The 57255-nt window shown below is 66.9% G+C and carries 50 protein-coding genes and 4 pseudogenes (1 of these 54 only partly in view); 30 read left to right on the top strand and 24 right to left on the bottom strand.

What is annotated here, in order from left to right:
- From DIE16_RS37545 to DIE16_RS17610, 3 genes and pseudogenes are all read left to right on the top strand, one after another.
- Positions 1-266 (top strand): annotated as a pseudogene (locus DIE16_RS37545) (hypothetical protein) (its annotated part extends 271 nt beyond the left edge of the window); the annotation flags it as partial.
- Positions 267-418: 152 nt separating this feature from the next.
- Positions 419-691, top strand: coding sequence for a type VI secretion system baseplate subunit TssG (locus tag DIE16_RS37540; RefSeq protein ID WP_409364454.1), 273 nt, complete (start codon positions 419-421; stop codon positions 689-691).
- A pseudogene (locus DIE16_RS17610) lies at positions 676-1565 on the top strand (ImpA family type VI secretion system protein); the annotation flags it as partial. The gene DIE16_RS37540 and the pseudogene DIE16_RS17610, both read left to right, overlap by 16 nt.
- A gap of 189 nt (positions 1566-1754) precedes the next feature.
- On the opposite strand, the gene DIE16_RS17605 reads toward DIE16_RS17610, so the two are convergent.
- The gene (locus tag DIE16_RS17605; protein WP_124892900.1) at positions 1755-2648 is read right to left on the bottom strand and encodes an NAD(P)H-binding protein; all 894 of its coding nucleotides are present in this window, start codon (positions 2646-2648) and stop codon (positions 1755-1757) included.
- Positions 2649-2943: 295 nt separating this feature from the next.
- Complete coding sequence (locus DIE16_RS17600) at positions 2944-3849, bottom strand: AraC family transcriptional regulator (protein WP_124892898.1); 906 nt, start codon at positions 3847-3849, stop codon at positions 2944-2946.
- 192 nt (positions 3850-4041) lie between these two features.
- Here DIE16_RS17600 and DIE16_RS17595 point away from each other — a divergent pair, with 192 nt between their 5' ends.
- Entirely contained in the window at positions 4042-4263 is a 222-nt protein-coding gene (locus tag DIE16_RS17595; RefSeq protein ID WP_260427290.1) for a hypothetical protein, read from the top strand.
- Between the two features lie 38 nt (positions 4264-4301).
- On the opposite strand, the gene DIE16_RS17590 is transcribed toward DIE16_RS17595, so the two are convergent.
- Positions 4302-5255 (bottom strand): LysR family transcriptional regulator, encoded by a 954-nt coding sequence (locus tag DIE16_RS17590; protein ID WP_124487108.1) that lies wholly within the window; start codon positions 5253-5255, stop codon positions 4302-4304.
- Between the two features lie 100 nt (positions 5256-5355).
- On the opposite strand from DIE16_RS17590, the gene DIE16_RS17585 reads away from it, so the two are divergent.
- The 3 genes and pseudogenes from DIE16_RS17585 to DIE16_RS17575 all read left to right on the top strand — a co-directional run.
- Positions 5356-6714: an NAD(P)/FAD-dependent oxidoreductase gene (locus DIE16_RS17585; protein ID WP_124892896.1), complete on the top strand. Its 1359-nt coding sequence runs from the start codon at positions 5356-5358 to the stop codon at positions 6712-6714.
- A 323-nt stretch (positions 6715-7037) separates the two neighbouring features.
- A complete protein-coding gene (locus DIE16_RS17580; RefSeq protein ID WP_044845476.1) occupies positions 7038-7472 on the top strand; it encodes a hypothetical protein in 435 nt (144 codons plus the stop codon).
- 149 nt (positions 7473-7621) lie between these two features.
- Positions 7622-7832 (top strand): annotated as a pseudogene (locus tag DIE16_RS17575) (hypothetical protein); the annotation flags it as partial.
- Here the strand turns inward: DIE16_RS17575 and DIE16_RS17570 are convergent.
- Together DIE16_RS17570 and DIE16_RS17565 are read right to left on the bottom strand one after the other, a co-directional pair.
- Positions 7817-8068 carry an energy transducer TonB gene (locus tag DIE16_RS17570; protein ID WP_124529356.1) on the bottom strand — a complete coding sequence of 84 codons (252 nt, stop codon included), beginning with the start codon at positions 8066-8068 and terminating at the stop codon, positions 7817-7819. The pseudogene DIE16_RS17575 and the gene DIE16_RS17570 sit on opposite strands and share 16 nt — an antisense overlap.
- 53 nt (positions 8069-8121) lie before the next feature.
- Positions 8122-8400, bottom strand: coding sequence for a transcriptional regulator (locus DIE16_RS17565; RefSeq protein WP_124892894.1), 279 nt, complete (start codon positions 8398-8400; stop codon positions 8122-8124).
- 395 nt (positions 8401-8795) lie between these two features.
- On the opposite strand from DIE16_RS17565, the gene DIE16_RS17560 reads away from it, so the two are divergent.
- The 4 genes from DIE16_RS17560 to DIE16_RS17545 all read left to right on the top strand — a co-directional run bounded on the left by DIE16_RS17560 (position 8796) and on the right by DIE16_RS17545 (position 15031).
- Complete coding sequence (locus DIE16_RS17560) at positions 8796-9098, top strand: hypothetical protein (RefSeq protein ID WP_124892892.1); 303 nt, start codon at positions 8796-8798, stop codon at positions 9096-9098.
- A gap of 467 nt (positions 9099-9565) precedes the next feature.
- The gene (locus DIE16_RS17555; RefSeq protein ID WP_124487114.1) at positions 9566-11170 is read left to right on the top strand and encodes an EAL domain-containing protein; all 1605 of its coding nucleotides are present in this window, start codon (positions 9566-9568) and stop codon (positions 11168-11170) included.
- Positions 11171-11421: 251 nt separating this feature from the next.
- Positions 11422-13788 (top strand): DNA polymerase II, encoded by a 2367-nt coding sequence (locus tag DIE16_RS17550; RefSeq protein WP_124487115.1) that lies wholly within the window; start codon positions 11422-11424, stop codon positions 13786-13788.
- 115 nt (positions 13789-13903) lie between these two features.
- The gene (locus DIE16_RS17545; protein WP_124892890.1) at positions 13904-15031 is read left to right on the top strand and encodes a molecular chaperone DnaJ; all 1128 of its coding nucleotides are present in this window, start codon (positions 13904-13906) and stop codon (positions 15029-15031) included.
- Between the two features lie 45 nt (positions 15032-15076).
- Here the strand turns inward: DIE16_RS17545 and DIE16_RS17540 are convergent, their stop codons facing one another.
- The 6 genes from DIE16_RS17540 to DIE16_RS17515 form a co-directional block, all read right to left on the bottom strand.
- Positions 15077-15982, bottom strand: a complete 906-nt coding sequence (locus tag DIE16_RS17540) for a LysR family transcriptional regulator (RefSeq protein ID WP_124520962.1) — start codon at positions 15980-15982, stop codon at positions 15077-15079.
- Positions 15983-16061: 79 nt separating this feature from the next.
- Entirely contained in the window at positions 16062-17306 is a 1245-nt protein-coding gene (locus DIE16_RS17535) for an acyl-CoA dehydrogenase family protein (RefSeq protein WP_124520964.1), read from the bottom strand.
- Between the two features lie 38 nt (positions 17307-17344).
- Positions 17345-18103: an SDR family NAD(P)-dependent oxidoreductase gene (locus DIE16_RS17530; RefSeq protein ID WP_124520966.1), complete on the bottom strand. Its 759-nt coding sequence runs from the start codon at positions 18101-18103 to the stop codon at positions 17345-17347.
- 7 nt (positions 18104-18110) lie between these two features.
- Complete coding sequence (locus tag DIE16_RS17525) at positions 18111-18875, bottom strand: SDR family oxidoreductase (protein WP_124892888.1); 765 nt, start codon at positions 18873-18875, stop codon at positions 18111-18113.
- 58 nt (positions 18876-18933) lie between these two features.
- Positions 18934-19965 carry a phosphotransferase gene (locus DIE16_RS17520; protein ID WP_124892886.1) on the bottom strand — a complete coding sequence of 344 codons (1032 nt, stop codon included), beginning with the start codon at positions 19963-19965 and terminating at the stop codon, positions 18934-18936.
- A gap of 20 nt (positions 19966-19985) precedes the next feature.
- On the bottom strand, positions 19986-20660 hold the full coding sequence (locus DIE16_RS17515; RefSeq protein WP_124520970.1) for a histidine phosphatase family protein: 675 nt from the start codon (positions 20658-20660) through the stop codon (positions 19986-19988).
- A 211-nt stretch (positions 20661-20871) separates the two neighbouring features.
- Here DIE16_RS17515 and DIE16_RS17510 point away from each other — a divergent pair, with 211 nt between their 5' ends.
- Positions 20872-21027 carry a DUF3309 family protein gene (locus DIE16_RS17510; protein WP_124520972.1) on the top strand — a complete coding sequence of 52 codons (156 nt, stop codon included), beginning with the start codon at positions 20872-20874 and terminating at the stop codon, positions 21025-21027.
- A 139-nt stretch (positions 21028-21166) separates the two neighbouring features.
- Here DIE16_RS17510 and DIE16_RS17505 read toward each other — a convergent pair whose 3' ends face one another.
- Complete coding sequence (locus DIE16_RS17505) at positions 21167-21445, bottom strand: hypothetical protein (protein ID WP_185500433.1); 279 nt, start codon at positions 21443-21445, stop codon at positions 21167-21169.
- Between DIE16_RS17505 and DIE16_RS17500 the strand changes: the two genes are divergently transcribed.
- Both DIE16_RS17500 and DIE16_RS17495 read left to right on the top strand, forming a co-directional pair.
- A complete protein-coding gene (locus tag DIE16_RS17500; protein WP_124520974.1) occupies positions 21444-21665 on the top strand; it encodes a hypothetical protein in 222 nt (73 codons plus the stop codon). The genes DIE16_RS17505 and DIE16_RS17500 overlap by 2 nt on opposite strands.
- Positions 21666-21751: 86 nt before the next feature.
- Positions 21752-23035, top strand: coding sequence for an MFS transporter (locus DIE16_RS17495; RefSeq protein ID WP_124520976.1), 1284 nt, complete (start codon positions 21752-21754; stop codon positions 23033-23035).
- Between the two features lie 146 nt (positions 23036-23181).
- Here DIE16_RS17495 and DIE16_RS17490 read toward each other — a convergent pair whose 3' ends face one another.
- Positions 23182-24126: a LysR family transcriptional regulator gene (locus tag DIE16_RS17490; protein ID WP_124487121.1), complete on the bottom strand. Its 945-nt coding sequence runs from the start codon at positions 24124-24126 to the stop codon at positions 23182-23184.
- 155 nt (positions 24127-24281) lie between these two features.
- On the opposite strand from DIE16_RS17490, the gene DIE16_RS17485 reads away from it, so the two are divergent.
- The 8 genes from DIE16_RS17485 (at position 24282) to DIE16_RS17450 (ending at position 32424) form a co-directional block, all read left to right on the top strand.
- The gene (locus DIE16_RS17485; RefSeq protein ID WP_124520978.1) at positions 24282-25358 is read left to right on the top strand and encodes a 4-hydroxythreonine-4-phosphate dehydrogenase PdxA; all 1077 of its coding nucleotides are present in this window, start codon (positions 24282-24284) and stop codon (positions 25356-25358) included.
- A 61-nt stretch (positions 25359-25419) separates the two neighbouring features.
- On the top strand, positions 25420-26592 hold the full coding sequence (locus tag DIE16_RS17480) for an L-rhamnonate dehydratase (protein ID WP_124487123.1): 1173 nt from the start codon (positions 25420-25422) through the stop codon (positions 26590-26592).
- Positions 26593-26600: 8 nt separating this feature from the next.
- Positions 26601-27518, top strand: coding sequence for a dihydrodipicolinate synthase family protein (locus DIE16_RS17475; RefSeq protein WP_124520979.1), 918 nt, complete (start codon positions 26601-26603; stop codon positions 27516-27518).
- Positions 27519-27616: 98 nt separating this feature from the next.
- The gene (locus DIE16_RS17470) at positions 27617-28909 is read left to right on the top strand and encodes an MFS transporter (protein ID WP_124487125.1); all 1293 of its coding nucleotides are present in this window, start codon (positions 27617-27619) and stop codon (positions 28907-28909) included.
- 33 nt (positions 28910-28942) lie between these two features.
- Complete coding sequence (locus tag DIE16_RS17465; protein ID WP_044847506.1) at positions 28943-29890, top strand: YncE family protein; 948 nt, start codon at positions 28943-28945, stop codon at positions 29888-29890.
- Entirely contained in the window at positions 29868-30824 is a 957-nt protein-coding gene (locus DIE16_RS17460; RefSeq protein ID WP_124520980.1) for an amidohydrolase, read from the top strand. Before DIE16_RS17465 ends, DIE16_RS17460 begins: the two co-directional genes overlap by 23 nt.
- A 126-nt stretch (positions 30825-30950) precedes the next feature.
- Entirely contained in the window at positions 30951-31907 is a 957-nt protein-coding gene (locus tag DIE16_RS17455) for a hypothetical protein (protein WP_124520981.1), read from the top strand.
- Positions 31908-31974: 67 nt separating this feature from the next.
- Entirely contained in the window at positions 31975-32424 is a 450-nt protein-coding gene (locus tag DIE16_RS17450; protein ID WP_124520982.1) for an N-acetyltransferase, read from the top strand.
- Positions 32425-32556: 132 nt separating this feature from the next.
- Here DIE16_RS17450 and DIE16_RS17445 read toward each other — a convergent pair whose 3' ends face one another.
- The 4 genes from DIE16_RS17445 to DIE16_RS17425 form a co-directional block, all read right to left on the bottom strand.
- Positions 32557-35442, bottom strand: coding sequence for a beta-propeller fold lactonase family protein (locus tag DIE16_RS17445; RefSeq protein ID WP_124520983.1), 2886 nt, complete (start codon positions 35440-35442; stop codon positions 32557-32559).
- A 267-nt stretch (positions 35443-35709) separates the two neighbouring features.
- Positions 35710-37644, bottom strand: coding sequence for an SMP-30/gluconolactonase/LRE family protein (locus DIE16_RS17440; RefSeq protein WP_124520985.1), 1935 nt, complete (start codon positions 37642-37644; stop codon positions 35710-35712).
- A gap of 455 nt (positions 37645-38099) precedes the next feature.
- The gene (locus DIE16_RS17435) at positions 38100-39407 is read right to left on the bottom strand and encodes a dicarboxylate/amino acid:cation symporter (RefSeq protein ID WP_124520987.1); all 1308 of its coding nucleotides are present in this window, start codon (positions 39405-39407) and stop codon (positions 38100-38102) included.
- Between the two features lie 390 nt (positions 39408-39797).
- Positions 39798-41003, bottom strand: a complete 1206-nt coding sequence (locus DIE16_RS17425) for an MFS transporter (RefSeq protein ID WP_124520988.1) — start codon at positions 41001-41003, stop codon at positions 39798-39800.
- 617 nt (positions 41004-41620) lie between these two features.
- On the opposite strand from DIE16_RS17425, the gene DIE16_RS17420 reads away from it, so the two are divergent.
- Positions 41621-43768, top strand: coding sequence for a TonB-dependent siderophore receptor (locus DIE16_RS17420; RefSeq protein WP_185500434.1), 2148 nt, complete (start codon positions 41621-41623; stop codon positions 43766-43768).
- 276 nt (positions 43769-44044) lie between these two features.
- Here DIE16_RS17420 and DIE16_RS17415 read toward each other — a convergent pair whose 3' ends face one another.
- From DIE16_RS17415 to DIE16_RS17405, 3 genes are read right to left on the bottom strand one after another with little or no spacing between them, the layout of a single operon-like run.
- Positions 44045-44221, bottom strand: a complete 177-nt coding sequence (locus tag DIE16_RS17415) for a DUF1289 domain-containing protein (protein ID WP_185500436.1) — start codon at positions 44219-44221, stop codon at positions 44045-44047.
- A 2-nt stretch (positions 44222-44223) separates the two neighbouring features.
- On the bottom strand, positions 44224-45519 hold the full coding sequence (dmeF, locus tag DIE16_RS17410) for a CDF family Co(II)/Ni(II) efflux transporter DmeF (protein WP_124520990.1): 1296 nt from the start codon (positions 45517-45519) through the stop codon (positions 44224-44226).
- Between the two features lie 11 nt (positions 45520-45530).
- A complete protein-coding gene (locus tag DIE16_RS17405; protein WP_044847515.1) occupies positions 45531-45803 on the bottom strand; it encodes a metal/formaldehyde-sensitive transcriptional repressor in 273 nt (90 codons plus the stop codon).
- Between the two features lie 185 nt (positions 45804-45988).
- Between DIE16_RS17405 and DIE16_RS17400 the strand changes: the two genes are divergently transcribed.
- The 5 genes from DIE16_RS17400 to DIE16_RS17380 all read left to right on the top strand — a co-directional run bounded on the left by DIE16_RS17400 (position 45989) and on the right by DIE16_RS17380 (position 51056).
- Positions 45989-46966: a chromate resistance protein ChrB domain-containing protein gene (locus tag DIE16_RS17400; protein WP_185500435.1), complete on the top strand. Its 978-nt coding sequence runs from the start codon at positions 45989-45991 to the stop codon at positions 46964-46966.
- Positions 46963-48141, top strand: coding sequence for a chromate transporter (locus tag DIE16_RS17395; RefSeq protein WP_124520992.1), 1179 nt, complete (start codon positions 46963-46965; stop codon positions 48139-48141). Before DIE16_RS17400 ends, DIE16_RS17395 begins: the two co-directional genes overlap by 4 nt.
- Before the next feature lie 66 nt (positions 48142-48207).
- Positions 48208-48636, top strand: coding sequence for a chromate resistance protein ChrB domain-containing protein (locus DIE16_RS17390; protein ID WP_044847518.1), 429 nt, complete (start codon positions 48208-48210; stop codon positions 48634-48636).
- The gene (locus tag DIE16_RS17385) at positions 48623-49879 is read left to right on the top strand and encodes an MFS transporter (RefSeq protein ID WP_124520993.1); all 1257 of its coding nucleotides are present in this window, start codon (positions 48623-48625) and stop codon (positions 49877-49879) included. The genes DIE16_RS17390 and DIE16_RS17385 overlap by 14 nt, the downstream gene beginning before the upstream one ends.
- 91 nt (positions 49880-49970) lie before the next feature.
- Entirely contained in the window at positions 49971-51056 is a 1086-nt protein-coding gene (locus tag DIE16_RS17380) for a YncE family protein (RefSeq protein ID WP_124520995.1), read from the top strand.
- A 267-nt stretch (positions 51057-51323) separates the two neighbouring features.
- On the opposite strand, the gene DIE16_RS17370 is transcribed toward DIE16_RS17380, so the two are convergent.
- The gene (locus tag DIE16_RS17370; RefSeq protein ID WP_124487135.1) at positions 51324-53405 is read right to left on the bottom strand and encodes a hypothetical protein; all 2082 of its coding nucleotides are present in this window, start codon (positions 53403-53405) and stop codon (positions 51324-51326) included.
- Positions 53406-53644: 239 nt separating this feature from the next.
- Here DIE16_RS17370 and DIE16_RS17365 point away from each other — a divergent pair, with 239 nt between their 5' ends.
- Positions 53645-54763: a helix-turn-helix transcriptional regulator gene (locus DIE16_RS17365; protein WP_124520996.1), complete on the top strand. Its 1119-nt coding sequence runs from the start codon at positions 53645-53647 to the stop codon at positions 54761-54763.
- 515 nt (positions 54764-55278) lie between these two features.
- Here DIE16_RS17365 and DIE16_RS17360 read toward each other — a convergent pair.
- Positions 55279-55407: pseudogene (locus DIE16_RS17360) on the bottom strand (IS256 family transposase); the annotation flags it as partial.
- A gap of 174 nt (positions 55408-55581) precedes the next feature.
- Between DIE16_RS17360 and DIE16_RS17355 the strand changes: the two are divergent.
- The gene (locus tag DIE16_RS17355) at positions 55582-55653 is read left to right on the top strand and encodes a hypothetical protein (protein ID WP_409333463.1); all 72 of its coding nucleotides are present in this window, start codon (positions 55582-55584) and stop codon (positions 55651-55653) included.
- A gap of 241 nt (positions 55654-55894) precedes the next feature.
- On the opposite strand, the gene DIE16_RS17350 is transcribed toward DIE16_RS17355, so the two are convergent.
- Both DIE16_RS17350 and DIE16_RS17345 read right to left on the bottom strand, forming a co-directional pair.
- On the bottom strand, positions 55895-56698 hold the full coding sequence (locus tag DIE16_RS17350) for a transglutaminase family protein (RefSeq protein ID WP_124520997.1): 804 nt from the start codon (positions 56696-56698) through the stop codon (positions 55895-55897).
- Positions 56699-56706: 8 nt separating this feature from the next.
- The coding region (locus DIE16_RS17345; protein WP_148095395.1) for an alpha-E domain-containing protein at positions 56707-57255 on the bottom strand (549 nt) is incomplete at its 5' end.

The raw sequence follows: 57255 nt of genomic DNA, 5'->3' as shown, positions 1-57255 counted from the left end.
TGCATGCGCAGTATTGGCGGGCGCTGGCCGATCCCCACGCGCCCGTTACCGTGGAATGGGCGTCAGCCGCAGGAGCGGCGGAGCCGGCCATGCGCACGCCCGCGCCCGATTCGCACGACTCGACCGAATTCACGACGAGCGATTTTCGTTCTACATCGCGTGGCCTCACGGGACTGGAGATCGGCGAAATTGCCCGGCGCCCGCGGCCCTCGCACGCGCGCCTTGCCGCCGCGGCGCATCTCGTATGCGAATCGCGCAATCCGGACGGGTTGCGCGCGCCGCTCGAACGCTACTTCAGCGTGCCGGTCGCGCTTGAGGAGACCTGTTCCGCTGGATCGAAATCGACCCGGCCGATTGGGCCGATTGGGCCGATTGGGCCGATTGGGCCGATTGGGCCGATTGGGCCGATTGTGGCCGAATGGGTCGCTCGGGCGCTGCCGCGACGATGGGACAAGACGCCATGCTTGGACGTGTCACGCCGAACCGTCAGCACCGCTTTCGAATCGTCATCGGCCCGCGCGATCTCGACACCTATCTACGCTTCACGCCTCAGGGCGAGGATCTGCCACAGCTCGTCGAATGGGTGCGGACGTTCGTCGGCTACGAACCGGAATGGGAACTTGAGTTGCGCATCACGCCCCGGGAGTGCGCCACCGGCGATGATAGGCGGCCAATAACTGCCGCCGGCTGATGCTGCGCACGAAGGATATGCGTGTCGCGGTGCTCTACGCCCGCTGTCGCACGCGCCTCGGCGGTCCGTCGGGATTGGCGGAAGGAACCGGGCTGCTCGCGGCATGGCTGCAAGCATTTCCTGACGGCGTTCACCCGCAGGCACGCACGGACGACGATCGCGGCGCCGCGTTGGAAATGCGAATGAATGCCCTGCAGACGATGGCGGATCCCGACGGGTTGCTGGCCGACGTCCGGGAGATGGTGCTGACGAAGTCGACCGCCATGCGCCTGCAGATGCGGGATGTCGAACGCGCGTTCGCCCATCCGCGTTCGGCGGATGCGCTCGCATCGGATTCGGTCATCCAGCAGTTGCGGGATCTGCGGACACAACAACCGGAAACGGCGAGCGCGCTCGATGAGACGATCTCGAATCTTGCCGCGATCAACATCTGGGGGCGACGCATCTCGACACGTATCTGCCCGACCTCTCGCCATTGACTCGATTGCTGCAACTATTGAATGTCGCGGGTACGCGCGTCGAGGCAACGTCGGACGTCGCACACGTTTTCGTTGATGACATTGACGACCTGGATGCAGACGGTGTGCAGCCCGATGGAGGTTTCACGTCAATTCCTCCGGATGGCGAATTTATCTCTGACGCAATCGTACCCACTGCCGCTCCCCGTACTGAATCTGTGCCGACGACCCGCCGGGAGGCGCTGTTTCTGATCAAGACGGCGCGCCAGTGGTTCGAAACGAACGAGCCAAGCAGTCCGATCCCGGTATTACTGAAACGGGCCGAGCAGTTCGTTGGCAAACGCTACGTCGAGGTGGTCAACGCGATTCCGGGTGAGCTTCTTGCACAATGGGACCAGATGGATAGCCTGGAATAGCGTCGGAAATCGCGCTCACGACTGCCGTAAGACTCTCGTCGGCGCACCTGATCCAGCAGGAAATTACCTGACCTACATGCATATCTCCTGAAGCCAAGCGCGCCGTCGTCAATTCGACTTTCAGGCACACCGCAAGCGCTGCGACTCGGCGCGTCGGGCGTGTTCAGCACGAGGCGCCGGCCGCCGGCATCAGGCTGGCGCTGCATGCCCACGCACCAGCGCCGCGAGTGCCTCCTTCGGTGTCGTCGTACCATACACCCGCTCCGACACGCCGGCCTCGACATCGATCTGTCCTGCGTTATGCACGTCGTACAGATCGACGATCAATTGCGCATGCCGTTCGCTGAGCCCCGCGCGCAACAGCGTCGCGGTCCATGCATCGCGCGGCAGTTCGCGCGCGACGATCTCGTGGTCAGCCGCCGCGCCGAGCGTATCCGCGATGTCCCGCACGCTCACACGCTGCGGCCCCTCGATGCTGACGATACACGGCCCGTTGCCGGATTCGACGGAATCGAGCAGCAACCGCGCCGCCGCGACACCCACATCGGGCGCCCACACCGTCGGAAACACCTTGTCGACCGGATGGTGAAAGCTCGGCAGCACACCGGTTGCGAGCGCGACGGGCAACACGCGCGTCCAGTTCTGCACGTGCTCGGCCGAGCGCAGCAGCGTGAGCCGCGTCGGGACCGTCTTCACCGCTTCTTCTAGACGATGAAAGAGCCGCGTGATGCCCGTGTTGCCCTCACGCTCCGCACCGTAGTCCGACAACGCGAGCAGCGCCGGCGGCGGATTCGCGGCGAGTGCGCCGGTCACGATGTCGATCGTCCGCTCCATCGTCGCGGCCGGATCGTTGTCGGCGACGGGCACCGGACACAGCATCTGCACCGCTTGCGCGCCGTCGATCGCCATGGCGATCGCACGTGCGTCCGTCAGGTCGGCGATCGCCACTTCGCAGCCGAGTTGCGCGAAGCGTTCGCGATGGCGTGCGTCGCGCAGCACCGCGCGCACGGGATGGCCTGCGTGGCGCAGGGTCGTCACGGTCGACAAGCCGACGTTGCCTGATGCTCCGAAAATCACGAACACGATCCGCTCCTGAGAGATGAAGGTGCTGCGATTCTCGGCGCTCACCCGCAACGTGGCGCGCACGGACGGATGACCCGAACAGGAATGGATGACCGATCAGGCGGTTGCCGAGTTTTTCCGCTGCGTGGCCGCACCCGGCAATTGTCCAGCAGGTTGTTGGACGATTGCCGGGGAGCCTAACCAGATTTCGCTGACCAAACTGCAGCATCGGGAACAATACATTGCCTACGCACGACGGATAGTGGACTCGCCCATCGTCGGCCCGCGCGGAGCACCAGTCCCGTGCGGCAGCCGATCAACGGTCGTCGCCGTCATAAGCAAGCCTCAGCCCACCCCGCGCCCCTGACCGCGCGATCTCCGTCGGCGTCGCGCCCAGCACGCGATTCATCCAGTTCGCCATGTGGCTCTGATGCGCAAACCCGGCTTCGAGCGCGATCTGGCTGATGCTGAGCCGGCCTTCGAGCAGCAACGCCTTCGCACGCTCGACCCGGCGCCGCACCACGTACTGATGCACCGGCATCCCGAGCGTCTCGCGAAACAGCACCTTGAAATGCGGCACGCTGATCGACACGAGCGCCGCGAGTTCGGCGAGCGTCATGCGTCGCTCGAGGTTCGCCTCGACATAGTCGATCACGCGGGCCGCCGCCTTCGGCGCAAGCGTACGCCGTCGCTCGCGGAACACCGGCTGGCTGTCGACCAGCCGCGCGACGAGCGCCGTGCACAGGCTCTCCGCATAGAGCGGGTCCGACGCGTCTTCCGCCTCGAGTTCGGCGGCCATCGCCCACGCGATGTGCTGCAGGCGCGGATCGCGCACCTGCAGCCGCCGGCGGATCTGCGCCTGCGATGGCTTCAGTTCGAGTTGCTCGAACGTGCGCCGCACGAACGTGTCGCTGAGCGCGATGTGCAGGATCCGGCAGTCGGCGCTGTCGGTCCACCGGCCCGGCAGGCCGGCAGGAATCACGTCGACGTCGCCGTGCGCCTGGATGCGCGACACGCGTTCGCCGTCGCACACGCAATCCGCGCGCACGGGTGAACCGATATGCACGCCGATACGGTGATGCTCGGCGGCCGGAATCCGGTACGTGCCCGCGCGAATCTCCAGCAACGACGCGCCGAAGCCGCGCCAGCCAAGCCCGCGGCTGGAGCGCAGGCTGACCGGCACGCCGTTGTCGGTCGGCGCGGCAAGAATCGGATCGCTCATGGTTCCCCTCCACCAGATCGGGTGTCGAACGCGCATTGTGACGCTTTTCCGCGGTGCTTGCCGGGCCTGAACGCCCGTTCCCGCAGCGCGCGGAACAAGATCATCCGTTTCTGCTCAAACCGATCCGCGCCTGCGCGCCGGCAAGCGCCGACACGCCTACGATCGCCTCATCCGACACCTGCGGAGCCCGTCATGCCCGATTGCCGCCCGTTTCGCGCGACGTTCGCCGCGCCGCCGCCGTCCGGGGCCACCCGCGTTGCTTCCCGCCGCGCTTCCCGCGCTGTTTCCCGTCCTCGTTCCGGCAGTATCCGCGCGACACTCGCCGAACGCTGCCTGCGCATGATCGGCTGGTACCGGCTCGAGCGGCTGCTCGCGTCGATTCCCGACAGCAACGACGACTTCGGGATCGTTTAACCGCCGCGACACAGGGCACACGCGCCGCCCGCGTCGGCCTACTTGCGCCGCCGCTCGTGCGGCGCGACGGTCGCGCCGTCGATCACCGGCGCGCCCTGCTTGATCAGGAAGTCGCGAAACAGCCCCGTCACCTGCGAGATCCGCCGGTCGGCGAGCGTGACCACATACCATTCGCGCTCGATCGGGTTGCCCGGAAACGGCAACTGCCCGAGCAGCCCGGTGCGCAACTCGAGTGCACACGCGTGCAACGACAGGAACGCGACGCCGAGCCCCGCTTCGGCCATCTGCTTGATCGCCTCGTTGCTCGACAGCTCGGAGCCCACGTGGAAGCGGTAGCCGGCCGTCTTGAACAGGCTCTCGACCGTGGAACGCGTGCCCGCGCCGCGTTCGCGCACGAGCAGGTGCGCGGATTCGAGATCCTTCAGCGCGACGCGCTTGCGCTGCATCAGCGGATGGCCGGGCGCCGCGACGAACACCATCGGATGCTTCGCGAACTCGACCGCGTGCGTGCGCAGCTCCTTCGGCGCGCTGCCCATCACCGCGAGATCGATTTCATGCGTCGCGAGCATGCGGATGATGTCGTCGCGATTGCCGACCTTGAAATAGGTCTTCACGTGCGGCCGCGTCGCGGTGAATTTCACGAGCAGCGGCGGGATCAGGTACTCGGCCGTCGTGATCGCGCCGATCCGCAGCGTGCCGCCGAGATCGCCCGTCAGCGCGGCCACTTCGTCGCCGGCCTCGCTCCACAGATGCAGGATCTCGCGCGCATAGCGCGACACGATTTCACCGGCGGCGGTCAGCTGCACGCCGCGCCCCACCCGCTGCAGCAGCGCGGCGCCCACCGCCTCCTCGAGCAGGCGCACCTGCAGCGACACGGCCGGCTGCGTCAGGTTCAACTCCTCGGCCGCGCGCGACACGCTGCCGAGGCGCGCGATCATGTCCAGCGCCTTCAGCTGCCGGAACGTCGCGGTCTTTCCTATAAGTGAATACATATGAGTCGCTTATAAACATTAAATTGTTCGCGTAGGTTCAAAACTATATCGTCGGTTCTTGAGCAATGTCATCCGAATCGTCATCAGCGGGAGCCACAACATGGACACCATCACGCCTACCCTTGCAACGGATCGCGCACCGCGCGTGCCGCGCATCGTGATCGTCGGCGGCGGCGCCGGCGGCCTGCAGCTCGCCACGCGCCTCGGCGACACGGTCGGCCGCCGCGGGCAAGCCGACGTCGTGCTCGTCGACCGCTATCCGACGCACTTCTGGAAGCCGCTGCTGCACGAAGCCGCGTCCGGCCATCGCGATCCGGCCTCGCACACGATCGAATACGCGGCGCAGGCGAAGCGCCACGGCTTCCGCTTCGTGCAGGGCGCGCTGCAGCGGGTCGACCGCGCGGCACGCACGGCGACGATCGCCGCGGTGCAGGACGCGGACGGCACGGAGATCCTGCCGCAGCGCGAGCTCGGCTACGACGACCTGGTGCTGGCCGTCGGCAGCGTGACGAATTTCTTCAACGTGCCGGGCGCCGCGCGCCACGCGTTGCCGCTCGAAAACCTCGACCAGGCCGAGGACTTCCGCCGCAAGTTCCTCGCCGCGTGCACGAAGGCGAACCACCTGGCCGAGCAGCAGCCGGCGCGGCGCGCCGCGCCGATCTGCATCAACGTGATCGGCGCGGGCGCGACGGGCGTCGAACTGGCCGCCGCGCTGCGCCATGCGATCCAGCAGCTGACGACGTATCGCTTCAAGGCGCTGGTGTCCGCACGCGACGTGCACATCCGGCTGATCGAAGGCGGCCCGCGCATCCTGCCTGCGCTCGACGCAAGGCTGTCGGCCAAGATGCACGCGCAACTGCGCACGCTGAACGTCGACGTGCTGACGGACACGCGCGTCGCGGAAGTCGGCGCGGACGCGGTCACGACCGCGGCCGGCGAGCGGCTCGCGAGCGACATCACGATCTGGGCGGCCGGCGTCGCGGGCCCCGCGATGCTGCGGGAACTCGGCGACATCGCGCTCAACCGGTCGAACCAGGTGATCGTGACCGGCACGCTGCAGACGCCCGACGATCCGCACGTGTACGCGTTCGGCGACTGCGCCGCGTGCCCGTCGGCCGACGCGGGCGGCTTCCTGCCGCCGCGCGCGCAGGTCGCGCACCAGCAGGCCGTGTACCTGGGCGAAGCGCTCGCGCGGCGCCTCGCCGGCAAGCCGGTGGCGGGCTTCACGTTCCGCGACGCGGGCACCGTCGTGTCGCTCGGCCAGGCCGGTGCCGTCTATCAGGCCGACCTCGGCATGCGTTCGCGCTCGCTGATCGTCGACGGGCTCGCCGCGATCGGGCTGTACAAGTTCCTGTACCGCAAGCACCTGTTCAGCGTGCACGGACTGAAGCGCGCGCTGTTCCAGTCGCTGAGCCACTGGCTGCAAAGCCGCAACCAGCCGTCGATCAAGCTGCACTGAGCGTCGACGGCCACGCGGCATCGCAAGACGGCGTATCGGGCGCACCTCGCCCGATACGCCGTTTTTTCATGTGCACACATCCGGTGCATTCATATCGCGCATGCGTCGGGTGCGTCACATCGAACGCCATCGATACGATGCCATTCGTCCCGAACGCATGGATCGCGTGCATCCCGCGCCGGTACTGGCTCGCCGCCCGATTCATCAGTCAAACCCTATGAGTCGGCTATAAATATTAATTGGTTGCAATTTCCGGATCGACGCTAAGGTGTCGGGCATTCCCGTCCGCGAACGGACCGTCACGTCTCAGGAGAGGAATCACCGTGGTCATCGAAGCCATCGTCACCCGTCTCGACGCCGCATTCGCGCAGATCGAAGCGACACCGGATTCGCACGAATCGCGCAACCAGCGCGATGCGATCATCCAGTGGCTCGACAGCGCGTCGGAGCAAGGATATCGACTCGGTCTCGTCACGACGCTGCCGGCCGCCCGCCTCAGCGACATGTTCGAAGGCCAGTTCGGCCGCGCGAACCTCGACCGCTTCTCGGTCGTCGTGACCGACGCCAATCAGCAGGACTCCGTAGCAAATCAGCATCCGTTCGACGTCGCGCTGCAAGCGCTGGGCGTGCCGCCCGAGCGCGCGGTGGCCGTCGCGAGCAGCGAACCGGAACGCCGCGAAGCCGAGACGTTCGGCCTGTCCCGTTGCGTGCGCATCACCGACACGATGCGCTCGATCGCATCGGCAGGCGTGCACTGAGCCGAGCACCGCATACGGGCCGGCTCGCGCCGGCCGGTCGCGAGCCGGCGCGATGCCGGCGATTGCCCGACCGAATTCCGACATTCCGCCGTCAAGGCGGCCTGCAACACTTCCAGGCTCGACCGATCCTGCCCGGCGACCGGATGTCGGCGATGGCCGCGAACATGCGATGGGACGTGTATCGCAATGGCTCGCGGCTCATCGTGAAGATGATGCTTTTACAACGAGCGCGAGATGGAATTCCAGGCGGCGTGCGACGGCGCGAAGATCGCCGCGGGCAGTCACTTCTACGACTACGCGGTACGCGGAATTGAAGCGCCGTTACGGGTGTCCGTGACGCGCCGTCAGTCCACCGGGTAATCGAGATCGTGCCAGCGCTTCGCCGATTTCCCGCCGGAGCCGAGGTGACCGCCGGGGAAGCGCATCACCGCAATTGCGTGCAGCGCTTTCGCGTCGAGCGCGGCGTCGCCGCAACTGCGCCTGACCTTGAGATCGCGGACGCGCCCCTGCTCGTCGAGCCAGACCCGCACGATCACGCGCCTTCTCGACGCGGGAGTCTGCACACCGCGTGACAACAGGCGATCCATCAGCGACATGAAGTTCTCCCCGATCGTCGAATGCTACGGTTATCGCCGGTGTGCGCGCCGCGTCAATGCCGGGCGGCTGTGCTCATGTGTGCCGGCGCAGCCTTCGGCTTCGCGGCGACGTGCGCCTTCGGCTCGGCGCCGGCCGCATGTTGAACCTTGCCGGTCTTCGCGGAGGCCGCGTGTGCTTTCGGCGCAGGTTTCGCGCCGGCATGCGCCGCGACCGGCGCCTTCGACTGCGAACGAACGGTTTGCCGCCCCGGCTTCACGGCCGCCGCACTGCTCGCCGCCACGGGCGGATGCTTGACCTGCTGCGCGTACGCGTTGACGTCGTGATCGCTCATCCACGATTCCGTGTAGGCCGCCGACGCGGGATGAGCCAGGTTGAGATACGCGACCGATGCGACGAGAAAGGCACGAACATGCGTGCGACGATTGAATGCGGTAATGACGAATGCTCCTTTGGGAACTGACTCGACGCCCTGTATCGGCGCCGTCGTGGCGGCACGATAAAGGAGCGCATTCCGCACCGCAAGCGTCTGCCGGAGATCCAAACGATTCTTGACGTTTGAACGATCGATCCGGTGCGGGCAAGCTCGAACCGGCGCGGCAGCCGCGCGGTCGCTTCGGCATGCACATGTCGTCGCGCACGGGGCCGGAACGCTGAAAGCCAATCGCCCCCGACGACGCCGAACTAGGATTCGCCGACGGTGTCGAACGTGCATCGCCGGAGAGTCACATGAAACGCGCCACCCCGTTCGCCCTCCTGATCCTGCTCGCCGCCACCAGCTTGCCGGCACTCGCCGGCAGTGCCGCGTCGCCGGTCCCGCAGCAAGCGAAAAACTGCGTACCGTCCTCCTCCACGTCCGCCGGCACGGCGCCCGGCTCCCGCGCTGCATCAAAAGCGCCGCCGATTCGCGTATGCGTCGGCGATTCCGACACGCAGCTGAACCTGCCGTGGTTCCTGACCGACGTCCTCACCGCCGTGGACACGCATCAATCTCCCCGCGACCTGCTCCACAAGATGCGCGACGATTTCTGAAGCGCTGCTGTCGCCGATGCACGCGCTGGAACAACCCGCAGCAAGCGGGTTGGCCTCGTTCAAGGCGCGCCGATGCCTGGATCGCCGGAAGTGACGCGCGATGCAAATATTTCCCCACAAGCATCAATCAAGAAATTACGCGATTTTTGAATATCAATATTTCGTAATCGAGGGCTGCACGCCTTATACTTGCCGCGCACCATCCTCGTGCCAAGAGACGGTGTCTTCTGTCCCGGCCGCTCACCGATGCGGCCGGTTTTTTTTCGTGTGCGATACCGATATACATGCGTGGTCGGGGTATGTTACGGAGAAGCGCCTCGAATCCAGCGCCCCGCCGCGATGCCGCTTCGTGCGTTTCGCGAGCGTAGAATCGCTTTGCGTCCCGATATCGGCGCGAGCCGCGGTGCCCCGGCGAGGCACGGCGAACGCATCGCGTCTATCCATCGACCGGTTCGATCTGCATTCTCATGCGCACAACAACAAGTACGACCCGAGGACCTGCCGCGCCCGCACTGCCCCCGAAGCCCGCATTCCAGCGCAGCGGCGCGTGGCCGCACGTCGTTTTCCCGCTTGCCCTGATCGTCTGCATCCTCGTGTTCGTGGTCGCGCTCGTCGTTGCCGGGCGCCTGGCGCGCGACGCGATCGCGCAGCACGAACGCGTCGTCGCGAACGACATCGTGATATCGGTCGACCGCATTCTCGACGGAATTCGCTCGCGTCACCCGGCCGAGCTGGACGCGCTGGTCGGGCGACCCTGCATGACGATCTTCAGGACGCTCGCCGAAGTAGGCACTCACCTGCGCTATCTTCGGGCCGTCGGGCTGGCGAACGACGGTCGCGTCACATGCTCGTCGGCACTGGGCGCGATCGACGTCCCGCTCGCCGCATACATTCACGCGCCCGAGCCGGGGATGACGGCCATCACGCTGCTTCGGCAAACGCCGTTTCAGCATCGCGTTCCGGTGCTGGCGGCGTTTCGTGCGACCGCGCCCGAATCCGGCGTCCTCTATGTGGTCGAAGGCGACTATCTGGCGGACATGCTCGCGCACGGCACCCGCTTCGGGGCGGAAACGGCCACGCTGTCGATCGAAGGCGCCGGAAGCATCGATCAGCATGGCGCGTTCGTGCCGCCGTTCGGCGCGGCGCCGCCCACCGGCAGCACGATCGCGTCGGGCGCCTGGCCGTTCACGGTCTCCGTCACCTCGTCGGAACCCTACGTTTCGCAGGTGCAGCGGCGCTACGGACTGATCTGCGTGACGATCGCGCTGCTGGTCAACGGCCTCGTCGCGGCCGCGTACCTGCTCGCGATGGCGCCGCGCCGGCTGTTGCTGAAGGCCGTTCGCAATGCGCTGAAGCGCAACGAGTTTCATGTCGTCTATCAGACTATCGTCGATGTCGAAACGCGCAGGACCGTCGGCGTCGAGGCGCTGCTGCGCTGGCAGCATCCGAAATGGGGGCCCATCAGTCCGGCGGTGTTCGTCCCGCAGGTGGAATCGAGCACGATCCTGCCGAAGGTGACCGAATTCGTGCTGCGCACGGCCATCTCGGAACTGTCCGCGCTCGCGCCGTCGATGCCGCTGCATGTCGCGATCAACGTCGCGCCGAAGGATCTCGAACGCGCGCGCTTCGTGTCCGTCGTCGAAGACGCGATCCGCCGGCTTCCGCCGGGCTGCACGCTGGTGCTCGAAGTCACCGAGCGCATCCTGCTCGAGAAGAATCCGCGCACCACCGAGATGTTCGCCACGCTGCGCGCGAAAGGCGCGAAGTTCGCGATCGACGACTTCGGCACGCACCACAGCAACCTCGACATGCTGTCGCGCTTTCCGTTCGACTACGTGAAGATCGATCGACAGTTCATCTCCCGGCTGACGACGGGCAACGCGAAACTGATCGAAGGGATCGCCGCCGTCGCGCACCACTACGGCCTGAAGATCATTGCGGAGGGCGTGGAGACGGAAGAGCAGCATCGCGCGCTGCATGCGGTCGGGATTCAGTTTGCGCAGGGCTATCTGTACCAGCGACCGCAGCGACCGGAAGACCTGAAACGGGAATTCGCGCCGATGCCGGCCTAGGGCCTGCGCTGCGGCAACGCTGCCGCAGCTGCCGGCCGACGCGCTCGCGCACTCGACAGACGAATGCGTGCCGCCCGAACGTCATCCGGCCTGCGCGCGACGCCGATTGCTTCACGCGGTCGATGCAACGCGCACCACGTGGCGGATCCGGCGCCGCGTCCTGCCACCCGATGCCAGCGGCGCCGCTTCGGCGGGAACCGCGCGAGAAGCGCTAAAATCCGCCGCCTGGGCATCCACGACGAGCAAGTGTCTTGACTGCGTTCGAGCAGGGTTTCATCCTCACCCGCCACTGGCGGGACACCGCGTCCGGCATCGAGATCGAGTTCTGGCTGGCAACCGAACACGGTCCGCGCCGCGTGCGGCTGCGCCCGCAGGAAGCCGTCGCGTTCGTGCCGGCCGAGCAGCGGGCGCTCGCCGAACGCACGCTGGCCGGCGAGCGCGATGCCGAACTGCGCCCGCTCGCGCTGCGCGACTTCCGCCAGCGCGCGGTGGCCGGCCTCTACTGCCGCCGCTACCGCCATTTGTCCGGACTCCAGAAACGCCTCGCCGCGGCCGGCGTCGACGTCTACGAAGCCGACGTGCAGCCGCCCGACCGCTATACGATGGAGCGCTTCATCACGGCGCCCGTGCAGTTTCGCGGCACGGCCGGCCGCGACGGCACGCTGACCGACGGCGAACTGAAGCCCGCGACCGGCTATCGTCCCGCGCTGCGCTGCGTATCGCTCGACATCGAGACGAGCGTCCACGGCGAGCTGTATTCGATCGCGCTCGAAGGCTGCGGTCAGCGGCAGGTCTACATGCTCGGCCCGCCGAACGGCGACGCGCGCGCCGCGGACTTCAAGCTCGACTACTGCGACAGCCGGCCCGACATGCTTGCGCGGCTCAACGACTGGTTCGACGAACACGATCCCGATGCGGTGATCGGCTGGAACCTCGTGCAGTTCGACCTGCGCATCCTGCATGCGCACGCGGAGCAATACGGCGTGCCGCTGAAGCTCGGGCGCGGCGGCAGCGTGCTCGAGTGGCGCGCGCACGGGCAGCAGCCCGACCATTTCTTCGCGGGCGCGGCCGGCCGCCTGATCCTCGACGGCATCGACATGCTGAAATCGGCGACGTGGACGTTCCCGTCGTTCAGCCTCGAATACGTGTCGCAGTCGCTGCTCGGCGAAGGCAAGTCGATCGACAATCCGTATCAGCGGATGGACGAGATCCAGCGCCGCTTCGACCACGACAAGCCCGCGCTCGCGCACTACAACCTGAAGGACTGCGAACTCGTCACGCGCATCTTCGACAAGGCCGACCTGCTGTCCTTCGCGCTCGAACGCGCGACCGTCACGGGCCTCGCGGCCGATCGCACCGGCGGCTCGGTCGCCGCGTTCACGCACCTGTACCTGCCGCGCATGCACCGGCTCGGCTACGTCGCACCGAACCTCGGCGACGTGACCGGCCAGAACAGCCCCGGCGGCTTCGTGATGGATTCGCGACCCGGCCTGTACGACTCGGTGCTCGTGTTCGACTACAAGAGCCTTTATCCGTCGATCATCCGCACGTTCCTGATCGATCCGGCCGGGCTGATCGAAGGGCTCGCGCATCCGGGCGACGACACGTCGGTGCCCGGCTTTCTCGGCGCGCGCTTCTCGCGCACCGCGCATTGCCTGCCCGACATCGTGCGGCGCGTGTCGGAAGGCCGCGACGAAGCGAAACGCCAGCGCAACGCGCCGTTGTCGCAGGCGCTGAAGATCATCATGAATTCGTTCTACGGCGTGCTCGGCTCGACGGGCTGCCGGTTCTTCGATCCGCGCCTCGCGTCGTCGATCACGATGCGCGGCCACGAGATCATGCACCGCACGCGCGAGCTGATCGAGGCGCAGGGTTACGAAGTCATCTACGGCGATACCGATTCGACCTTCGTGTGGCTCGGGCGCGAACACGACGACGACGCGGCCGGGGCGAAGGGTCGCGCGCTCGTCGAGCACGTGAACCGCTGGTGGCAGGCGCACCTGCGCGATCGCTTCGGGCTCGAAAGCGCGCTCGAACTGCAGTACGAGCGGCATTACCGGCGCTTCCTGATGCCGACCGTGCGCGGCGCGGAAGAAGGCAGCAAGAAGCGCTATGCGGGCCTCGCGCGCGCGGCGGACGGCGGCGAGGACCTCGTGTTCAAGGGGCTCGAAACGGTGCGCACCGACTGGACCCCGCTCGCGCAGGCATTCCAGCGCGAACTGTACCGGCGGGTGTTCAAGCGCGAGCCGTACCAGGATTTCATTCGCGACTACGTGCGGCGCACGCTCGCCGGCGAATACGATGCGCAACTGATCTATCGCAAGCGCGTGCGCCGGCCGTTGAGCGAATATCAGCGCAACGTGCCGCCGCACGTGCGCGCCGCGCGGATCGCCGACGAATTCAACCAGGCGCGCGGCCGGCCGCTGCAGTACCAGCGCGGCGGCTGGATCAGCTACGTGATGACGACGGCCGGCCCGGAACCGCTCGAAACGATGCGCTCGCCGATCGACTACGCGTTCTACGTGAGCCGCCAGCTGCAGCCGGTCGCCGATGCGATCCTGCCGTTCCTGCGCGACGATTTCGAACGCGTGATTTCCGGGCAGGGGCAATTGTTCTGAGCGCGATGCGCGGCGAGCGCGGCTGCCCGCGCCGACCGTCTCGCCACCGGACCCGGCGATGACGGCTAAAATACCGGCCTGCCGCGCCTCCCGCCGCGGCCGGAGGACCTTCATCATGACCGCACGTCGCGGTGCCGCGGTCGCCATCGCGCCCGGTCACGAGACAGCCAGCCTGTCCAAAGCCCAGCAAACCTTCAATACGCTCGTCAAGCACATCGAAAAGCGGCGCGAGCGTCTGGGCGCATGGGAAGCCGTCACGCCGGCCTTCCAGAAGAAATTCGTCGACGGGCTGCTGCCGCTCGAACAGGAAGCGACCGCGCTGCGGATCAGGCTGATCCATCTGCTCGACGATGCGTTCCTGCAGAAGGGCCTGAGCAAGGCCGAGCAGCGCATGCTGTCCGACCTGATCGCCGACATGGCGCGCGACTTGCTGAACGTCAGCGACGACGCGGCGCTGAGGGTCATTTACAACCGCCATCGCGCATCCGACGACGCCGGCAGCGCCGTGGCCGATCCCGAGCCGATGAAGCGGGAGCCGCAGCCGATGCCCGCCACGGAGCCGGCCGACGATCTCGACACGCTGTCACCCGACGAGCTCGCCGAGCGGATGCAGGCCGAACTCGACGCCCAGTTCGAGCGAGACATGGCCGCTCACGCGGCCCGCGAGGCCCAGCGCGCGAAGCGCAAGAAGGCGCCGAAGCAGTCGGCCGCGCAGGCGAAGCGCGAGGCCGAGCAGGCCGAATCGAGCAAGTCGATCCGTGAGATCTTTCGCAAGCTGGCCAGCGCGCTGCATCCCGATCGCGAAACCGATCCGCAGGAACAGCAGCGCAAGACCGTGCTGATGCAGCGGGTCAACCACGCGTATGCGAAGGGCAATCTGCTGCAACTGCTGGAACTGCAGCTGGAGATCGAACAGATCGACCGACGCGCGATCGACGGCCTGAGCGAAGCACGGCTCACGCGCTACAACGGCATCCTCGAGGAACAGCTGCGCGAGCTCGATCAGGAGATCCGGCACGTCGAGAACGATTTCCGGCGTACTTACGGCATCGCGTCGTCCGTCAAGATCGCGCCCGATACCGTGATCCGCATGCTCGCGCGCGACATCGCCGGCATGCAGCGCGGCAACCAGGACCTGACCGTCGCGCTGCGCGAGTTCGAGGATCCGGACTACGTCAGGGACTGGTTGAAGGACATGAAACGCCGGCCGGTATCGTCGCGCTTCGACGACGATTCGTTTTGAGCGAAGCCGGCGTGGGCCGGCGCGCGGCGCCCACGCTTCGTCGCATCACGGCGACTCGCCGATCCCGCCCATCAGCGTCATCAGCTGCTCTCGCAGCCACTGGCTGCCCTGATCCTGATCGGCGCTGCGATGCCAGTAGCAGAAATATTCGAGCCCCGGCATCTCGAACGGCAGTTCGAGAATCCGCGCGGGGTAGCGCTGCAGCAGCCGCAGCGGCGCCGTCAGCGCGAGGTCGCCGCGCATCGCGATCAGCGGCGCGACCATGTAGTGCTGCACGCGCATCTGGATGTTGCGGCGCAGCCCGAGCCGCGTCAGTTCGGCATCGACGTGCCCGCTGCCCTTGCGGCGGCTCGACACGTGGATGTGCCCCATCGACAGGTAGTCGTCCAGGGTCAGCGTGTCGCCCTTGAACGGGTGGTCGTCGCGGATCATGCACGCGTAGCGGTCGCGCACGAGCAGCGCCTGGTGCAGGTGCGGGTCGCCGATCAGCGGCGCGTCGATCGCGATGTCGACGGAGCCGTTCGCGAGCGCGGTCGCCACTTCGCGGCGGTCCATCGTGTAGCTGCGCACGTGCATGCCGGGCGCATGCGTCTGCAGCAGTTCGCCGAGGGCCGGCAGCAGCAGCGCTTCGGTCAGGTCGCTCATGCTCAACCGGAACACGCGCGCGGACGAAGCGGGGTCGAACACGTCGCCTTCGTGCGCGCTCGAATCGAGCAGCTGCAGCGCTTCGCGCACGCGGCCGACGATGTTCTCGGCCATCGGCGTCGGCATCATCCCGGCCGGCGTGCTGACGAACAGCGGATCGTTCAGCGTCTTGCGCAGCCGCGCCAGCGCGTTGCTGACGGCCGGCTGCGTGAGGTTCAGCACCTCGGCCGCGCGCGTCAGGTTGCGCTTGTTGTAGATCGCCTCGAATACGACGAACAGGTTCAGATCAATCTTCGAAAGGCGCATCGCCGGATCTCCTTGCCGGCATCTTAATACGGCGTGCGTCTCCCGTTCGCCCACGTCGCCGGCTCGCGCGGTGCGCCGCTCAGCCGCGCGGCGGCCGCGTCAGGTACGGTTCGGTCGAGCCGCGCACGGCGTCCTTGATCTCCATGCGCGCGATCGCCTGCAGGTGCACCTCGTCCGGACCGTCGGCGAAGCGCAGCGCGCGGCCCCAGGTCCACAGGTCGGCGAGCGGCGTGTCGGGGCTCAGGCCCGCCGCGCCGAACACCTGCATCGCGCGGTCGCACACGTTCGTATAGACGGTCGGCACGAGCGCCTTGATCATCGAGATTTCCTTGCGCGCCGCCTTCGCGCCGACCTTGTCGATCATCCACGCGGCCTTCAGCACCAGGAGGCGCGCCTGGTCGATCTCGATGCGCGAACGCGCGATCCATTCGCCGATCGTGCCGTGCCGGTTCAGCGGCTTGCCGAACGCCTCGCGCGACTGCGCGCGGTCGATCATCAGTTCCAGCGCGAGCTCGGCCGCGCCGATCGAACGCATGCAGTGGTGGATGCGGCCCGGCCCGAGACGCGCCTGCGCGAGCGCGAAGCCGCTGCCTTCCTCGCCGAGCAGGTTGCGCGCCGGCACGCGCACGTCGTCGAACGTGATCTCGCAGTGCCCTTCGGGCGCGTAGTGATTGACCACCGTGATGTTGCGCACGATAGTCACGCCCGGCGTGTCGCGCGGCACGAGGATCATGCTCTGCTGCTGGTGCGATTCCGCTTCGGGATCGGTCTTGCCCATCACGATGAAGATCTTGCAGTTCGGGTGCGCGGCGTTCGTGATGAACCACTTGCGGCCGTTGATCACGTACTCGTCGCCCACGCGCTCGATGCGTGTCGTGATGTTGGTCGCGTCCGACGATGCGACGTCGGGCTCCGTCATCGCGAACGCCGAACGGATCTCGCCGCGCAAGAGCGGCAGCAGCCACTGTTCGCGCTGCTCGGGCGTCGCGAACATGTGCAGCAATTCCATGTTGCCGGTGTCCGGCGCGTTGCAGTTGAACACCTCCGACGCCCAGCTCACGCGCCCCATGATCTCGGCGAGCGGCGCGTATTCGAGGTTCGTCAGGGCCGTGCCCGGCTCGTCGGCCTTCAGGTGCGGCAGGAACAGGTTCCACAGGCCTTCGGCCTTCGCGCGCTCCTTCAGCGCCTCCATGAACGACACGGGATACTGCCCCGCATGCACTTCTTCGTTCCACTGACGAATGCGCGGCACGATGTGCGCGTCCATGAACGCGCGCACGCGTTCGCGCAATTCTTCCACTTTCGGGGTGTAGCCAAAGTCCATGATCGACTCCTCGAGATTCCGGTTTCCGTTCGTTCGGTTCAGAAGGCCGAGACACCGCCGTCGACGGCGACGGCCTGCCCGGTCAGATAGGTGTTTTCCTTCGCGCACAGCGTGAGCATCGTCGCGACGATTTCCTCGGGCCGGCCGAGCCGCTTCATCGGCGAGCCCTGCGCGAGAAAGTCCTGGCGCGCGCCGAGGTCGCTGTCGGTGACCATCGGCGTCGCGCTGTAGAACGGGCACACCGCGTTCACGCGAATGCCGTGGCGCGCGTATTCGAGCGCGGCCGTCTTCGTGAGCCCGACCACCGCGTGTTTCGACGCCGCATAGGCGGCCAGCTTCGGCGCGCCGCCGAGCCCGGCCATCGACGCGACGTTCAGGATCACGCCTTCGCGCTGCGCGAGCATCTGGCGAATCTGGTGCTTCATCGCGAAGAACACGCCCTTCGCGTTCACCGCGAAGCTCAGGTCGAGATCGGCTTCGTCGGTATCGATCAGCGCCTTCATCGGCGGGGCGATGCCGGCATTGTTGATGCCGACGTCGAGCCGTTCGAAGCCCGCGACCGCCGCCTGGACCAGCAACGCGACGTCGGCTTCGACGCGCACGTCGCAGCGCTGCGCGATCACGTCGGCGCCGGCTGCGCGCAGCCCCGCGGCCACGCGCTCGAGCGCCGCTTCGTTCAGGTCGCCGAGCGCGAGCCGCCCGCCCATCGCGGCCAGTTCGCTCGCGAGCAGCGCACCGAAGCCGCTCGCGGCGCCGGTGATCATCACGGCCTGCCCGGCATAGCTGTCGATTTTCATCGCGCGCTCAGATCGTCAGGCCGCCGTCGACGACGATGCATTCGCCGTTCGTGTAGCTCGCCGCATCGGACACGAGATACAGCACGGTGCCGGCCATCTCGCGCGGCTCCGCGTGGCGGCGCAGCGGGATCTTCGTCATCCAGGTTTCGTAGATGTCCTTGTCGGCGAACAGCGCGCCCGCGAACTTCGTCTTGGTGAGGCCCGGCAGCAGCGCGTTCACGCGGATGCCGAACGGCCCGCACTCCTTCGCGAACGCCTTCGTCATGTTGACGACCGCGGCCTTCGTGATCGAGTAGATGCCTTGCCGGTCGCCCGGCTGCAGCGCATTCACCGACGCGGTGTTGACGATCGCGCCGCCGCCCTGCGCCCTCATCAGCTTGCCGGCCTCGACCGACATGAAGAAGTAGCCGCGGATGTTCACGTCGACGGTCTTTTCGTACGCGGCGAGATCGGTGTCGAGGATGTGCCCGAAATACGGATTCGCGGCCGCGTTGTTCACGAGGATGTCGAGCCGGCCGTGCTTGCCGCGGATCGTCTCGAACGTCGCGGCGATGTCCTCCAGCCGCCCGACGTGGCACGCCAGCGCTTCCGCGCGGCCGCCCGCCGCGACGATTTCGTCCGCCACCGCCTGGCAGTCGTCGAGCTTGCGGCTCGACACGATCACGTGCGCGCCCTGCTGCGCGAGCAGCTTCGCGATTTCCTCGCCGATGCCGCGGCTCGCGCCCGTCACCAGCGCGATCTTGCCCGTCAGGTCGAACAGATTCGTTGCCATGTTGCTGTGCTCCTCCATTGATGTGTTGTCGTGCCGCCGCGCGGCGCTTCCGTCGCGGTCAGCGCTGCGCGTCGATCACGTCGACGGCCATCTCGGCCAGCCGGCCGGCCATCGCGCCGACGCGCAGCGCCTGCTCGCTCGACGCGTTGCCCTGCAGCGCACGCGCCTTCACGCCCTGCGCGATCGCCGCGAGCCGGAAGAAACTGAACGCGAGATAGAAATGCCAGTCGCGGATCGGCTCGATGCCGCGCAGCTCGCAATAGCGCGCGACGATCGCCGCTTCGTCAGGAATGCAGAGTTCCGCACGATCCTGGCCCGCGAGCCCGCGCACCTGGCCGCCCGACGGCAGGCGCAGGCACATGCAGAAATACGCGAGATCGGCGAGCGGGTTGCCGAGCGTCGACAGTTCCCAGTCGAGCACGGCCTGCACGCGATAGCCGTCGCGCGCGAACATCAGGTTGTCGATCCGGAAATCGCCGTGCACCAGCGCGGGCCGGCCGGTGTCCGCCGGGCACGCCTTCGGCAGCCAGTCGATCAGCGTCTCCATCGCGTCGAGGCGCTCGGTTTCCGCCGCGCGATACTGCTTCGTCCAGACGCCGATCTGGCGCTCGAAGTAGTTGCCCGGGCGGCCGTAGTCGGCAAGGCCCACCGCGTCGACGTCCACGTCGTGCAGCGCGGCCATCGTGCGCAGCAGCGCGTCGTAGCAGGTCGCGCGCTCGGCCTTCGGCAGCTCCGGCAGCGCCGGATCCCAGAAGATCCGGCCGTCCTCGAAGCTCATCACGTAGAACAGGCTGCCGATCACGTCGCGGTCTTCGCAGAGGTGATATGGATGCGCGACCGGCACCGCGGTGCCCGACAGCGCACTCAGCACGCGGAATTCGCGATCGACGGCATGCGCGGATTTCAGCAGCTCGCCGGGCGGCTGGCGGCGCAGCACGTAACGGCCGCTCTTCGCGTGCAGCAGGAAGGTCGGGTTCGACTGGCCGCCGGCAAACTTCTCCATGTCGAGCGGGCCTTCGAAACCCGGCACGTGCGCTTCCAGATAGCGCGTGAGGCGGGCTACGTCGAGGGGCTGGGAAGGCTTCGTCATCGTCGCGATCGTTCGTGGGGTCAGCCGTAGGTGCGCCACGTGTGCCGTTCGGGATCCTCGAGATGCGGGATGCCGTTGAACGACGCGAGGTGGAACGCTTCGGCGTTGAAGAAAAACTGCGAAAGACTGCTGTTGCGGATCTGCAGGTTCAGCGCGATCGCGCTCGACGGCGGTGCGGCGAGCACCTGCTGCACGGTCACCGCGATCGGGCCGCCGGAGCTCACCGCGAGCACGCGCTGGCTGCCGCCGCCGCGGATCGCGGCGCGCGCGTCGGCGACGCGCTGCTGGAAATGCGCCCAGGTTTCGGGGGCGGTGTCGCCGAGCCTGTCGTCGGCCCACAGGTGCAGCACCTGCCGCAGCGCGCGAAAGTGCTCCTTCATCGAGCCGGCCGCAAGCCGCGCGATCTCCGGATAGTCGTTCGCCGCCGCCGCGAACAGCCCGTGGAAGTCGTATTCGTTCAGGCCGGGATGGCGGTCGACCGCCACGCCGTCGCGGCCCATTCCGCGCAGGATCGCGGCGACCGTCTGCGCATGCCGGTTCATCGTGCCGCAGATCACGCGATCGAACGTCAGGCCCTGCCCCGCGAAGTATTCGCCGAGCCAGACGCCCTGCTGCTCGCCGGCCGCGGATAGCCGGTCGTAGTCGTCCGTGCCGAACGACGCCTGCCCGTGCCGTACCAGAAAGAGTTCAGCCATTGCCTGCCCGCCTGAGGGGAAACCGAAGGGTCAGCATAGCGACCGGGTCTGCATTTTTGAAATTTATTTTCTGAATCGGACGCTATTCACCCCATGAATTCCCGGTATCCAAACAGTGCGCTTTCGCCGGGTTGCGCCGACGGCCGTGCACTGCGGCACGGGAATTGCGCCACCAGGCACCGTCATGTCGAACAAATTCAGGAGGGGTGCGATGCTCGGTACAATCCTTATCATCGTTCTGATTCTGCTGCTGATCGGGGCATTTCCAGCGTGGCCGCACAGCCGAAGCTGGGGCTACTGGCCATCGGGCTCCCTCGGGCTGATCGTCGTCGTCGTCGTGATACTCGTGCTGCTGGGCCACATCTGAGTGTGACGACGCGTGCCGGTTCAACAGGCACGCGTCGTTCGGTCCGCGCGCCGTGGCTTCTTTACAAACGCCCGCGATGAACGCCAAGCCGGCAATGGCGAGCCGATAGATCGCTCGGCCGCCTGCTTGGTACGCGCCTTCACGAGCGCGTGCGGCGGCCGGACGGCACCAGCCATTCGCGCTTCGCGCCGTAATACCCGGCGATTCCGAGGAACAGCGTCATCACACCAATCACGATGAGCGCGCTGAACGGCGCGTCGAGCATCACGCACACGAACTCGAGCACGAACGCGGCAACCAGCGGCATCAGCAGCAGCCGGAACGAATAGCCGTCGCGGCCGTGCCCCTGGATCCACCATTTCACCGGCTGGAGTTGCCAGAAGCGGTTGTCCCGGTGGCGTGAAAGCCGTTGTTCCATGTCCGTCCATTCCCGACTGTGCGATTGCGCGGCGTCACTGCATCATGACGGCACCGGCGTCGAAACACGTTCGACCCATGCCGTGCGTCGTGTCCGTGCGCGGCCATCCCGCATCATGCCGCAACCGTTCGTGGAAAACCCGCATGGCGCCCCGAGCCGGCACCCGAACGCGGCGAAACCGAACACCGCAGGTTATCAATTGATCGAAAAGATTCAGTAGACGATGCCTCCTCCGGCGCGCGATGCTGGCCCGGCCAGTGAACGCGGCGTCATTGCAACGACGCGCACGAGAATGGAGTGAGACACATGCCGACCGATCACCGTCAACGACGCCATACGCTGTGGCTGCTGTGCGCGCTTTCGTTCATCCTCTACGTCGACCGCGTGAACCTCGCGACCGCGGCCGGCGCGATCAAGGCCGAACTCGGGCTGTCGAACACCGAACTCGGCATCGCGTTCTCCGCGTTCGCGTATTCGTACGCGATCTGCCAGATCTTCGGCGGCTGGATCGCCGACCGCTTCGGCGCCCGCATCACGCTGATCGGCTGCGGGCTGATCTGGGTTGCGTCGACCTTCATGACCGGGCTCGTGCACAGCCTCGCGCTGCTGTTCGCCGCGCGCCTGCTGCTCGGGATCGGCGAAGGCGCGACGCTGCCCGCGCAGGCCCGCGCGATCACGCACTGGTTCACGCGCGAACGGCGCGGCGTCGTGCAGGGCTTCACGCATTCGTTCTCGCGGCTCGGCAACGCGGTCACGCCGCCGATCGTCGCCGCGCTGATGACGTGGCTGTCGTGGCGCGCGGCGTTCTTCGTGATCGGCGCCGTCACGCTGGTGTGGCTCGTCTGGTGGATCGCCGGCTTTCGCGAGTACCCGCTCGGCGACGGCGGCGACAACCGTACGCGCACCGCTGCCGCCGCCCGGCCGGCACCGGCGCCGGGCCCGACGCCGTGGGGCCCGCTGTTCCGCCGGATGGCGCCGACGATCTTCGTGTACTTCTGCTACGGCTGGACCGCCTGGCTGTTCTTCACGTGGCTGCCGACGTTCTTCCTGAACGGCAAGGGCCTCGACCTGAAGTCCACCGCGCTGTTCGCATCCGGCGTGTTCTTCGCGGGCGTCGTCGGCGACACGCTCGGCGGCTGGCTGTGCGACCGCATCTACCGCAAGACCGGCAACCTCGCGCTGTCGCGCCAGAGCGTGATCGTCGCGAGTTTCACCGGCGCGCTCGCCTGCATGCTGCCGCTCGCGTTCGTGCATTCGACGGCCGGCATCGCGCTGTGCCTGTCCGGGTCGTTCCTGTGCCTCGAACTGACGATCGGGCCGATCTGGGCCGTGCCGAGCGATATCGCGCCGACGCACGCGGGCATCGCGAGCGGGATGATGAATGCGGGTTCCGCGATTGCGGGGATCCTGTCGCCGATCCTGTTCGGCTATCTCGTCGACCACACCGGAAGCTGGACGGTGCCGTTCGTCGGGTCGGTCGCGATGCTGCTGATCGGCATCGTCGCCGCGCTGCGGATCCGGCCGGATCGCGCGCTGTCGGCATCGACGCCGTCGCTCGCCGAAGCGCCGGCCGCGCCGTCGGCACGCTGACGCGGGGTGGCGGCGGTTCGCCGCGCGGTATCGGGCTTGGTCCTGCTCGGCGTGGATTGTCCCGACCTGCCCTGATCGCCGTCATCACGCACCGCGAGCGAAGCTCGCCGGTGCGTGACGCCGCAACGTAGCCGCCCCGCCTTCCATCAATCGCCCGCGCCCTGCCCGCCTTCCCGATGGAACAGCGCCAGAAACTGCTGCGCCGGAATGCTCAGCGGCCGATCCCGCCGCACGAGGCTGCCATACGACGGCAGCTTCTGGTCGAGTTCGTAATCGATGATCGCAACCAGCCCGTGCGCCGCGTTGCGCTGCGCGACGGTCAACGGAATCACGCCGAGCATCCGCGAACGGTCGACGAGGTTCATCGTCGTCAGGATCGACCCCGTTTCGACGAGCCCGCGCGGCATCGGCTGGTGACGCGCGCGGAACTCGCGCTCGACCACCTCGCGCGCCGGGCTGCCGGCCGGCTGCAGGATCCACGTGTAATCGAGCAGCGCGTCGAATTCGACCGGCCCCGCGCCCGCGAGCGGATGGTCGCGGCCCGCGATGATCGCGAGCGCCTCGTCGTCCACCACGCGGAAGTCGCAATCGGTGCCGACGTTGCGGCCGATCACCACCTCGAGCACGCCCTCGCGCAACTGCGGCATCAGCCGGTCGCTGGTATCGACCGCGATGTCGATCGCCAGCAGCGGATAGCGCGCCTTCAGCTGCACCAGCGCCTCGGTGAGCCGCCCCGGCGACGCCGCCATGATGCTGCCGATCGCGAGCCGCCCCGCGCTGCCGAGCTGCAGCTCGCCGAGCTCGCGATTGAGCGCCTCCATGCTGCCGCGAATCCCGCGGAAATAGCCGAGCACGCGCTCGCCGGCCGGGTTCAGCACGAGCCCGCGCCCGACACGATCGAAGAGGCGCTGGCCGAGCGCGCTTTCCAGTTCGGCCAGCATCTTCGTCGCGGCCGGCTGAGTGAGGCCGAGCTGCCCGGCCGCCGCGCGCAGCGTCGAGCATTCATCCACCGCGAGCAGCAGCGCGATCTGCCGCATCCGCAGCCGGTTCAGCAATTGGGGAGTCGAGTCTCGTCGATCGATCGAGCCCATTTCGATTACTCCAGGTTATCGATTCATCAAGAGTTTTCAATTTACCGACTCATTCCGTCTACCTAGCATGAACCCCATACACCAACGGCCACACGCCGCCACCGGAGACACCGCATGAACATGCAACCGCCCGCCGCCCGCCACGGAGACGCCGCATGACGACCGCCGCCGCCGTGCCCGCCGCTGCACTGCCCGCCGCTTCACTGCCCGTCGTCGCGCTGACCCTCGGCGACCCCGCCGGCATCGGCGCCGAACTGATCGCGAAACTGCTCGCGCGGCCCGACGCGACGTCCCGCGCGAACCTCGTGCTGATCGGCGACCGCTGGCTGTGGGAAGCCGGCCAGCGCGTCGCCGGCGTGACGGTCGACGTCGAACCCGTCGCGTCGCTCGCCGCCGTGCGCGGCCGGCCGTCCACCGCGCGCGCCGCGTTCGTCGCGCTCGACACGATCGATCGCGCGCAGGTCACCGTCGGCCAGCCCGGCGCGGCCGGCGGCCGCTCGACGTTGACCGTGCTCGACCGGTGCCTCGACGCCGCGCTCGCCGGCGACATCGACGCGATCTGCTTCGCGCCGCTGAACAAGTACGCGATGAAGCTCGGCGGGCTCCGGCACGACGACGAGCTGCACCACTTCGCCGCCGCGCTCGGCGTGACCGGCTACTTCTGCGAATTCAACACGCTCGGCGAGCTGTGGACCGCGCGCATCTCGTCGCATATTCCGCTGAAGGATGCGGCGGCCCAGCTGAGCGTCGCGCGAATCGAACAGGCATCCGAACTGATCTACCGGTCGCTGCTCGCGAACGGCGTCGCGGCGCCGAAGATCGCGATCGCCGCGTTCAACCCGCACGGCGGCGACGGCGGCAGCTGCGGCCGCGAGGAAGTCGACATCATCGAGCCGGCCGTGCGCAAGCTGCAGTCGCGCGACTGGCCGACCGACGCGCCGTTCCACGGCCCGTTCCCCGCCGACACGATCTTCCTGAAGGCGCAGGCCGGCGACTACCAGGCGATCGTCACGATGTACCACGACCAGGGGCAGATCGCGATCAAGCTGCTCGGCTTCTCGCGCGGCGTGACCGTGCAGGGCGGGCTGCCCGTGCCGATCACGACGCCCGCGCACGGCACCGCGTACGACATCGCGGGCCGCGGCACGGCCGACGTCGGCGCGACCTGGCAGGCGCTGCAGATCGCCTGCCGCATGGGCGCCGCGCGCCGCACCTCCACCGTTTCGGCGTGACGCTCGCGCGCCAGCCGCACACGACACACACACGACAACATCGATTCCAGGAGACACCAACATGAAGATCCGCTCCGTGCGCGCCCGCGTATTCCAGTGGAAAGGCAAGACCGTTCCGCCGCAGGGCAACTTCTGCTCGAACGCGATGGACCTGCTGTACGCGCCGCAGGAAACCATGAGCACGTTCCGCTTCCATGCGTGGACGGTCGTGGAAGTCGAGACCGACGACGGCATCGTCGGCCTCGGCAACGTCGCGCTCGCGCCGCACGTCGCGAAGGCGATCATCGACCAGTACCTCGCGCCGCTCGTGATCGGCCAGGACCCGTGGGACTACGAGTACCTGAACCAGCGGATGTACCGCGCGACCCACGCATGGGGCCGCAAGGGCATCGGCATGGCGGCAATCTCGGCGGTCGACATCGCGATCTGGGACATCCTCGGCAAGAGCGTCGGCAAGCCGGTGTTCAAGCTGCTCGGCGGCCGCACCAAGGAGAAGATCCCCTGCTACTACTCGAAGCTCTACCGCACCGACCTGAAGGCGATGCAGGAGGAAGCGCAGCAATACCTGAAGGAAGGCTTCCGCGCGTTCAAGATGCGCTTCGGCTACGGGCCCGCGCACGGCCAGCAGGGCGTGGTGGAGAACCTGAAGTCGGTCGCGGCGATCCGCGAGGTGATCGGCTACGACAACGACCTGATGCTCGAGTGCTACATGGGCTGGAACCTCGAGTATGCGAAGCGCATCCTGCCGAAGCTCGAGAAGTACCAGCCGCGCTGGCTCGAGGAGCCGGTGATCGCCGACGACATCGACGGCTACGCGGAGCTGAACCGGCTGACGAGCATTCCAATCTCGGGCGGCGAGCACGAGTTTTCGCTGTACGGCTTCAAGCAGCTGCTCGACCGCAAGGCCGTGTCGGTCGTGCAGTACGACACGAACCGCGTCGGCGGGATCACGATGGCGCACAAGATCAACGCGCTGTGCGAGGCGTATAGCGTGCCGGTGATTCCGCATGCGGGCCAGATGCACAACTATCACCTGACGATGAGCACGCTCGCATCGCCGATGAGCGAGTACTTCCCGATGTTCGACGTGGAAGTCGGCAACGAGCTGTTCTATTACATCTTCGACGGCGAGCCGGTGGCCGAGAACGGCTTCCTGCAGCTGCGCGACGACGTCCCGGGCCTCGGTCTCACGCTGAAGACCGAGTTCCTCGACCAGTTCGACATCGTCGAGTGAGGCCGCCCATGCACGCACGCTACAAGGGCGTCTTTCCGGTCGCGCCGACGATCTTCGACGCGCACGGCGCGCTCGACCTCGACGGCCAGCGCCGCTGCCTCGACTTCATGATCGATGCCGGCTCGCAAGGCATCTGCATTCACGCGAACTACTCGGAGCAGTTCGCGCTCGGCGACGACGAACGCGACCTCATCACGCGCACGACGCTCGAGCACGTCGCCGGCCGCGTGCCGGTGATCGTCACGACGTCGCACTTCAGCGCGCGGATCTGCGCGGAACGCAACCGCCGCGCACAGGCACTCGGTGCCGCGATGGTGATGGTGATGCCGCCGTATCACGGCGCGACGTTCCGCGTGCCCGACGCATCGATCCGCGCGTTCTTCCGCGAAATCGCCGACGGCCTCGACATTCCGCTGATGATCCAGGACGCGCCCGCGAGCGGCGTCGCGCTGCCGGCGTCGCTGCTCGCGACGCTCGCGCGCGAGATCGACGCCGTGTCGTACTTCAAGATCGAGACGCCCGGCGCGGCGTCGAAGCTGCGCGAGCTGATCGCGCTCGGCGGCGATGCGATCGAAGGGCCGTGGGACGGCGAGGAAGGCATCACGCTGCTCGCCGACCTCGATGCCGGCGCGACCGGCGCGATGACGGGCGGCGGTTATCCGGACGGCATCCGCCGCATCACCGACGCGTATTTCGCCGGACGCCGCGACGAAGCGTGCGAGCAATACGCGCGCTGGCTGCCGCTGATCAACTACGAGAACCGCCAGTCGGGCTTCCTGACCGCGAAGGCGCTGCTGAAGGAAGGCGGCGTGATCGCGTGCGACCGGCCGCGCGCGCCCTGGCCCGAACTGCATCCGCAGGTGCGTGCTGGCCTGCTCGACGCGGCACGGCGGCTCGATCCGCTCGTGCTGCGCTGGGGCCGCTAGCCATCGTTTCGTACCCGCAACGCGCGTTGCGTTGCGCATCGGCGTGACGGCGGCCCGACAGAAGGCCGCCGCCGCTCATCACATGGATCGGAGACACCATGACTCTGCTGAACCCCGCCACCCCGGCCTATGAAGCCGGCGATGCCATTCCGCGCCGCCGCTGGCTGCGCGTGATTCCGCCGCTGCTGCTCGCCTGCATCGTTTCGTACATGGACCGCGTGAACATCGCGTTCGCGATGCCGGGCGGGATGAACGCCGAACTCGGCATGAACGCGACGATGGCCGGCCTCGCCGGCGGCATCTTCTTCTTCGGCTACCTGTTCCTGCAGATTCCGGGCGGCCGGCGCGCCGCGCTCGGCAGCGGCAAGAAGTTCATCGCGTGGTCGCTCGTGAGCTGGGCCGTGCTGTCGGTGCTGACCGGGCTCGTCACCCATACGTGGCAACTTTTGACGCTGCGCTTCCTGCTCGGCGTGGCGGAAGGCGGGATGCTGCCGGTCGTGCTGACGATGGTCAGCCACTGGTTTCCCGACCGCGAACGCGGCCGCGCGAACGCGATGGTCATCATGTTCGTGCCGCTCGCCGGCATGATCACCGCGCCGCTGTCCGGCTTCATCCTCGCTGCATACGACTGGCGTCACCTGTTCTACAGCGCCGGCGCGCTGTCGCTGCTGTGCCTGTTCGCGTGGCTGATGTTCGCCGACGACAGCCCGGAAACCGCGCGCTGGGTGTCGCCGCGCGAGAAGGCGTACATCCTCGACGCGCTGCGCGACGAACAGGCGCGCAAGCAGGCCGCCGGCACGCCGGCCGCCGCGTCGTTCGGCGCGATACTGCGCAACCCGACGATCTGGCTGCTGATCGCGATCAACTTCTGCTATCAGGTCGGCATCTACGGCTATACGATGTGGTTGCCGACGCTGCTGAAAAACCTCACGCACGGCGGAATGGGCAAGGTCGGCCTGCTCGCGATGCTGCCGTATGTCGCGATGGTGATCGGGATGTTCGCCACGTCGTATTTGTCGGACCGGACCGGCAAGCGGCGCCTGTTCGTGCTGCTGCCGCTCGTCGGCTTTGCCGCGTGCCTCGCGCTGTCGGTGCTCACGCATGCGTCGATGATCGTGTCGTTCGCGTTCCTGATCGGCTGCGGCTTCTTCCTGCAGGCGGCGGCCGGCGTGTTCTGGGCGATTCCGCCGAAGCTGTGCAGCGTCGAGACGGCCGGCAGCGCGCGCGGCCTGATCAACGCGCTCGGCAACCTCGGCGGCTTCTGCGGCCCGTATGCGGTCGGCGTGCTGACCCAGCACGTGAGCGCGGCCGCCGGCGTGTACAGCCTCGCCGTCACGCTCGCGGTGGCCGGCCTGCTCGCGCTGACGCTGCCCAGGCGCTGCGAAGACTGACCGGACACGCGAACGAATCAACGGAGACACACCATGAACGACATCCTGTTGCTGGTGCAGAAATGCGCCCACACCTTCAGCTTCTACGACCTCGAGACGAAAGCCGCGCTCAAGCACATCGTGCTGCCGAACTTCCCGCACGAGTTCACCGTCGACGTGAACGACCGCTTCGCGTACGTCGGCATCTTCGGGATCGAGACCGCGTGGTCGCGCGGCCATGAAGGCGATCACCGGATCGCCGAGATCGACCTCGTCGAGCGCACGCACACGCGCATGCTCGACCTGTGGCCGTACTACCGGCCGCACGGGATGGCGGCCGATCGCGACGGCCGGCTGTACGCGATGAGCGAGGCGCACGACATGCTGCTCGTGTTCGACGCGCCGACCCGGCAGGCCGTGCCGAACATGGCCGTACCGTCCGGCGGCGTGAAGACGCACCTCGTGACGCTCACGCGCGATGCGAGCCGCGCGTACGGCGTGCACCTGCTGTCGAACACGGTCACGCAATTCCATCCGCGCGACGCGACCGTCGCGCCGCGTGCGGTGATGCCCGGCCCGCGTCCCGAAGGCAATGCGCTGTCGAGCGACGAGCGCACGCTGTTCGTCGCGAATCGCGGCGACGACACGCTCGTCGAGATCGACACCGACACGATGACCTGCGGCCGCCGCGTGAAGACCCGCAGCGATCCCAACCGCATCTACCGCACCACCGCGCCGGACGGCCGCGACCTGCTGCTGCTGACCAATTCCGGCGAGCGGTCGATCTCGGTGTTCGATGCACGGCAACTTGAGGAAATCGAACGCGTCGCGCTGCCCGCGAACCCGACCGCGCTGTCGTTCCATCCGTCGCGGCGCGTCGCGTACGTGTCGTTCCAGGACGACTACGTGCGCGAACTCGATCTCGATGCGTGGCGGTTCGTCGGTGCATTGCCGACGCTGCGCGAACCGGATGCGTCGTATGTGCTCGCCGGCACGCGCTGAGCGGCGCGACGACGCACCGCCGCCCGACGCGATGCCGGCGGCGCTCGTCGACGCGCATCACCACCTTTGGCAGCTCGGCGCGGGCGCGCACTACCCGTGGCTGCAGGACCGGTACGATCCGGCGCACTTCATGTTCGGCGACTACGCGGCGCTGTGCCGCGATTTCGGCGTGGACGACTACCGGCACGCCGCGCAACGCGCGCCGCTCGTCGCGAGCGTGCACGTCGAGGCCGAACGGGCGCGCGACGAGGCGCTCGCGGAGACACGCTGGCTGCACGAGGTCGCGGCCGCGCACGGGCTGCCGTCGGCCGTCGTCGCGTGGGTCGACCTGCTGGCCGACGACGCGCACGAGCGGCTCGCCGAACAGGCCGCGTGGCCGCGTGTGCGCGGCGTGCGGTTCAAGCCGCGCACCGCTGCGTCGCCGGACGCGGCCGTCGACGGGCCCGCCACGCTGCGCGACCCGCGCTGGCCGGCCGCGCTGGAACGCCTGGCCGCGCATGGCCTGAGCTGGGACCTGCGCGTGCCGTTCTGGCATCTCGGCGACGCGGCCGCGCTGCTGGCCGATGCGCCCGGCGTCGACGTCGTGCTCGAACATGCCGGGCTGCCGTGGGACCGCTCGCGCGCGGGGCTCGCGCGCTGGCGCAGCGGCATGGAAGCGCTCGCAGCCTCGCCGCGCGTGACCGTCAAGATCTCCGAACTCGGCTTGCGCGATGCGGCGTGGAACGACGCGGACAACGCGCGGATCATCCGCGACACGATCGCGATATTCGGCTGGCAGCGCTGCCTGTTCGCGAGCAATTTTCCGGTGGCGGGGTTGCGGGTGTCGTATCCGGCGCTGCTGCGCACGTTCGCTCGCGCGATGGCAGACCTCGACGATGCGGCGCGCCGTGCGATCTGGCATGACAACGCGATGCGTGTGTACCGGATCGCGTGAGCGGGCTTGACGCATCGGCCGGACGGCCGGAATCGTACGTATCCGGTTGACCGCAGGATGATTCGAAAAGTATACGAAAGCATTGCGCTTCGCGCGTCGATGGCCTTTCGAGTCAACCCATCCGGCATGATCAACCGCAACGGAAACACGGCCGGCTTCGCCGCGGCCGGTACACTTGGCGACATGAGCCACTTTCGCATTACCTATGACGGGCCGGCACTCGAATCGTCCGAAATGGACGTGCGGGAACTCGCGCCCGCCCTTCTCGCCGTCGGCGACTTGCTCGAGGCCTCGGCCAAGGCGCTCTGCGGAGACCAGGTTCGGCCACAGGTGAACGTCCGGGGCAGCTTCAAGACCGGCAGCTTCGGCATCGACTTCACGCTCGCGACCTCGCTCCTCGGCAGAATGCGCGACATGCTGAGCGGCAGCGAAGGCGCGGCACTCGCCAATGCCGTCACGATTCTGACCGCGCTCGGCATTGCCGGTCCGAAAGTCGGAAAGGGCCTGTTCGCGGTACTCAAGTGGTTGCGCGGCCGCCCGATCCAGCGCGTCCGGATGAACGAACGCACCGCCGTGCTGCACGTCGATGGCGAAACGCTCGAGATCGAACTGTCCGTCCTCACCCTGCTGCGGGACGTGAGTGTCCGGGAGGCGACCACCCGTGCGCTCATGCCGCTTTCGCGCGACGGCGTGACGATTTTCTCGGCCGGCACCGACACGGACGTGTTCGAGACCGTCACCCGGGACGAGGTCGACTGGTTCCGCGTACCCGAGCAAGCCGACGTACCGATCCTCGACGAGCATCGCAAGATGGCGTTTTCGATCGTGTCGCTCGCGTTCAAGGACGACAACAAATGGCGTCTCTACGACGGTGCCGCCACGATCCACGCCGCGATCACCGATGCGAATTTCCTGAATTGCGTGGACAACAACCAGATCAGCTTCAGCAAGGGCGACGTACTCGTCTGCAGCGTGCGCGTACAGCAGTGGCAGACCGCCGACGGAGCCAAGACCGAATACGAGGTCACGAACGTCCTCGAGCATCGTCCGGCCGCGCGGCAAATCCAGTTGCCCGGCCTTTGACCGGCATGCCGCGCTCGTGAATCATGCGCTGCATGCCATCGAACCCGCTCTCGAACGCGCTCCGACCATGCCCCCTGCGATCCGCCTGCGCCCGGCGTCTGCCGCCGACCTGCCGTTCCTGCTGAGGCTGCGCCAGCTCACGATGACCGAGCATCTGCAACGCGTCGGCGCACCCACCGACGACGCAGCGCACCACCAGCGCATCGCGACGCATTTCGACGATGCGTTGATCGTCTGCGAAGGCACGGATGCCGATGCCGACTCGATCGGCTTGCTGAAGGTGACGCGCGCCGCCGGGGAATGGCAAGTCCACCAGATCCAGATCCTCCCGTCGCGACAGGGTCGAGGCATCGGCGAAGCCGTGCTGCGCGAACTGCTGAGCGAAGCCGCGCGCGAGCCCGTGCCCGTATCGCTCAGCGTTCTGCACGGCAACCCGGCGCTGCGCCTCTACGAGCGGCTCGGGTTCCGGCTCCTGTCCGAAACGGACAGCAGCGCGAACCTGATATGGCACGCATGACGCCGCGCGGCCCGGCCGGCCGCACACGAGGCGCACCGAATGCCGCCGACGCAGCCCCCCGCCGCACACCTCGCAAAAAAACACGGGCCCTCCCGCCGGGAGGGCCCGCTTGCAGACCGTCCAGCCGGACGATCAGTCGTCGTCGCGGCTCGCCACCTTCTGCGTCACGCCCCTGAGCTTCGGATACGGCTGCGATCCCATCATGCCCTTCCACAACACGCGGTTGAACTGATCCGCCGGCACCTCGTCGGCATCGTCGAAGTCGAACTTCGCCGTCACCTTCGCCCAGTACGCCGCGTCATGCTTCGGCGTGACGTCCGGCCCGGCCGCGTAATGCGGGAGATTCTCGCCCGCCCCGTCGGCCAGGCGCAGCCCGGTGCCCTTCAGCGCCGTCGACGCGACGGCCGTGTAGGTCCACGACGCCGGGCCGTGCACGTCGAACACGTCGGTCATCGGCCGCTGGTACGCGGTATTCAGGTTCATGTGCTGCGTGCCGAGCACGTCCTCGATGGTGCGCAGCGCATTGACCTGGCTGTAGCGCGTCCGGATCACCGCGCCCTGCTTCACGTACGGCCCGACGATGTACGCGGGCCCGCGATGCGAATCCACGTGGTCGGGGCCGTCCTGCACGTCGTCCTCGGTCACGACGATCAGCGTGTCGTTCGCATACGGGCTCTTCGCGACGGCTTCGACCAGCCGGCCGACCGCCAGGTCGTTGTCCGCCTGCTGCGTCTCCGGCGTGTTCACGCCGGCGAGCGCCGTGCCGAACGCCCCCATGTGATCGTGCGACAGGCGCACCAGCGACAGCGTCGGCAGGTTGCCGCCCACGACGTACTGGTCGAACTCGCGTTTCCACTCGTTGAGGCGCCACTGGTCCGGATAGTTCTGGTCGAACCCGCGGAAATACACGTCCGTCATCGACGCGAGCCGCGGGTCGAGCGCCGCAGCCTGGACGACGCCGGCCGCGTGCGGATCGACGATCGGGTTCGCGGCCGTACCGATGCTGCCGACGTTGTTCACGAGGAAGCCGTAGTTGCGTACCGTGCCGCCGCCGGCCAGCACCGCGTCGAAGATGTAGCCGCGCTGGCGGCCGAACGGCGCGTCGGACGACGCATGGTTGCCGGTGCCCGGAAGCAGGTTCGCCGCGCCGCCCGGCAGGGTGGCGGCCGCGTTGCTGTAGTTCGTGGTGCCGGCCGGGCCTGCCGCCGCATCGCGCTGCTGCACCGTCTCCCAGTTCACCGGCACGTTGCGGTTCGTGCCCTCGCTCTCGTACGACAGGCCGCGATTGACCGCCGCGTAGTTGATCTGCTGGGTGATCGTCTCGGTGTTGGTGACGCGCCCCTGCAGCGCCCACGACCAGCCGTCCATGCTGCCGTCGCCCGGGTTCATGAAGTTGTCGAGCGTCACGAACTGGCTCGCCAGGCGATGGAAGTTCGGCGTGATGTTCCGGCCGAACTGGGCGAGCTTCGGATCGCCGTTGGCGCCGTTGCCGATGTCGCCGAGCACCTGGTCGAACGTGCGGTTTTCCTTCACGACGTAGATCACGTGCTTGATGTGGCGGCGCAGGAAGCCCATCACTTCGTTGTCCCTGTCGTTGTCTTCCGGGCGATAGAAGTTGTTGCGCGCGGCCTGCTGCGTCAGCGTCGGCAACTCGTGGGCCGCCGGCACCGGCGCGCTCACGAGCGACGCGCGCTCGAGCTGGAACTGGTATTCGTTCGACGCGCGCGACGCGGCGGCCTGCGCGGGCGTCGCGCCGAACAGGTGGTCCGGGTTCGGGCCGGTGGTGCTCTTGCCGTTCACCACGTACATCCACGTGCCGTCGGCGCTGAACGTCACGTCGTGCGGCTCGAACGCGGTCGGAATCAGGCCGGTGACGCGATACGCGCGCTCCCCGACGAGCGGGATCACGGCAATTTCGTTCGCGCCGGCATTGGTCGCATACAGCGTGCGGCCATCGCGCGACAGCGTGACCGCGTACGTCGCCGCGCCCGTGTGCGCCTGGCCGTGCGCCAGCACGCCGGCCGGCGCGCGCGCGTCGATCCGGGTCACGACCGCGTTGGTGTTCGTGTCGATCACCGCGACCTGGTCGGCGTTGTCCTGCGCGACGAACAGCCTCGATTGCGACGCGTCGAGCGTCATGCCGAGCGCATTGCCGTCCAGCTTGATGCGCTTGAGCAGGCGGCCGCGGGACGGCGACGACACGTCGATCGCGACGATCTCGCGATCGCGATCCGACGACACGTACGCGATGCCGTTGCCCTTCATCGCGACGGCGAACGGGAACGTGCCGCCGGCGTCGCCGCTGCGGCCTTCGTTGCCGGAGAAGAACGGCCGCAGGTCGTGCTCGTAACGCACGTTGCGGGTCGCGGTATCGATCACGCTGATCGAGTCGTTGTAGTTGTTCGCGACGACGAGCGTCTTGCCGTCGGCCGACAGCGCGAGCCCGGCCGCGTTCGGCTGCACGCGGATGCCGACGCCCTTGCCGGCGTGGCCGAGCGCGATCGTCGTCGACAGCGCCCACGCGCCGCCCTGCTGCGCGTAGACGTAGACCGCATCGTCGCTGCCGCCGGTCGCATAGAGCGTGCTCCCGTCATGCGAAAACGCCAGGCCGACGAACGCGTTGGTCTGCTGAAGCACCTGCCTGAGCACCGGGCGCGTCTTGTTCGCGCCCGCGACGTCGTACAGGAAGATGAATTGCGTCGAGGCCGCGGTGTCGACCGAACCGTCCGGCTTGTACAGCGAGTTCTGGCCGGCGGTGATGATCGCCAGCGTCTTGCCGTCCGGGCTCAGTTGCGAGCGCACGGCTTCTCCCGCGACGAAATGCGGATAGGCCGGCAGTCCGGGATTCAGGAATTGCTGGACTGCACCGCGCACGGCGAGCGGCGTGACGAACTGACCGCTCGGCACGCGGGCGGCATCGGCAGCGTCGAAACCGTCCGCATGCGCGTGCGACGCAAGCAACACGGCCGACATGACGGCTCCGAGTCGGAGCGCGCGCTTGACCTGGCTATTTTTCATAGGAATCCTCTGTACTGATGGGGCGATTACCGTCTGACGTGTCCGGCATGATCCTGGCGTTGTCTGCCCATGTCGCACGGCGGCGAGGGCCCTTGCCAGTCGATCGAGTGCATTGCGTCGACGATCGCCGACGTGCCGGCATTACATCGCCGCCCAATGTCAAGCGGATGACCGGCTCCGTTGCGGGCCGGCTTCTTACACATCGTTACAGCGAAGGCATTTCGATGACAGCCATCGCGGTGTCATCGTGGCCGTGAGCGCTCGCTCTCAAGGCGTCCACCGGTAAACGGTGATGCTGTTTCCCTTCACGTTGTTCTTCGTCACCACGTACTCGCCGTTCGCACGACGGTATGCACGCACGCTGTACATCGCATCGATCGCGCTGCTGGTATCCACGGTCGCCGGGCTCGCGTTGACGAGCGTCGTGTCGAGATTGCCGGTGTCGAGATTGAATGCGTCGATGTTCGGCCACAGCGGCCCGCTGCTGCTGAACCAGTAGCCGACGAACAGGTGGTTGCCGGCCGCATCGATCGACTTCGCGCCGCTGTGCGGCAGCGTGATCACCGGGTTCGGCTTCGTCGTGTTGCCCGCGCGCCAGCCGTGATACACCTCGATGCGCGTGCCGATCGACGTCCAGTCGGTACTGCCGACGACGCCCTGCGCGAGCACCATCGTGTCGCTGTCGGCGAGATAGGCGATGCGCGTGAGCGGCTGGATGCTGGCCGGCACCGGCGTCGGCACGCCGGGCCCCCACGACGGCTTGCCGCTCGCATCGAAACCGGTCAGCGGATAGTGATAAATGGCGCCGGTCTTGTCGAGGCCGGCCCATACGCCGCCGTTGCTGTCGAGGCTGAAGCCGGCCGACACGCGCCGGGTCGTGTTGAACGCGGGCCCGGGGATCGATCCGTCCGGAATCGCGACGTAGCCGTTGGCCGCGTTGAAGTGGAAGAAATAATAGACCGGCGGATTCTGCCCCGCCGCGACGAGGATCCGGTTCGCGCCGACCGACGTCAGCAGCCCGAAGTGCTCGTCGCGCTGCGCGTCGCCCATATTGATGCGCGGGTCCGACGGATACGTGAACGGATCGACGGTGTTCGCGACGAAGGCGCCGCCCGCGGTGCCGCTGTAGACGTGCGTGCCGCTGTAGAACAGCGCGCCGTCGGTGACCGGGTCCGGCGCGGCGATGCCTTCGAAGTTCAGCGACTGCAGCGTCCACCGCAGGCTGCCGGTGCTGCCGTACGCGTGAATGTCGGTCGCGCCGTTGCGGCCGAGATCCCAGCTGCCGCCCCACGGGTTGTTGAGCACGTACAGGTTGCCGGCCGTGTCCTTGCCGATGCCGGCCACGCGGGTGAAGCGCTGCGCGCCGACTTGCCCCTTGGTGCCCGTCGTCGTGTCGAGATAGCCGCCGCGCACGCCGAACGTGCCGGCCAGCGCGGGCCGGCCCGCGACGGTATAGCGCTTGATGTTCATGTCGGGGCCTTCGTCGCCGACCATCAGTTGCCCCGTCGCCGCATCGAAACAGAGCGCAGACGGCTGCGACCCGGCGGCCAGCCGGATCGTGTTCAGCAGCGCACCGGCCGGGCTGAATTCGACGACCGCGCCCGCGCTCTTCTGCGCGACCCAGACGTTGCCCGCACCGTCGACGGCGAGCGCGCCCGGCGCCGATACGCCGATGTCGCGCTGCCACACGCCGTCGGTCGTGAACACCCGCACGCGATTGCCGTAGAAGTCGCTCGCATAGAGCAGCGAGCCGGCCGTGGCGAGCCCGGTGACGACGTCGATGCGCGGCTGGTCGGTCGCCGCCGTGACCTGAATCAGCTTGTCGCGGAACCGCGTCGCGCGGTTGTAGCGCCCGACCGCGCCGCTGCCGTACCCGTTGCCGGGCTGCAGCGCGACGAACAGCGACGTCGCGTTGCCCGTGATCGCGCTGCCCTGGAATTCCGAGTGCGTGCCGATCGAGCCGACGCTCTTGCCGTTCTGGTAGATCGCGACGCCGCCCTCGTCCTCGTCCCACATCGACGCGGTGTAGATCACGCCTTCGGGCGCGACCCACATCGAACGCGCGACGTTGCCGACGTGCGCGGCGAGCGTGCCGTAGGTGTTCGCCAGCCAGTCGGTGGTGTTGGCCGCGTATCCGGCCGGCGCAATCGTGGCGATCGCGGCGGCGAGCAGCACGGCCTGAATCGGTTTTCCGGCGACCATGGCTGATGCTCTCCTGAATGGTGGAATCATTCACATGAGGGGGCGGCCGGATGGTTTGAAATCGGCAGTGCGTAAATACTGCCGCTTAAATCATCCGGTGCAGTCGGTATTACATCGCGCGCGCATTCGATAATCGGCTGCAGCGAGAATAGCGTTATATAAATCGAAAAAAATTGCGGACCGCTGGCGCAGACGGCGCGCGCGATTGCGCGAGAGTGAATGACCACTTACGCGCGTACCTTGATATCGAGGAAATCCGGCGTTCGCCGACGGGAATATCACCGCGGGTCGGAATGCGGCGTATCGGGAATGGGAAGGTTTTTCGGCGGATCGGGAAAATCGCCGGAGGCAGGTAAAGGAACAACTGCCGGCGGGTATTGCCGGCAGATGTTGCACCGGCCTGTATCCAGGTCGAATCCAGGCCGGTGCAGATCGTTTCATTTGAAACGGGGAAATCACGCGGACGTTGCCGTCTCCTGCACTTCCGCCTGAGTGATCTCGCCGCCGCCGTCCGGATCCGTGTCGTCGCGCGAATCGCCGAGCTGGCCTTCCCACTTCGCGACCACCGCAGCCGCGATCGAGTTGCCGACCGCGTTGGTCGCCGAGCGCCCCATGTCGAGGAACATGTCGACGCCCATGATCAGCAGCAGTCCGGCTTCCGGCAGATGGAACTGGCCGAGCGTCGCCGCGATCACGACCAGCGATGCGCGCGGCACGCCCGCCATCCCCTTCGACGTCACCATCAGCATCAACAGCATCGTGATCTGCGTGCCGAGCGGCAGGTCGATCCCGTACACCTGCGAGATGAACAGCACCGCGAACGTGCAGTACATCATCGAGCCGTCGAGGTTGAACGAGTACCCGATCGGCAGCACGAAGCTCGAGATCCTGCGATTCACGCCGAACCGGTCGAGCGCGTCGAGCAGCTTCGGATACGCGGCCTCGGAGCTCGCCGTCGCGAACGACAGCAGGAACGGCTCGCGGATCAGGCGGATCAGCGTGAACGCGCGCTTGCCGAGGAACGCCACGCCGGCGAGCGTCAGCACGCCCCACAGCAGCGCCAGCGCCAGGTAGAAGCTCGCCATGAACTTCGCGAACGTGAGCAGGATGCCGAGCCCCTCCGTCGTGATCGTCGACGCCAGCGCCGCGAACACCGCGACCGGCGCGAACCACATCACCGCGCCCGTCACCTTGAGCATGACCTGCGCGAGATCGTCGATCACGCCGGTCAGGCGCTTGCCGGCGTCGCCGAGCGCGGACAGCGCGGTGCCGAAGAAGATCGAGAACACGACGATCTGCAGGATCTCGTTGTTCGCCATCGCCTCGGCGATCGATTTCGGCACCAGGTGGACGACGAAATCCTTCAGCGTGAATGCGCCCGTCTTCAGGTTCAGCGCCGCATCGGCGGCCGGCAGCGGCAGGCTCAGGTGGCTGCCCGGCTTCAGGATCGTCGCGGTGATCAGGCCGAGCAGCAGCGACGTGAACGACGCGATGAAGAACCAGCCGAACGCCTTCACGCCGACGCGGCCGACCGACCCGCTGTCGCCCATCTGCGCGATGCCGACGGTCAGCGTCGCGAACACCAGCGGCGCGATGATCATCTTGATCAGGCGCAGGAACACGTCGGACAGCAGCGACACGTAGCCGGCGACTTCCCTGGCCATTTTCGGGTCGGGAAACGCGCTATGACAGGCGTAGCCCACGGCAATGCCAAGCACCATCGCGATGACGATGTACTTGGTGATGTTGTGCTTCTTCTTCATTAGCAATCCAAATTACAGAACGGGTGTTTCCAACGGCAGGTCGATCGCCGGCATTGAAACGGGATGGAATTCCGCGAGCGCGGTGCGCGCCGTTTTCGAATGCCGGAGCCCGTCCGTGGGCATGGCCACGGCGAACAGGGGAGGCATTCTATCGCAAACGCCGGACAATCTTTCAAATCTGAAAGCTAATGGCGGAAGGCGACGCGGGCAACTAGGCGGAGTGGGCCTTCGCCGGTCTGGGGCTTCGGGCTTCGGGCTTCGGGCTTCGGGCTTCGGGCTTCGGGCTTCGGGCTTCGGGCTTCGGGCTTCAGGCTTCAGGCTTCAGGCTTCAGGCACCTGCGCGCCCGTTCGGCCTTGAGCGGGGCGTCGGCGAGCCCCCGGCGTGACGCATCACGCCGGCGACGTGCCGGGTCGCGGCATGAACCGGCACAGGCACAGCGGCACCACGACCAGCGCCGCACCGACGAGAAACGTGGCCGACGCGCCGAACCGCGCCCACAGCGCGCCGGCGATGCTGCTCGCGAGCAGCATGCAGATGCCGCTCACCAGGTTGAACACGCCGAACGCGGTCCCGCGCAACGTGGCCGGCGAGGTTTCCGACACCATCGCGGCGAGGATGCCCTGCGTGAAGCCCATGTGCAGCCCCCACACGGCCACGCCGGCGAACATCGAGAGCGTCGACGTGCCGATGCCGAGCAGCAGGTCGGCCGCGATCAGCAGCACCATGCCGGCCGCGAGCAGTACGCGGCGATCGAGCCGGTCCGACAAAATGCCGACCGGCCAGGCGGACGCCGAATAAGCGACGCTCATCGCGACCATCACGCCCGGAATCCACGCCGCATCGAGCCCAGTCTGCTGCGCACGCAGCACCAGGAATGCCTCGCTGAAGCGCGCGAGCGTAAACGTCGCGCCGGCCGCGACGACGAACCAGTAACCGCGGGGAAACTCGCGCAGCGCGTTCCAGCGCAACGGCGAGCGAAAGCGCCGGTCCGGTTTCGACTGCTCCGGCTCACGTACGCCGAAGACGATCAATGCGATCGCGACGAACGCCGGCACCACGGCGAACCACAGCACGGTCCGGATGCGGTCCTCGAACCAGAGCATCAGCACGATCGCGAGCATCGGCCCGAGAAACGCGCCCACGGTATCCATCGACTGACGCAGGCCGAAGCAGGCGCCGCGGATTTCGGGCGGTGCGACGTCGGCCACCAGCGCGTCGCGCGGCGCGCCGCGAATTCCCTTGCCGACGCGGTCGAGCAGACGGGCCGTCACGACCACGGCCGGCGTGGACGCCAGCGGAAACAATGGCTTGGTCAGCGCCGCGAGGCCATAGCCGATCAGCAGCAGCCCCTTGCGACGCCCGAGCCAGTCGCTGATCGCGCCGGAGAACACCTTGACGATCATCGCCGTCGCTTCGGCCGCCCCTTCGAGCACGCCGAGCGCGGCGACGCTCATGCCCATCGTCGACACCAGATAGATCGGCAACAGCGCATGGATCAGTTCGGACGACAGGTCCATGAAGAGGCTCACGAGACCCAGGGCCCACACGGTCCGCGGAATCGCAGGCTTGCCGGCAATCGGGGTTGGAGCGCTCATGATCGATCTGCATCAAGGTTGCGGGCGGTGCGACTTGCCACGGGGTTCCCTGTCCCGACAGGACAGGCGCGCCGCGGCGCGGGAACACGTCAGCGCCGGTAATCGGCACACCGCGCGGCAGGACTCGCGTGACGGTGCCGATTGCCGGCCGTCCGCCACCTCGACACGCGGCGCGGCCGCTGCCCGTTCCGTCAGGCCGCGCACGCCGGCAGTATCCGACCGCTTCGTGACACCGACCGTGACGAGATGCCACGGCCGCCGGAAGATTTCAGGATACAGCGCGCCATGCCAGACCGGCACGCGCGCCGCCCCGGCGGTCACCACCTCGTAGTCGGATCGACAGACTCGCAACACCGAACGGTTCGATGACCGTGCCGGATCAATCCCGACGAACCTCCCCGCGCGACGCGCCCCGCTGGCGCTTCACCCGCCGTCATTGCCTGGCCGCACGCCGTGCTCGTCCGGATCCGGCACGAACGCATCCTTCGGCGTCAGCAAACATCAGACAAAAACCAGAATCCCGGTTATCGCGCAACACTTGTTGACCCTTACTTCCTTTCAAATGATAATGCGTCGCGTTTCGAGATTACGAATCATTACACATGGCAGGTTGGGAAATGAAACACGTGTTGCACCCGGCGCGACGGGCCATTCTGGCCGCCATCGCATGCCAGCCGATCATGGTCGGCGCGGCCTTCGCACAGGAAAACGCAAGTGCGCCGACCGGCACGGCCACCGACGTGTTGCCGGCCGTATCGGTGAGCGCCAGCGCGCTCCGCGATCCGGGCGAAGGCTACAACCCGACGAACGCGGTCAGCGCCACCAGGATCGACGCGCCGCTGCGCGATATCCCGCAGACGGTGAACGTGGTCACGGCCGAAGTGATGCGCGACCAGCATGCGAACTCGCTGCAGGACGTGCTGAAGAACGTCGCGGGCGTCGGGTTCTCGACCGGCGACGGCCAGCGCGACCAGGTCACCATTCGCGGCTTCTCCGCGATTGCCGATCAGTTCGTCGACGGCATTCGCGACGATGCCCTGTATTTCCGGGATCTCTCGAACGTCGACCGGGTGGAAGTGGTCAAGGGCCCGGCTGCCGTTCTTTACGGCCGCGGATCGTCAGGTGGACTGATCAATCGCGTGACGAAAAAACCCGGGATCGACGTGACCAACTTCGGGATCAGCTACGGTTCGTGGGCCGATCGCCGAGTTGAAGCCGACGTCGGGCGCGTCCTCGCGAACGGCGCGGCCGCCTTCCGGATCACCGGGGCACACGAGGAAGCGAAGAGCTATCGCTCGCAACAGTTCCTGAATCGCACGGCGGTCGCGCCGTCGTTCGAGTTTCGCATCGCGCCGAAGACGACGGTCCTGCTGCAGGCGGACTACCTCGAAGATCGTCGCGTGACGGACTTCGGCATTCCGGCCTATCACGGACGACCGGTCGACGTGCCGGCATCCGCGTATTACGGCGCGGCGAACGCCGGCGACGTGGACTATACGCGATCGCGGGTCTATTCGAGTACCGCGACGATCAAGCACGAGTTCAACGACCAATGGTCGATCCGGAACGCCACCCGCTACTATCACTACTCGCTCGACCGGAACAACACGCTGGTCGGCAGCGTCAACGAGGCGGCCCGGACGTTCACGCTGAATCACGGCAACGTCTATCGCGAGGAACACGGCTGGTTCAACCAGACCGATCTCACGCAGAAGGCCACGCTGTACGGCATGAAGCACGAGTTGCTGTACGGGATGGAATTCGGCCAGCAGAACAAGGATCTCGTCAGCTACTCGGCGCCCGTCACCGGCGCGAACGGCAAGCCGATGAATTTCGACCTGTTCGCGCCCGCCCTTCCGACGCTGCCGCTGCACACGTCGACCACGCCGACGGCCAACAACCTCGGCATCTTCAAGACCCTCGGGTTCTACACGCAGGACCTGATCAGCTTCAACGAGCAGTGGAAGGCGCTGCTCGGCATCCGCTACGATCGCTTCGAGCAGGAGACGCTCGACCGCCGTCCGAAGCAGCCGGGCCTGTCGCGCACCGATACGGCGTGGAGCCCGCGCGTGGGTCTCGTCTGGCAGCCCACCCGAACGCAGTCGTACTACGTGTCGTGGAGCCGCTCGTTCCAGCCTTCCGGCGAAGCGTTCTCGCTGGCGGCCAACAATGCCGAACTCGCTCCGGAAACCACGACCAACACCGAGATCGGCGCGAAGTACGACTGGCTCGGCGGCAAGGCCACCACGACGATCTCGGTGTTCCGGCTCGACCGCAGCAACATCAAGGTCGCCAATGCAAGCAACACGGCGCTGATTCCGATCGGCGAGCAGCGGACCGACGGCGTGGAACTCAGCGGGGCTGCAGAACTCGGCCACGGCTGGCGCGTGCTCGCGGGCTATGCCTACCTCGATGCCACCGTCACCCAGTCGACGGCCGCGTTGCAGGGCAAGCGCGCCACCCTGACCCCGCGCCACTCCGGCAACCTGTGGCTCACCAAGAATCTCGGCAGCGGCTTCGGCGTTGGCGGCGGCCTGAACCTCGTCGGCGCGCGCATGGCCGATCCGCAGAACACGGTGACGCTGCCGGGTTACGTGACGGCCGACATGATGGCCTGGTATGCGCACGGGCCGATGTCGCTCCAGTTGAACCTCTACAACCTGTTCAACAAGGGCTACATCGTGTCGGCCCACGGCTCGAACCCGAACCTCAACATGCCGGGGGCGCCGCGCAGCGTCATGGCGACGTTGCGATACGAGATGTAGAAGCGGCGCAGTCCCGACGAGGCGTGCCGGGCGGATCGACGATCCGTCACCGACCGCCGCCTCGGCAATACCGGATCACGAGCGTCCTGATCCGCGTGACGGCACGCGGACGGCGTACATCGTCCGGCAAACGCGTTCGTCGGGCATGCACCGGCGTGGCGGGACCGGTTGATGCAAGCGACGCGGTCGGCACGCGCATCGCCCCGATCCTCCGTCCCGTCCGCCGCGCGTTCGATCTGCTGCGGCCGTACGCGCGACTTCGCGCATACCTCGACCTCAAGCCCGCGTCAGCTTCGCATGCCGCCGCGCGCGGTCGTTCACGATCTGATGGCGCCGGTGATCCGTCATCTTCTTCCAGTCGCGCGCTTCGTCGCGCGTTCGCAGGCATGCCACGCAATAGCCGGTGCGACCGTCGAACGAACACACGTCGACGCAAGGGGACTTGACCGCCATGCTCATCGCCCTCGCGTCGCGGGCACGACTTCGACGGTCACGTGCGACAGGTTCCTGAACCGCTGCAGCACGCCGTGATAGAAGCGCGCATCGCGCTTCGGATCGTCTGTCACCACCGACACGACCGCGCTCATGTGTCCCGGCCCGAGCCGCCACACATGCAGGTCGCCGACCCGGTCGCCCGTGCCTTCGATCGCACCGCGCACGTTGTCCGTCAGGCGGCGATCCGAATTCATGTCGAGCAGGATCCCGCCCGTATCGCGCATCAGGCCGTACGACCAGTTCGCGATCACCAGCGCGCCGATGATGCCGGCCAGCGGATCCATCCAGACCCAGCCGAACGCCCGCGCGAGCAGCAGCCCGACGATCGTCAGGACGGAGACGGCCGCGTCGGCGATCACGTGGATGTACGCGGAGCGCATGTTGTGATCGCGCGCCGCCGCCGCGGACGTGCCGTGGTCGTGCTCCTCGAACGCCAGTTCGTGCTCGCGGCCGTTCAGCCGGACGATCGCGTTGAATTCATGCGGCTCGGGAATGGCTTCGGTCGACTCCAGATAGCCGCCGCGACTTTGCATCGCGAACGCCTGACGGCTGCCGTCCGGGCGGATCGTCGTCACCGACACCGCGCTCGCATCGACGAGCTTCGTCTCGTGCGTCGCAGGCGCGACGCGGAACACCGGCGGGACGCCTTCCTCGAACACCGACACGACGAATACGCCCTGCCGATCGAAGATCTGGCGCGCTTCCGCTTCGTGGTCGTGCGCGTGATCGTCGTGATCGTCATGACCATGCCCGTGATGATGCCCGTGATGATGACCATGACCGTGGCCATGATGGTCGCCGCTCAGCAGCCACACGCTCGCGATGTTGACGAGCAAGCCGGCAACCGCGATCGGAATCGCCTCGCCGAAATGAATCGGGACCGGTGCGAGCAGGCGTGCGACCGCCTCGTACCCGATCAGCAGCGCGATCATCGCGAGCACGATCGCGCTCGTGAAACCCGCGAGATCGCCGAGCTTGCCCGTGCCGAACACGAAGCGCGGGTCGCGCGCATGCTTGCGCGCATAGGTATAGGCGAGCGCGGCGATCAGCATCGCGCCCGCGTGCGTCGACATGTGCAGGCCGTCCGCGATCAGTGCCAGCGAACCGAACAGTGACCCGCCGACGATCTCCGCCACCATCATCGCCGCGCACAGCGCGATGACCATCCAGGTCCGGCGTTCGTTCTGCTCGTGCGCGGCGCCGAGAAAGATGTGGTCGTGCCCTGCGCCGAATGCGTCGTTGCTGAAGCTGTTCATTCCGCCTCCGGTTACTTGAAGTAGCTGTGCACGACTTCGATCAGCTGTTCGGTCGCGCTGCCTTCGTCGTCGTGACCTTCGGCGTCGACCAGATGGCTGCGGATGTGATCCTCGAGCACGACCGCGAGCAGGCCGTTCATTGCGCCGCGACCGCTCGTGATGAGGCGGAGGATTTCGTTGCAACCGCGCTCGTCCTCGAGCGCGCGTTCGATCGCTTCGACCTGCCCTTTGATCCGGCGGACACGGTTCAGCAGCTTCTGCTTTTCCTGGATGGTGTGGCTCATGGTGGTCCCTTCATATACCGGGGGGGACTATATATCAAATCGCGTTTCCATATAGGGGGAGGGGGTATTTTCCCGGAAAAACCAGACGAATGACGCGCGCCTCGCAGGCCGCCCGGCCGCCAGTCACCGCAGCAGCCGCCAAAGTTAACTTGTAGAACTCGTAACGCATGAGTAGCATTTGCTACATGAATCCACTTACGACATGGTCGCTCCTCGTGCTGACCCTTCCCACGCAGAACGCGACGGCTCGCATGCGGTTCTGGCGCGCGCTCAAGGCAAAAGGCTGCGCGGTGCTGCGCGACGGCGTCTACCTGCTGCCCCAGTCGGAAGCGCATGAACGGATGCTGGGCGAGCTCGCGGACGCGATTGCCGACAGCGGCGGCAGCGCTCACCTGTTGCGCGCGCCGAGTCTCGATGCGTCGCAGGAGCGGGAATTCCGCGCGCTCTTCGATCGCGGGGAAGACGACGCCGCCTTTATCCAGGCCCTTGCGGACGCCCGCAAGACCCTCGCCGGACAGTCGGCCTCCGAACTGACGCGCTTGCTGCGCCGCATGCGCAAGGATTTCGACGCCATCCGTGCGATCGACTATTTCCCGGGCGACTCGGCCACCCGCGCCGAAGTCGCGCTGCAGGATTTCGTCGCGCTGGTCGACACCGTGCTGTCGCCGGGCGAACCGCACGCCGCGGACCGCGCGATCCGGCCGCTGGCGATCGGCGAATTTCTGGGCCGCACCTGGGCGACGCGGCAGCGGATGTGGGTCGATCGCGTCGCCAGTGCCTGGCTGATCCGCCGCTTCATCGACGCACGCGCCCGCTTCGTCTGGCTCGCGTCGCCGGCGGATTGCCCGGCCGACGCGCTGGGCTTCGATTTCGACGGCGCGACGTTTACGCATGTCGGCGAGCGCGTGACGTTCGAGGTGCTGCTGGCGAGTTTCGGGCTCGACAACGACCCCGCGCTGATGCGGCTCGGCGACATCGTGCATGCGCTCGACGTGGGCGGCCCCGCGGCGCCCGAAGCGATCGGCTTCGAGGCCGTGATGGCCGGCACGCGCCAGCAGGCAGAGAACGACGACCGGTTGCTCGAGCAGATGGGCGCCGTGCTCGACGCCCTGTACGCACACTTCACGTCGAACGGCAAAAACCAAACCGCGGCCAGATCATGACCACCTCCATCGCCACCACCGAACCGACCTACACACTTGGCCAGCTGGTCGCCTACATGCTGCGTCTCGGCACGTTCGGCTTCGGCGGGCCGGTCGCGCTCGCAGGCTACATGCGTCGCGACCTGGTCGAGCGTCGCGGCTGGATCACGGAAGCCGACTACAAGGAAGGGCTCACGCTGGCCCAGCTCGCACCGGGGCCGATGGCGGCCCAGCTCGCGATCTATCTGGGCTTCGTGCACTACCGCCTGCTCGGTGCGACGCTCGTCGGCTTCGCGTTCGTGCTGCCGTCGTTCCTGATGGTGGTTGCGCTCGGCTTCGCGTACTCACATTTCGGCGGGCTGTCCTGGATGCAGGCCGTCTTCTACGGCGTCGGCGCCGCGGTGGTCGGCATCATCGCGATGAGCGCCTACAAGCTCACGACGAAAACCGTCGGCCACGACAAGCTGCTCTGGGCGATCTTCGTCACGCTTGCCGCCGTGACCTTCATCACGGAATCGGAAATCGCGTGGCTGTTCGTGGTCGCGGGCCTGATCGGCTGGCTGTGGCGTGCGCCGCCCAAGTGGCTGCAGCGCGGCGGGCTGAACGCGGTTGCCGCCGCCAACCTGCCGGCAGCCAGCGGCATATTGAGCGGCATCGACCTGCCGCAGCTCGTTCAGATCGGCGCGTTCTTCATGAAGGCCGGCGCGTTCGTGTTCGGCTCCGGGCTGGCGATCGTGCCGTTCCTTTATGGCGGCGTCGTCACCGAACATCACTGGCTGAACGACAAGCAGTTCGTGGATGCCGTGGCGGTCGCGATGATCACGCCCGGCCCGGTCGTGATCACGGTCGGCTTCATCGGGTATCTCGTGGCGGGCTTCCCGGGCGCACTCGTCGCCGCACTCGGCACGTTCCTGCCTTGCTATCTGTTCACGGTCATCCCCGCACCTTACGTGAAGAAGTACGGGCACCGTCCGGGCGTCAAGGCGTTCGTCGACGGCATCACCGCCGCAGCCGTCGGGGCGATCACCGGCTCCGTCCTCGTCATCGCGAAACGCTCGATCGTCGACCTGCCGACCGCGCTGCTCGCGGTCGCGACCGTGCTGCTGTTGTGGCGTTTCAAGAAGTTGCAGGAGCCGGTCGTCGTCACGGCTGCCGCGCTCGTCGGGCTCGTGGCCTACCCGCTGCTCCATCATTGAGCCGCATTGCCGGGAGGCGGCCGTGACGCATCGGACGACGTTCGTCCGCCATACAGGAGGCGTGCCGTGAAATGGATTACGCGCGAACGGCCGAAGGTCGACCGCATCGCATGTCCGTGGCTGATTGCGCGGTTCATCGACGATGCGCCGGAATTTCTCTACGTCCCGGGTCCGGACGTCCTGCGACTGGCGGACGAAACGGGCGCGGTGCCCTATGACGTGCCGGGCGTCGAGCTGGGCCATCATGGTGAACGCTGCAGCTTCGATGCGTTTCTCGACCGCTACCGGCTCGACGCCCCGGCGCTGCTCAAGCTCGCCGCGATCGTGCGCGGCGCCGATACCGGACGGCTCGATCTCGCGCCGGAATCGGCCGGGCTGTACGCGATCTCGATCGGCCTGTCCGGACACTTCGCCGACGATCACGAGCAACTGCGGCACGGCATGGTGATGTACGACGCGCTCTACGCGTGGTGCCGGCGTGATGCACGTCCCTAGCAGCCGCCGCGCGTCGACGCTCGCCAGCCGGATGCTGCCGGCGGGCGCGGACGAGGCCGCATGGCTCATCCTCGCCAGCCGCGGCATGCGCGGTTTCTGCGATGGATTCATTGCCGTGCTGCTGCCCGCGTATCTGCTGTCGCTCGGGCTGTCGCAACTGGATGTCGGCCTGATCGGTACCACGACGTTGACGGGTTCCGCCATCGCGACGATCGCGGTCGGCATGCTCGCGAGCCGCTTCACGCAGCGCCGCATGCTGACGCTCGCGGCGGCATTGATGGCGGCGACGGGCATCGGCTTCGCGAGCGTCTCCACATTGTGGCCGCTGTTCGTCATCGCCTTCGCCGGCACGCTCAATCCGAGTTCCGGCGACGTCAGCCTGTTTCTGCCGCTCGAACAGTCGCGCCTGGCGCAAGCCGCCGACGGCGACGCTCGCACGGCGCTGTTCGCCCGCTACAGCCTCGTCGGCGCCGTATCGGCAGCGCTCGGATCCCTCGCGGCCGGCCTGCCGATCGCGGTTGCGTCACATACCGGAATCTCGACGCTGGGCGCGATGCGCGGCATGTTTCTGGTCTATGCGGCCACGGGTGTCGTCGTCTGCATGCTGTATCGGCGGCTGCCGCGCCAGGCAGTTCGCGCGGCGCAGGCAGCGCCGCCGCTCGGCCCGTCACGCCCGATCGTCGTGCGGCTGGCGATGCTGTTCAGCGTCGACGCATTCGCGGGCGGTCTCGTCGTCAACTCGCTGCTGTCGCTGTGGTTGATGCAGCGCTTCGGGCTCTCGATCGCCGCGGCCGGCCAGTTCTTCTTCTGGGCGGGCCTGCTCTCGGCCGGCTCGCAGCTCGCGGCCGCGCCGCTGTCGCGCAGGATCGGCCTGCTGAACACGATGGTGTTCACGCATATTCCGTCGAGCGTCTGCCTGATCGGCGCCGCGCTCGCGCCGTCGTTGCCGCTGACGTTGACACTGTTGCTGATGCGAAGCGCGCTGTCGCAAATGGATGTCCCGACCCGAACCGCCTATGTGATGGCGGTCGTCACGCCAGCGGAGCGACCGGCAGCGGCCAGCTTTACATCCGTCCCGCGCAGCCTCGCGGCCGCTGTCGCGCCGACCTTGGCCGGCGGCCTGTTCGGCCTCGGCTGGCTCGGTGCGCCGCTGGTCGCATGCGGCGCGCTGAAGATCGCGTACGACCTTTCGCTGCTCGCAGCGTTTCGCCACGTCGAACCGGACGACGGCCGGGCACGGTAATCGCGGCCACGGCCGAACAGCGAACGAGCGGGGAACCATGCAAAGCGATGCCGCCGCGCCAATGTGGTGGCGGCCGTCGCGGGAGGCAATCATGAAGGATCCTGGACGCTGGCGCTACGGCCTGCCGCTGCTCGTCGCGCTATTAGGCGGGCTCGGCACGTCGGGCCTGCCGATTCACCGGGTCTTCGCCGCGGGCGAAGGCGCCTCGACCGGCGCCCTGCCGCTGAAGCATGTCGCGGACATCGCGTTGCCGGGCCGCGCGACACGACTCGACTACGCAAGCCTGGACCCGAGCCGCAACCTGCTCTTCATCGCTCACCTCGGCGACGGCGAAGTGATCGTTTTCGATACGCATGCATCGCGCGTGACCGCCCGGATCGCGGACGTATCGTCGGTACATGGCGTGCTTGCCGTGCCGGCGCTGTCGCGCATCTACGCGTCTGCGACCGGCTCCGACGAGATCGTCGCGATCGACGCCGCGACGCTGAAAATCGTCGCGCGCATGCCGGGCGGGCATTATCCCGACGGCATGGCCTATGCGGCCGACCTGCACAAGCTGTACGTATCCGATGAATACGGAAAAACGGAGACGGTCATCGATGTCCGCAGCAACCGGCGCGTCGCGACGATCCCGCTCGACGGCGAGGCCGGCAACACGCAGTACGACCCGGTTTCCCGACACATCTTCGTGAACGTTCAGACGCGGCGCCAGCTCGTCGAAATCGATCCGGCGACGGACCGTGTCGTCGACCGGTTCGACTTGCCGGGTGCGAAAGGCAATCACGGGTTGCTGATCGAGCCGCGCGCCGGCCTCGCCTTCATCGCGTGCGAGGACAACGACGCGCTCCTCGTCTTCGATATGCGCGCACGGCACGTCGTCCGGGCATTCGACATCGGCGGCGGCCCGGATGTGCTCGCGTTCGATTCGGCGTCGGACGTGCTGTATGTTGCCGGTGAAGCCGGCATCGTTTCGATGTTCAGCGTCCGGGGCCGGAACGTTGCCAAGATCGGCGAAGGCCGGCTCGGGCCGAACGCGCACGTCGTCGCTGTCGATCCGGGCACGCATCGCTCGTATTTCCCGCTGAAGGATGTCGGCGGCCGGCCGGTGCTGCGCGTGATGGAAGCCGGGAGCGTGGCAAAACAGGCCGGCACGGTGCCGCCGGGTGCAGGAACGTAACGGGCGAGCATGATCGGCGGCATCCGTCGTCACGCAGTATCTCGTCCGGTTCGATTTGACACGATCGGCAGCCTGTCGGTTGTCGGCGCCGCCGCCGCGCGTCAGGCCGAACCGATTCTCGCCGGCACGCCGCCCACGATCCGGTCGCGGCGTTCTCCGTCGAACGAAAACACGTCGCGCTCGGCCAGGTCGATCGTTGCCCGCCGACGGGACGACGAATCGCCCCGCCGGCCATGCGCTCGCCGGACACATTCACCCGGCTGCCTGTTACCGGTCGTACTCGAAGGCCTCGGTGAAGAGCGTGTCGACCGGATCGGACCAGCTCAAGTTCACGAACGAGAAGTCCGCGCTGCCCGTCCAGCCGGCCACCGACGGGAACGCGACGCCCTGGTCGCCCGGCACGTTGAGCGTGACCGAGGCGCCCGGCTGGACCGGCGACGCCGATGCCGAACCGTTGACGAACGTCGCCGCCGGCTGCCCGGCCGCGGTTGCGCGAATCTGCACGTTGCCGCGTTTGACGAACGGCAGACCCGATTTCGACGTCCAGCCCAGCGGGAAGGTCGCGCCGCCCGCGAACGTGTTGGCGGAGCCCGGCGTCAGCTTGTCGCGCGTGGACTGCGCCAGATCGTGCCACGCGTACTGGCGCAGCGCGTCGGGCGACGGCGACGGCGTACGCAGCCGGACCGTGTAGTGCCGGGCCGGCGTCGACGTGTTGCCGTTCTGGTAGATGTCGATCGTATAGGCGCTGAACGGCTTGATGTCGGCCAGCTCCGCGGTGCTCAGTTGCGGCTTCGCCCATGCGGTATTGTTGCGCGGCGCGTCGCCGGGCCACGTGAACAGGCCCTGGTTGGCCGGGTCCTGCGCGACGCCGGCCAGACGGAAGTTGTTGCGGCACTGCGGGTTCTTCGCCAGTGCGGCGAGTTGCGCCGGCGTCTGCCCGCTTGCGATCTGCGCGCGGATGTTCAGCGTGTCGCAGGTCCCGCTCGACGGCTGGAGAAACACGCCGTTGCGCAAGCCGGGGCCGTTGACGATCGCGAAGTCCACCGCGGTGCCGGCCGCGTCGACGGCACCCACCTGCAGGTTGAGCGAATCGACGAACGCGTTGGTCCCCGTCGACGGATTGGCCGGATTCAGCCAGTCCCACTTCTGTGCGTTCGCATTGACCTTGCTCAGCACCGCGCGCTGATTGCCGACCACGCGCCAGCCGGTATCGCCGTTCGCGAGACTGCCCGCCCGCACCGCGAGCTGTACATGCTGCTGCATGCCGTCGCGAATCCCGTCGCTGCGCGTCCACGCGAGCTTGACCCACATCGTGTCGCTGGCAACGACGCGGATGACTTCCGGCAAGCTGAAGCTCGCGTTGTTCATCGCATCGTCGGCCACGATGCCCGGCGTGCCGCCTGCCGGCGCGCCGAACTCCTGGTCGACCGACATCCCGTTGTTGAGGTACGCGGAAGGCACGCCTGCATTCAGTGCGCCGGACGCGACGTCGTCGACGAAGATCCGGCCGCATGCCGATACGCTGCCGCCCGTGCGCGCAGCGCCGGTCGAACCGGCGAAGCACTGGTTGAGCGCGCTCTGCAATGCCGCCAGATCGCTGGCGCTCGGCAGGTTCGACACCACCGCGCCATTGATGGTCGCGGCGGCCGGCAGGCTGGCCTTGTCGCTCGCCTGCGGCGCGACGCCGGGCGCGAGCTGAAGCTGCACCGGCGTATCGCTGGACGCGCCCGCCACCGAGCTGATCTGGACGCCGCCATCCGGCAGGACGTTGATCTTGATCTGGTCGAGCAGCCGGTCGAGACCCGGCGCGCCCGCCGTCAACGGGCCGGAAATCAGGTCGACGCCCGCATTGCCGGTGGCGGCCAGCAGGTCGGCCAGCGCCGACGAATAGGCTTGCACCGTGCTGGCGACGGCCTGGGCCGTGACCTTGCTTTGCAGCAAACCGGTATCGGCCAGCAGCTTGGTCGGGTTGTCGCCGACGATCGTGGCGGCAATCGCGTTCGTGATCGGCGTGATGTTGATCGTCTGCGTGCCGGCCGTGGCGCTGAGTGCGATCAGCGTGGCCTGCGAGTCGGCGACGTTGCCGTATGCGGACAACGCGAAAGGCGCGGTCAGGCCGGTCACCGTGCATTGAAACGCGCCGGTCGACGCATCGGCCGGGCAGTCGACCGCTTTGCCGGTCGCATCGACCAGTTTCACGGTGGCGGCCTGCATCGCGGCGCCGGCGGCCGCGACCCCGCTGACCGTCTGCGCGGCGGGCGGTGCGGGTGGCGAGGAGGAATCGCTGCCGCCGCCACAAGCCGACAGGACAAGCACTGCAATACCGGATACGACAGGTGTGAGTTTCATTGCGTTTCCCCCGAGCCCCTTCTGGTTGATGCGTGTCACATACATTGCCCGTGCACGCTGAATGGCGAGGATTCTCGCAAAGACGATTTGCTCGATCATCATTCAGGTGAATGAAAATCGGGAAATAACAGGGCATGAAATGCAAATAACCTGTGTTAGCCTGAAAAAAATTCGGTATTCGAAGCAATATCGTCAGACAAAATCAGAATACGAAGATCGCGAAGCGACGGGGTGAACACATGCAACGAGACCAACTCATCGGGGACCTCTATGAGGCCGCGCTGCATCCGGACGGTTTTCTGGAAGTTTTTCACCGGGTATCCGAATCGCTCGGCGCAGACGTATTTCACATGTTCAGTTGGGACGTCGCGCGCAATGCCCCGAAATTCTCGATCTATTCGCCGCGCGCGGAATTCGACGAGATCATCGCGCTCTACGATCAGTATTACGGCGCGCTCGATCCGCGCCGCGGCTTCGTCGAGAACGCACCGCTCGGCGAATTCGTTTGTTGTCAGGATCACCTGACCGAGCGCGACGTCGAACGCAGCGAGTTCTTCCAGGACTATCAGATTCCGTCTGGATTTCGCTACCTGATGGGGATTCGCTTCGCGCGCCCCGGCAGCGACAACATTCTGCTCGGGTTACTGCGCGCGCACGGCCGCACACCCTATTCTTCAGAAGAACGCGCGACCCTGACCGGTATGGCCGGGCATCTGCAGCGCTCGATCAACCTGTGGCAAGACGCGCGAGTGCTGCATCGCGACGCCACGCTCGGCGCCGAACTGATGGAGGAGCTGGGCCTCGCCGTCTTTGCGCTCGACCGGCACGCGCGCGTCCAGTTCGTCAACCAGGCGGCCGAGTCGATGCTGCGCGCCACCACCTGCCTCAAGCTCGAGAACGGGCACCTGAGCGCGACGAGCGCGCCCCAGAACGAGGCACTCAAGGCGGCGCTGGCGCGCGTCGCGAAGACCCGCAAGAGCGAGAGTCTTGCCCTGTCCGGCACGTTGGCCGCGGCGCACGAGATTTTTCTCGGCATCGCGGCATTGTCCGGACAGGCGCTCCATGCCACGTTCGGCGATGCGACGATACTGATCACGGTCAGGCGACGCAGCGGCGCCCCGCTCGTCGTCGCACAACAGCTGCGGCAATCGTTCGGCTTGTCGAGCGCCGAAGCCGCGGTCGCGGAAGCGTTGATCAGCGGCAAGACGCCCGACGAATGTGCGGCGAGCGCCGGCGTGTCGCTTGCGACGGTTCGCAGCCAGTTGCGTGCGATCTATGAAAAGACCCACTCGCGGAATCAGGCTGAAGCGGTCGGTCGGATGCTGTGGGTCCTACCGCAACACAAGCGCACGGATTGATACCTCGAAAACAGCGAGCGGGGCAGCGGTCAAAACGCCTTTGCATTTTTTAAGCTTGCCGGTGGAGGACATCCGCGTTCCTCGAGCAGGATCTTGGCTGAACCCGATGAGAATTCGTCGGAACTCGGTGGTGCTGCTCAATCATTGGCGGCTATACGATGGACGCGATACTTCCTCGTCCCATGCAATTTGCATGGTTCGTTAGCCCCGGCAAGTTTCACGGCCATTGTCGGGGCCTTTTTTGATTTCAGTTCCTGTCCCATTCGCTCGCCGACGCGGCCATGCCGACCTCTGATCGGCTGTCGCGACGCGCGACGGCGAGATGGCTGGTGTGCACACTCGCTGCACACATGCCGGCCATATTCCCGGTGTTTTCAGGGCTGCTCCAATTGCCCCAATGGCGTCCGCTCCAGCAGGACGACGAACAGATGAGCGCTCGGCCACGGCCAGCACGGCGGCCGGGGTGATTTGGTATGGGAGGTATCCGGAATTTCGTGTGTGAGGCGGGTTAAAACTCAGACTCCGATGCTGAGTCGTTCCGGGCAAAGCAATGCAAGCTGCGGCATCACGCTTCTCCAGGCGTGCCGGGAGCCTGTCCACTTGGCAACGACGTTGCGCAAGGCCAACCGGATCGGCACGAGCGCGTGCCGACATTTGCGCCTGCGGCGGATCCAGGCGTGGTGCGCGAGGCTGAGGGGGCGGACAGCACGTCTGGCGCACGGCTGGATCGGCCCGCGACTCACCATCGAACCGATGGAGCGCTGGCGGCGCCATGGCATGGCGTCGAACGGACCGTGAAATTTCACCTCGTCAATGCAATGCGCAAATTGAATTCGGCCAACAAGACCGAGGCCGCGGTCAAGGCGGCAATGCTGGGGCTCTTGTTCTGACGTCATTTGCTTCGTCGCTCGCTCGCTGAATAGCGAAGCAGCGCGTTGGTCCTGCTCACTGGGGCAAGGCGCGTCACAACCGGTAGCCGACGCCAGGCGTTCGAGAATGTCGAGACCCTTGTCTAGCGCGCGAGCGCGATAGCAGTCGATAGCATCGATCGAATCCGGCAAGTCGCAGCCCGATAGCAGGCTGCGGGTCGTTTGCGTCATCGGGCGAGTACTGAAATTTCCGTCGATCGACTCAGCGAGCCGACAGTGTGACCGCAATCTCGGCGGTCAGCGTTTCAGCGCCCGAGTTCGACTGGATGCAGGTGACCGGCGCGGCGCCGCAAGCGTCGATGCCAGTCGCCAGTTTCACGTAGTGTTCGTCGGGACAGAGATTGTTCGCCGGATCGAAGCCGATCCAACCGAGATGGTCGACGTAGACTTCAGCCCACGCATGATCGATTGCCTGGATTCCGTCGTCGCCTATCAGATAGCCGGAAGTGAAGCGCGCGGGAATGCCGAGCCGACGCGCCACCGCGATGAATACATGAGCATGATCGCGACAGGTCCCGTGGGAACTGATCCACGCAGCTTCTGCATCGGTGGCGTCGTCGCAATTCTCCGGCCCGGGTGCGAGACGATCGTGCACGATGTCCATCAACTCGTGTAGTTGCAGAAGACGGTTTTGCGTGCTCTTCAGGGCGGAGGCAAGCTCCATCAGCGAGTCTCCGGGACGCGTGAGAGGCGACTCGCGCAGGAACAGCCACGGATTCGTACGATCGTCTGCAGTGCCGATCACACCATCCTTGTTGTGCGTCGTCACTTCGCCGCGTGAAACGATGACGATCTCCTTGTGATCGTTTGAGTGACACACAAGGTCGACATGGTTGCCAAATCCGTCGATGTACGACAATGCCGGCTGCATGTCGTTTGCAAGCAATTCCCAGTGCCCGACCGTCTGACCGGGATTCGACGACGGTCGCAGTCGAAGGCGCCGCAATGCCAGCTGCAACGGCTCGTCGACGGTATAACGCAGGGTATGGGTGATCCCGATATGCATTGCAGTGCTCAATCGAAGTTGTAGGCCTGGGCGATTTCGAGCCCCAGTCGCTGGTTGCGCCGAATGAAGCCGGTCAGGAACTCGTGCAGGCCGTTCTTGAAGACTCGTTCGATCGTACTGTCGGAAAGCATCGTGAGCGTCTGTGCGGCGGTGCCGTGGCACGCGTGAGCGATGCCATGTTCTTTCACGAGCAAGTTGAGACTCGACATGACGCGTCCGTAGCAATAGCGCAGCGAGCGCGGCATGCGGCCGTTCAGGACCAGGTAGTCCGCGATGTTCAGCGGCTTGTACTGCACACCGTACACCCAGCGGTACGAGTTGTTCGCCTCGACCGACCGCAGGATCGATTCCCAGTGGTTGGTATCGAGGATCGTGCCTACGTGCGACACCGACGGCAGCAGCAGGTGGTATTTCACGTCGAGGATCCGCGCGGTGTTGTCGGCCCGCTCGACGAACGCGCCGATCTGCGCGAAATCGAAGATCTCGTTGCGCAGCATCGTGCTGTAGAAGCTGCCGAGGATCAGCGCGGTTTCGCGCTTCACTTCGTCGAGCACCGC

The organism is Burkholderia sp. Bp9090, assembly GCF_003857985.1.
In the GTDB taxonomy this organism is placed as follows: Bacteria; Pseudomonadota; Gammaproteobacteria; order Burkholderiales; family Burkholderiaceae; genus Burkholderia.
This window is presented reverse-complemented; position numbering and strand designations above follow the sequence as displayed.

What these genes read in the sequence shown, in the direction of transcription:
- DIE16_RS17510 (WP_124520972.1), top strand. Translation starts at nt 20,872, where the DNA reads ATGCTCGGTACAATCCTTATCATCGTTCTGATTCTGCTGCTGATCGGG.
- DIE16_RS37540 (WP_409364454.1), top strand. Translation starts at nt 419, where the DNA reads ATGGGTCGCTCGGGCGCTGCCGCGACGATGGGACAAGACGCCATGCTT.
- DIE16_RS17470 (WP_124487125.1), top strand. Translation starts at nt 27,617, where the DNA reads ATGACTCTGCTGAACCCCGCCACCCCGGCCTATGAAGCCGGCGATGCC.
- DIE16_RS17505 (WP_185500433.1), bottom strand. Translation starts at nt 21,445, where the DNA reads ATGGAACAACGGCTTTCACGCCACCGGGACAACCGCTTCTGGCAACTC.
- DIE16_RS17485 (WP_124520978.1), top strand. Translation starts at nt 24,282, where the DNA reads ATGACGACCGCCGCCGCCGTGCCCGCCGCTGCACTGCCCGCCGCTTCA.
- DIE16_RS17435 (WP_124520987.1), bottom strand. Translation starts at nt 39,407, where the DNA reads ATGAAGAAGAAGCACAACATCACCAAGTACATCGTCATCGCGATGGTG.
- DIE16_RS17600 (WP_124892898.1), bottom strand. Translation starts at nt 3,849, where the DNA reads ATGAGCGATCCGATTCTTGCCGCGCCGACCGACAACGGCGTGCCGGTC.
- DIE16_RS17540 (WP_124520962.1), bottom strand. Translation starts at nt 15,982, where the DNA reads ATGCGCCTTTCGAAGATTGATCTGAACCTGTTCGTCGTATTCGAGGCG.
- DIE16_RS17565 (WP_124892894.1), bottom strand. Translation starts at nt 8,400, where the DNA reads ATGAGCGATCACGACGTCAACGCGTACGCGCAGCAGGTCAAGCATCCG.
- DIE16_RS17380 (WP_124520995.1), top strand. Translation starts at nt 49,971, where the DNA reads ATGAAGGATCCTGGACGCTGGCGCTACGGCCTGCCGCTGCTCGTCGCG.
- DIE16_RS17595 (WP_260427290.1), top strand. Translation starts at nt 4,042, where the DNA reads ATGCCCGATTGCCGCCCGTTTCGCGCGACGTTCGCCGCGCCGCCGCCG.
- DIE16_RS17535 (WP_124520964.1), bottom strand. Translation starts at nt 17,306, where the DNA reads ATGGACTTTGGCTACACCCCGAAAGTGGAAGAATTGCGCGAACGCGTG.
- DIE16_RS17525 (WP_124892888.1), bottom strand. Translation starts at nt 18,875, where the DNA reads ATGGCAACGAATCTGTTCGACCTGACGGGCAAGATCGCGCTGGTGACG.
- DIE16_RS17515 (WP_124520970.1), bottom strand. Translation starts at nt 20,660, where the DNA reads ATGGCTGAACTCTTTCTGGTACGGCACGGGCAGGCGTCGTTCGGCACG.
- DIE16_RS17500 (WP_124520974.1), top strand. Translation starts at nt 21,444, where the DNA reads ATGTCCGTCCATTCCCGACTGTGCGATTGCGCGGCGTCACTGCATCAT.
- DIE16_RS17530 (WP_124520966.1), bottom strand. Translation starts at nt 18,103, where the DNA reads ATGAAAATCGACAGCTATGCCGGGCAGGCCGTGATGATCACCGGCGCC.
- DIE16_RS17495 (WP_124520976.1), top strand. Translation starts at nt 21,752, where the DNA reads ATGCCGACCGATCACCGTCAACGACGCCATACGCTGTGGCTGCTGTGC.
- DIE16_RS17370 (WP_124487135.1), bottom strand. Translation starts at nt 53,405, where the DNA reads ATGAAACTCACACCTGTCGTATCCGGTATTGCAGTGCTTGTCCTGTCG.
- DIE16_RS17415 (WP_185500436.1), bottom strand. Translation starts at nt 44,221, where the DNA reads ATGGCGGTCAAGTCCCCTTGCGTCGACGTGTGTTCGTTCGACGGTCGC.
- DIE16_RS17490 (WP_124487121.1), bottom strand. Translation starts at nt 24,126, where the DNA reads ATGGGCTCGATCGATCGACGAGACTCGACTCCCCAATTGCTGAACCGG.
- DIE16_RS17365 (WP_124520996.1), top strand. Translation starts at nt 53,645, where the DNA reads ATGCAACGAGACCAACTCATCGGGGACCTCTATGAGGCCGCGCTGCAT.
- DIE16_RS17585 (WP_124892896.1), top strand. Translation starts at nt 5,356, where the DNA reads ATGGACACCATCACGCCTACCCTTGCAACGGATCGCGCACCGCGCGTG.
- DIE16_RS17480 (WP_124487123.1), top strand. Translation starts at nt 25,420, where the DNA reads ATGAAGATCCGCTCCGTGCGCGCCCGCGTATTCCAGTGGAAAGGCAAG.
- DIE16_RS17425 (WP_124520988.1), bottom strand. Translation starts at nt 41,003, where the DNA reads ATGAGCGCTCCAACCCCGATTGCCGGCAAGCCTGCGATTCCGCGGACC.
- DIE16_RS17455 (WP_124520981.1), top strand. Translation starts at nt 30,951, where the DNA reads ATGATCAACCGCAACGGAAACACGGCCGGCTTCGCCGCGGCCGGTACA.
- DIE16_RS17545 (WP_124892890.1), top strand. Translation starts at nt 13,904, where the DNA reads ATGACCGCACGTCGCGGTGCCGCGGTCGCCATCGCGCCCGGTCACGAG.
- dmeF (WP_124520990.1), bottom strand. Translation starts at nt 45,519, where the DNA reads ATGAACAGCTTCAGCAACGACGCATTCGGCGCAGGGCACGACCACATC.
- DIE16_RS17475 (WP_124520979.1), top strand. Translation starts at nt 26,601, where the DNA reads ATGCACGCACGCTACAAGGGCGTCTTTCCGGTCGCGCCGACGATCTTC.
- DIE16_RS17440 (WP_124520985.1), bottom strand. Translation starts at nt 37,644, where the DNA reads ATGGTCGCCGGAAAACCGATTCAGGCCGTGCTGCTCGCCGCCGCGATC.
- DIE16_RS17445 (WP_124520983.1), bottom strand. Translation starts at nt 35,442, where the DNA reads ATGAAAAATAGCCAGGTCAAGCGCGCGCTCCGACTCGGAGCCGTCATG.
- DIE16_RS17570 (WP_124529356.1), bottom strand. Translation starts at nt 8,068, where the DNA reads ATGTCGCTGATGGATCGCCTGTTGTCACGCGGTGTGCAGACTCCCGCG.
- DIE16_RS17560 (WP_124892892.1), top strand. Translation starts at nt 8,796, where the DNA reads ATGAAACGCGCCACCCCGTTCGCCCTCCTGATCCTGCTCGCCGCCACC.
- DIE16_RS17400 (WP_185500435.1), top strand. Translation starts at nt 45,989, where the DNA reads ATGAATCCACTTACGACATGGTCGCTCCTCGTGCTGACCCTTCCCACG.
- DIE16_RS17465 (WP_044847506.1), top strand. Translation starts at nt 28,943, where the DNA reads ATGAACGACATCCTGTTGCTGGTGCAGAAATGCGCCCACACCTTCAGC.
- DIE16_RS17460 (WP_124520980.1), top strand. Translation starts at nt 29,868, where the DNA reads ATGTGCTCGCCGGCACGCGCTGAGCGGCGCGACGACGCACCGCCGCCC.
- DIE16_RS17590 (WP_124487108.1), bottom strand. Translation starts at nt 5,255, where the DNA reads ATGTATTCACTTATAGGAAAGACCGCGACGTTCCGGCAGCTGAAGGCG.
- DIE16_RS17350 (WP_124520997.1), bottom strand. Translation starts at nt 56,698, where the DNA reads ATGCATATCGGGATCACCCATACCCTGCGTTATACCGTCGACGAGCCG.
- DIE16_RS17395 (WP_124520992.1), top strand. Translation starts at nt 46,963, where the DNA reads ATGACCACCTCCATCGCCACCACCGAACCGACCTACACACTTGGCCAG.
- DIE16_RS17555 (WP_124487114.1), top strand. Translation starts at nt 9,566, where the DNA reads ATGCGCACAACAACAAGTACGACCCGAGGACCTGCCGCGCCCGCACTG.
- DIE16_RS17405 (WP_044847515.1), bottom strand. Translation starts at nt 45,803, where the DNA reads ATGAGCCACACCATCCAGGAAAAGCAGAAGCTGCTGAACCGTGTCCGC.
- DIE16_RS17420 (WP_185500434.1), top strand. Translation starts at nt 41,621, where the DNA reads ATGAAACACGTGTTGCACCCGGCGCGACGGGCCATTCTGGCCGCCATC.
- DIE16_RS17385 (WP_124520993.1), top strand. Translation starts at nt 48,623, where the DNA reads ATGCACGTCCCTAGCAGCCGCCGCGCGTCGACGCTCGCCAGCCGGATG.
- DIE16_RS17450 (WP_124520982.1), top strand. Translation starts at nt 31,975, where the DNA reads ATGCCCCCTGCGATCCGCCTGCGCCCGGCGTCTGCCGCCGACCTGCCG.
- DIE16_RS17520 (WP_124892886.1), bottom strand. Translation starts at nt 19,965, where the DNA reads ATGACGAAGCCTTCCCAGCCCCTCGACGTAGCCCGCCTCACGCGCTAT.